We start from the raw sequence: 57,671 nt of genomic DNA, 5'->3' as shown, positions 1-57,671 counted from the left end.
GTTACAGACATGAAGAACGTTATACCAGAAGTGGAGGAGCTTTTTGTAGACTTGATCTGTGTGGTTGTTATTGTTTTAATCGCAACGGCATTTATTTTGCTCATGTGGATCTACCGCGGAATCATGCGTCCGTTGTCAAAGATGAAGAGGGCAGCTTATAATATCAAAGAAGGTAATCTGGATTTTGAGATCAAACCGGAGTCTGATGATGAGCTCGGCCAGCTCTGCAGTGATCTGGAAGATATGCGTAAGCGGTTAAAGGACAGTGCAGAAGAGAAGATTCAGTTTGACAAGGAGAACAAAGAGCTGATCAGTAATATCTCCCATGACCTTAAGACACCGGTGACAGCAATCAAAGGATATGCAGAAGGAATCATGGACGGAGTAGCGGATACACCGGAGAAAATGGACAAATATATCCGGACGATCTATAATAAAGCGAATGAGATGAATACACTGATCAATGAGTTGACATTGTATTCCAAGATTGACACAAACCGTATTCCATATAACTTCAATATTATATCTGTAAATGATTATTTTACAGATTGTGCAGAAGATTTGTCGCTGGAACTGGAGTCAAAAAATGTAGAATTTGAATATTTTAATTATGTAGATCCAGAAGTGAAAGTGATTGCAGACGCGGAACAGATCAAGCGTGTTGTGCATAATATTGTAAATAATTCGTTGAAATATATGGATAAAAGAAAACCGATCATCAATCTTCGTGTAAAAGATGTCGGTGACTTTATTCAGGTTGAACTGGAAGATAACGGCAAAGGAATTGCAGCCAAGGATCTGCCAAATATTTTCGACCGTTTTTACAGAACGGATGCTTCAAGAAATTCTTCCAAAGGCGGAAGCGGTATCGGGCTTTCTATTGTTAAGAAGATTGTGGAAGAGCATGGTGGTAAGATTTGGGCAACCAGCAGAGAAGACACAGGAACAACGATGTATTTTGTTTTGAGAAAATATCAGGAGGTACCATTGAATGAGTAAGATTTTAATAGTTGAAGACGAAGAGACGATTGCAGATCTGGAGAAAGACTATCTGGAACTGAGCGGATTTGAAGTGGAAGTTGCAAATGATGGAGACAGTGGACTTGAGAAAGCACTTCAGGAAGAATATGATCTTCTGATTCTTGATCTGATGCTTCCGGGGGTAGATGGATTTGAAATCTGTCGGAAGGTCAGAGATGAGAAGAACACACCAATCATTATGGTATCAGCAAAAAAAGATGATATTGATAAGATTCGTGGACTGGGATTGGGAGCGGATGATTATATGACAAAGCCGTTCAGCCCGAGCGAGTTGGTGGCACGTGTGAAAGCACATCTTGCAAGATATGATCGGTTGATCGGAAGCATGGCAGAAAAAAATAAAGTGATCGAGATCCGAGGACTTAAGATTGACACGACTGCAAGAAGAGTATGGGTAAATGGAGAAGAGAGAACATTTACAACAAAAGAATTTGATCTGTTGTCATTTCTTGCGGCACACCCGAATCATGTGTATTCCAAAGATGAACTGTTCCAGAAAATCTGGGATATGGAATCTGTCGGTGACATCGCAACTGTAACCGTGCACATTAAGAAAATCCGTGAAAAGATCGAGATGGACACATCCAACCCTCAGTATATCGAGACAATCTGGGGTGTCGGATACCGTTTCAAAGTATAACAATTATTGTGAAAAAGGTGAAGTAAAAAGCGATTTGCAGGCACCATAATCAGAGGTGCTTCAATATTATAGTTATTAAGGGACAGAGAGAATGATTACAAGTACAGCAAACGGAAAAGTTAAAAGACTGATTAATTTAAAAAAGAAGAGAAAATTAAGAGATGAAGAACATGTATTTCTTGTGGAAGGCATCCGGATGTTCCGGGAAGTGCCGGTGGATGAATTACAGGAAGTATATGTATCTGAATCTTTTTATAAAAAAGAAAAAGTGCTGGTAAATGCGATTGCAGGGCAAGCCGGAGTGCATATAGAAGTGCTGACGGATACTGTATTTGCACATGCATCGGATACAAAGACACCACAGGGTGTTCTCTGTGTTGTGCGGCAGAAATCCTATAAGCTGGAGGATCTGTTAAAAGGCGAAAAGAGGCATCTGCTAGTGCTGGATAATTTGCAGGATCCGGGAAATATGGGTACGATTGTGCGGACTGCAGAAGGCGCAGGTGTAACAGGTGTGATCATGAGCCGTGACTGTGTGGATATTTACAATCCGAAAACAATCCGTTCAACGATGGGTTCTATTTACCGGATGCCGTTTTATTATGCGGAAGATATCCTGAAGGCAATCCGCAAGATCAAAGATGCCGGGATTAAAGTATACGCGGCGCATCTGGACGGGGAGAAGTCTTATGATGAAGAAGATTATGCTTTCTCCTGTGCATTCCTGATTGGAAATGAGGGGAACGGGCTGCGTGAAGAAACCTCGAAAATGGCAGATCACTATATCATTATTCCGATGAGTGGAGAGGTGGAGTCGTTAAATGCCGCAATAGCCGCTTCGGTATTGATGTTTGAAGTGAAGAGACAGAGAAGAAATACAGAGAAAAATTCATAAAATCATAAGGAAGTCAGTAGACAGTTAGAATTGCGTTATCGGAGAAAATATAGTAAGATAATGATACCAGAGACAAAAAGTCCGGCATCCACATGAGTTTACTCATAAGTGGATGCAAGACTTTGGGGCTCGGACAGATTGAGGGAGTGCGAAGCACGGAGCAAAGTGAGGAATATTTATGCAGACTGTATACTGGCTTATATTATTTGTAATATTATTAATTATCGAGATCTTGACTATGGGACTTACGACAATCTGGTTTGCCGGCGGAGCGCTGGTGGCATTTGTGAGCGGAGTGATCGGCTTCGGTCTGCCTGTGCAGGTTGTTGCATTTCTCATAGTTTCTGTTATATTACTGGTGCTTACAAGACCACTTGCCGTGAAGTACTTTAATAAAGAGCGGCAGAAGACGAACGCTGAGAGTCTTATTGGGGAACAGGCACTGGTGACAGAAGATATTGATACACTGCAGGCAGCAGGGCATGTAGAAATCCGTGGACAGGAATGGTCGGCAAAGACAGACGAACCGGATGGAAAGATCGCAAAAGATACGATCGTTGTAGTGGAAGGTATCCAAGGTGTGAAGCTTATTGTCAGAGAGAGAAGAAAAGAGGAGGAGTAAAGATGATGGCACTAAATACGATTTTTTTAGCAATATTAATATTGATTGTTGTGATGCTTATTATATCCTGTGTGAAGATTGTCAGACAGGCAGAGGCACTTGTAATCGAAAGACTGGGGGCTTACCAGGCAACATGGAGTACGGGACTTCATTTTAAAGTTCCGATTTTTGACCGTGTGGCAAGACGTGTTGATCTGAAAGAACAGGTTGTAGATTTTGCGCCACAGCCGGTTATTACAAAAGATAATGTAACAATGCGGATCGATACAGTTGTGTTTTATCAGATCACAGATCCGAAGATGTTCTGTTATGGAGTTGCCAATCCGATCATGGCAATTGAGAATCTGACAGCAACGACACTTCGTAATATTATCGGTGATCTGGAACTTGACCAGACATTGACTTCCAGAGAGACGATCAATACGAAGATGCGTGCTTCCCTGGATGTGGCAACAGATCCATGGGGAATTAAAGTAAATCGTGTAGAGCTGAAAAATATCATACCACCTGCAGCTATTCAGGACGCAATGGAGAAACAGATGAAAGCAGAGCGTGAGAGACGTGAAGCAATCCTGCGTGCAGAAGGTGAGAAGAAGTCAACAATTTTGGTAGCAGAAGGTCATAAAGAATCGGCAATCCTTGATGCGGAAGCAGAGAAACAGGCAGCAATCCTGAAAGCAGAGGCACAGAAGGAAGCAATGATCCGTGAAGCAGAAGGTGAAGCAGAAGCAATCTTAAAGGTGCAGCAGGCGAATGCAGACGGTATTCGTTTCCTGAAAGAAGCAGGAGCAGATGAAGCCGTGCTGACAATGAAGAGCCTGGAAGCATTTGAGAAGGCAGCAGACGGAAAAGCAACCAAGATTATTATTCCATCCGAGATCCAGGGCATGGCAGGACTGGTGAAGTCCATGGCAGAGATTGGTGGAAAAGATAAATAAAATAAACAACGGCTAAACAACGGCCAAAAAGGCTGACTGGACAATAAGGAAAGAAGGACACGAAGGATGAACCTAAAAGGCAGACATTTTTTAACACTGAAAGATTTTACAAAGGAAGAGATTACCTACATGCTGGATCTGGCAGCAGATCTGAAAGATAAGAAGAAAAAAGGAATTCCGGTAGATAAATACAGAGGCATGAATGTTGCGCTTATTTTTGAAAAGACAAGTACAAGAACCAGATGTTCTTTTGAAGTGGCGGCACATGACATGGGAATGGGAACCACTTATCTGGATCCAAGTGGATCCCAGATTGGCAAGAAAGAGAGTATTGAAGATACAGCAAGAGTACTCGGAAGAATGTTTGATGGTATCGAATATCGTGGATTCGGTCAGGAACGTGTAGAAGAACTGGCAAAACATGCAGGTGTGCCGGTATGGAATGGCCTGACAAATGAGTATCATCCGACACAGATGCTGGCAGATCTGCTGACGATCCGTGAGCATTTTGGAACACTGGAAAATATCCATCTTGTATACATGGGCGATGCAAGGTATAACATGGGTAACTCTCTGATGATTGCGTGTGCGAAGATGGGAATGCATTTTACAGCATGTACTTCTGAAAAATATTTCCCGGATGCAGAACTTGTTGAAACATGCAGAGGCTATGCAAAAGAAAGCGGCGGAACCATTACTTTGACAGAGGATGTAAAAGCCGGAACCAAAGGTGCAGATGTTATTTATACAGACGTGTGGGTATCTATGGGTGAACCGGATGAAGTATGGGCAGAGAGAATCAAAGAATTGTCACCATATAAAGTTACGAAGGAAGTAATGGATAATGCCGGAGAGAAAGCAATCTTCCTGCACTGCCTGCCTGCATTCCATGATCTGAAGACCAAAATCGGTAAAGAAATTTATGAAAAATATGGTCTTACAGATATGGAAGTAACAGATGAAGTATTTGAATCTTCACAGTCCAAGGTATTCGATGAGGCAGAGAACCGTATGCATACGATCAAAGCGGTTATGGTTGCAACACTTGGTGAGAGATAGAAAGTCGGAGCGATAAGATGAAAGCAGAGATTTTACGACTGCTGAAAGAGAGCAGCTCTTATATATCCGGGCAGCAGCTTTGTGATCATTTTCAGGTGTCAAGGACTGCAGTCTGGAAAGTAATGGAACAGTTAAAAAAAGAAGGTTACACAATTGAGGCGGTACGCAATAAAGGCTACCGCCTTCTGGATAGTCCGGATGTTTTGTCAAAAGCAGAAATTGAAAGTCTGGTTACGACAAAATGGGCGGGCAGACAGGTTGTTTACTACGACGAGACGGATTCCACGAATAATCAGGCGAAAGCGGCGGGTGAGAAAGGTGAAGTACACGGTACACTGTTTGTCGCAGATCGACAGACTGCCGGTAAAGGAAGACGCGGACGCGGCTGGGAGTCACCGTCTGGGAACAGTGTTTCCATGACTATTTTATTAAGACCGGAGATACCGCCGGTGAAAGCACCGATGCTGACACTTGTAATGGCGCTTGCGGTAGCAGATGGAATCAGGGATGCGCTTGGTGTGGACGCGGGAATCAAGTGGCCGAATGACATCGTACTGAATAAGAAGAAAATCTGCGGAATCCTGACGGAGATGAGTACGGAAATTGATTATATCAATTATGTTGTGATCGGAGTCGGGATCAACGTCAATCAGGAAACATTTCCGGATGAGATCAAAGAGACGGCAACATCTTTGAAGGTGGAGACGGGTAAGCCTGTAAAGCGTGCCGGAGTTATTGCGACGGTTATGGAAAGATTTGAACAATATTATGAACAGTTTGTGCAGCGGGAAGATTTGTCCGGAATCCGGGAGGCATATGAAGCGTGTCTGGTTAATCGTAACCGGGATGTGCGGGTATTGGATCCGGCGGGAGCATATGAAGCACACGCAAAAGGAATTAACGATACCGGTGAGCTGATCGTAGTTCTGCCGGATGGCACTGAGCGTGAAATCTATGCCGGAGAAGTGTCTGTGCGAGGAATCTATGGATATGTATAGACAGCCGGGACAAACTGTTGTAAAATAGCGGAGGTATTATGTACGAAGAGAAAATCGTCCTTTGTGGGGCAAATTCTTATGAAGAAAAATATTATCTGAATCCTGATTTTTCAGGACTACCGGATCATATCAAAGACGAACTGAAAATCATGTGTGTGTTATATGTACACGACGTAGGTGGCATACTGACACTGGTCTATGAAGAAAACGGAGAGCTGTGTTTTGAAGTGACATCTGAAGAGGGAGATCCGATGTTTGATGATATTGGAAGCCAGTTGAAAATCAAACAGCTTCAGAGAGAAAAACAGGAATTACTGCAGTCGCTGCAGTTATATTACAAAGTGTTCTTCCTGGGAGAAGAGCTGTAGGAGGAAAATATGTTATTAGTTATAGATGCGGGAAATACAAACATTACACTCGGCATTTTTTCGGAAGACAAGATCTCCGGTACTTTCCGTATGAAGGCAAAACAGCCGCGTACATCAGATGAATATGGAATCACATTGCGTGAATTGGTGGAAAGACATGGAATTGAAGGCGAACAGATTACAGACGTAATTATCGCCTCTGTAGTTCCGGATATCATGCATTCTTTAGGAAGCGCAATTATTAAATATTTTGGTGTAAAACCGATGGTCGTTTCAGCAGGAATTAAGACCGGAATCCGTATCGTTACAGAGAATCCGAGACAGGTAGGGGCTGATCGTATCGTGGATGCGGTTGCAGCATATACATTATTTGGAGGACCTGTTATTGTTGTAGATTTTGGAACAGCGACAACGTATGATATTGTCGGAGCAGATGGCACATTTGAAGCAGGTGTGATTGCTCCGGGAATCCGCACTTCCGCGCAGGCATTGTGGGGTGAGGCAGATATGCTGCCGGCGATCGAGATTAAGAAACCGGCATCTATTTTGGCGAAAGAGACGATTTCGGCAATGCAGGGCGGTCTGGTCTACGGACAGATCGGACAGACAGAATATATCATCAATCAGTTGAAAAAAGAGTCTGGTTATGAGAATGCAAAAGTCGTTGCGACCGGAGGGCTTGGAAAAATCATTGCTGCAGAGACAGATACGATTGATGTGTATGATCCTCAGCTGACTTTAAAAGGACTTCATATTATTTATCAAAAGAACAGGAAACGTTAAGCATGAAGATTGGAGAAGTAAAGCTTGAAAATCCATATATCCTCGCACCGATGGCGGGGGTTACAGACCTGCCCTTCCGTTTGCTCTGCAAAGAGCAGGGGGCAGGGCTTTTATGTATGGAGATGATCAGTGCGAAAGCACTGCAATATAAGAATAAAAATACAAAGACTTTATTGGCGATTCATCCGGAAGAATATCCGGTTTCATTGCAACTGTTCGGATCGGAGCCGGATATCATCAGTGAGATCGCGAAAATGATCGAACCACTTCCATTTCAGATCCTGGATATCAATATGGGCTGCCCGGTACCGAAGATCGTGAAGAACGGAGAAGGTTCTGCACTTATGTTAAGACCGGAGCTTGTCTATGAGATTGTGTCAAAGACGGCAAAAGCAATAAAGAAACCTGTGACAGTGAAGATCAGAAAAGGATTTGACGATGCGCATATTAATGCAGTGGAGATCGCAAAAGTTGCAGAAGAAGCAGGAGCAAAAGCAGTAGCCGTACATGGAAGAACAAGAGAGCAGTATTATTCCGGAAAAGCAGACTGGGATATTATAAGACAGGTTAAAGCAGCAGTGTCTATTCCGGTTATCGGAAACGGTGATGTGACAACCGGAGAGCAGGCAATCCGGATGCGGGAAGAAACCGGCTGTGATGGCGTAATGATCGGACGAGGCGCCCAGGGAAATCCATGGATTTTCAGAGAACTTCTGGAATACGAAAAGACTGGAAAACTGCCGGAACGTCCTTCGCCGGAAGTGGTTCGTGAGACAATGCTAAGACATGCGAGACTTCAGATGGAGTACAAGGGTGACTTTATCGGTATCCGCGAGATGCGAAAACACGTTGCTTGGTATACGAAAGGAATGAAAGGCTCATCCAAATTAAGAGATGAAATCAACCGGACAGAATCTTACGAAGAATTGGAAGCACTTCTTTATGAGAAGATCAAATAATGATAGCTACTTTATTACACCGCATTGATAGTGTGGTAAATATATACAAAAATCCTCCTGAAAATTATTGCTTTTCGAAGCGATTGTTTAAAAATTAACAAATATGTTAAAAAAATACCAAAAGTAATTGACAAAATATTAACGAGCATGTATAGTATGAAACATAGAAAGAAATCACATATACCATTTACAGGAGGATCAGAAGATGGCAAAGAAAAAAGAGACAGTACCAACAATCATTGATAGCGTGGAAACTCTTGAAGCAAAAATGAAAGCGATGAGAGAAGCACAGAAGATCTTTGCTACATACACGCAGGAACAAGTTGATAAGATTTTCTTCGAAGCAGCAATGGCAGCCAATAAGATGCGTATCCCTCTTGCGAAACAGGCAGTCGAAGAAACAGGTCGTGGAATCGTTGAAGATAAGGTTATTAAAAACCATTACGCAGCAGAATATATTTATAACGCATACAAGAATACAAAAACCTGTGGCGTGATCGAAGAAGATAAAGCATATGGAATTAAGAAGATTGCAGAACCAATCGGACTGGTTGCGGCAGTTATTCCTACAACAAACCCGACATCAACAGCAATTTTCAAAACGCTGATCTGCTTGAAGACAAGAAATGCAATCATCATTAGTCCACATCCGGCAGCTAAGGCATCTACAATTGCAGCAGCAAAAGTTGTTCTGGATGCGGCAGTGAAAGCAGGAGCACCGGAAGGAATCATCGGATGGATCGATACACCTTCACTGGAGCTGACGAATACCGTTATGAGAGATGCAGATATTATTCTTGCAACCGGCGGACCTGGAATGGTAAAAGCAGCATATTCTTCCGGCAAACCGGCACTCGGAGTTGGAGCTGGTAATACACCGGTTATTATTGATGACACAGCAGATGTGAGGATGGCAGTAAACTCCATCATTCATTCTAAGACATTTGATAATGGTATGATCTGTGCATCTGAGCAGTCTGTAACTGTACTGGACAGCATTTATGATGAAGTAAAGAAAGAATTTGCATACCGTGGATGTTATTTCCTGAAACCAGGCGAAGAGCTTGATAAAGTTCGTAAGACAATCATCATCAACGGCGCATTGAACAATAAGATCCCTGGAAAGTCTGCTTACGAGATTGCAAAACTGGCAGGTGTAAAAGTTCCGGAAAATACAAAGATCCTGATCGGTGAAGTAGAATCCGTTGATATTTCAGAAGAATTTGCACATGAGAAATTATCTCCGGTACTCGCAATGTACAGAGCAAAGACATTTGATGAGGCACTTGGAAAAGCAGCTCAGCTTGTAGCTGACGGTGGATATGGACATACAGCTTCTTTATATGTGCATCCGGCACAGACAGAGAAGATTGCAAAGCATGCAGCAGCAATGAAGACATGCCGAATCCTTATTAATACACCATCTTCACACGGTGGAATCGGTGATCTGTACAACTTCAAACTTGCTCCGTCCCTCACACTTGGATGTGGTTCATGGGGTGGAAACTCTGTATCAGAGAACGTAGGCGTAAAACATTTGATCAACATTAAGACGGTAGCTGAGAGGAGAGAGAACATGCTGTGGTTCAGAACACCTGAGAAAGTATACTTTAAGAAAGGCTGTATGCCGGTAGCACTGGATGAACTTGGAACCGTAATGCATAAGAAAAAAGCATTTATCGTAACCGACAGCTTCTTATATAAAAATGGATATGTAAAACCGATTGAAGAGAAACTGGATGAGATGGGAATTCAGCACACATGCTTCTATGAAGTAGCACCGGATCCGACATTACAGTGTGCACAGAAAGGTGCAGACCAGATGCGCGCATTTGAGCCGGATACAATCATCGCACTCGGTGGTGGATCTGCAATGGATGCTGGAAAGATTATGTGGGTGATGTATGAACATCCGGAAGCAAACTTTGAAGACATGGCAATGGATTTCATGGATATCCGTAAGAGAGTATTTACATTCCCGAAAATGGGAGAGAAGGCATATTTCGTAGCAATTCCTACATCTTCTGGAACAGGATCTGAGGTGACACCTTTCGCGATCATCACAGATGCAGAGACTGGTGTAAAATGGCCGATCGCTGACTACGAACTGCTTCCGAATATGGCAATCGTAGATGTTGACAATGCAATGACAGCCCCAAAAGGACTGACAAGTGCATCCGGTATTGATGTTATGACACATGCGATCGAGGCATATGTATCTATCATGGCAACAGATTACACTGATGGTCTTGCTATGAAAGCAGTGAAAATGGTATTTGAAAACCTGCCATCTGCTTATGAAAACGGAGCAAATGATCCGATTGCAAGAGAACATATGGCAAATGCTTCCTGCATGGCTGGTATGGCATTTGCAAATGCATTCCTTGGACTGAACCACTCAATGGCTCATAAATTAGGAGCGTTCCACCATCTGCCACACGGTGTTGCAAATGCAGTTATTTTAACAGAAGTTATGCGATATAATGCAGCAGAAGTACCGACAAAGATGGGAACATTTTCTCAGTACCAGTATCCACACGCACTTGCCCGCTATGCAGAGCTTGGACGTTTCGCAGGATGCCAGGGAAATACAGATGAAGAAGTATTTGAAAACTTCCTTGCAAAACTGGAAGTACTCAAAGAGAAGATCGGTATCAAGAAGACGATCAAAGATTATGGTATCGATGAGAAATACTTCCTTGATACATTAGATGAGATGACAGAGCAGGCATTTAACGATCAGTGTACAGCAGCTAACCCAAGATATCCACTGATGAAAGAAATCAAAGAAATGTATCTGAAATGCTACTATGGTAAATAAAACTGTAGTAAATAAGAACAAATAACGGTAGTCAGCCGGGATGTGAATTTTGTATGTGATTTCTATAAAATTCATATTCCGGCTTTCTTTACTTTTCAAGGCCGTGCTGTGTTGCTATAATTGACATATACCTGCCGCTGACCGGAGCGTCAGTTTCAACTGTAAGGCTGAGGGACAGCGCCAATTTTATGGCAGAAAGTCAACGCCGGTTAAGTCCTTCACATCCGCTGCCGTTCCTGGCAGGAGGCGACTTCTTATGAACTATCTGTAAAGAAAACAGAGAAGAAGCTGGATACTACAAATTATGAGCACGCCAAAGCTGTGCGCAGCACAACAAAGGTGAGTCAGGATGTAAATTTTGTATGTGATTTCTATAAAATTTACATCTTGACTTTCTTTTTTTGATATGGTATAAATATGGCATACATGGTGTGTAACTGAGTAAGCAGGCATTAACCGTGCATAAGTATTTTGATATTTATGTAGGGGTAATGTCTTTTTTTTGCTGTATATATGAAACTTTGTTTTTCTTGCATAAACCTCTCTGAAAAGATGCTCACTCGCGCGAAGCGGAGAATTCTCCTATATAAATGTTAAAAACGGATACACTATAACAAGAAATAAAAGGAGAAGAAAAACTATGAAAGACAAAATTTTCGGAGTTTTGCAGAGAGTCGGAAGATCCTTCATGCTTCCGATCGCAATTCTTCCGGTAGCGGGACTGCTGCTCGGGCTTGGTGGATCGTTCACCAATGAAACAATGTTGAAAACGTATGGACTGATGAAGATTATGGGACCGGGTACGGTGCTGAACTTGATCCTGCAGGTTATGAGTGCAGCCGGAAATATTATTTTCACGAATCTGCCGGTGATTTTTGCAATGGGTGTTGCAATCGGTATGGCAAAGAAAGAGAAAGAAGTTGCAGCACTTGCATCTGTAATCTCATTTTTTATCATGCACGCTTCCATCGGGGCGCTGATTACGGCAAACGGTGGAGCAGACGCGATGTTAGAAGGAGCAGTTGCAGATGTATGTGGAATCACTTCCCTGCAGATGGGTGTGTTCGGTGGAATTATCGTAGGGCTTGGAGTTGCGGCGCTGCATAACCGCTTTTATAAGATCGAACTTCCGCAGGTGTTATCATTCTTTGGCGGAACGAGATTTGTACCGATCATTTCCGGTCTGGTCTATGTAGGAGTCGGAATTTTAATGTTCTTTGTATGGCCGGTGATCCAGTCTGGTATTTACCACATCGGAGATCTTGTTTTGAAATCCGGATATGCAGGAACATGGGTTTACGGATTTATGGAGCGTCTGCTGATCCCGTTTGGATTGCATCATGTATTCTATCTTCCATTCTGGCAGACTGCTGTAGGCGGAACATTAGAGGTGGCTGGAAAAACTATCGAAGGTGCGCAGAATATTTTCTTTGCACAGCTTGCAGATCCGTCTGTAAAACATTTTGCAGTATCCGCGACAAGATTTATGAGTGGAAAATTCCCACTTATGATCTTTGGATTGCCGGGAGCCGCGCTTGCAATGTATAAGACAGCAAAACCGGAAAAGAAGAAAGCAGTTGCAGGTTTATTATTATCCGCAGCCCTGACTTCTATGCTGACAGGAATTACAGAGCCACTGGAATTTACATTCTTATTTGTTGCACCGGTGCTGTATGGAATTCACTGTGTATTCGCAGGACTTGCTTATATGCTGATGCACGTCTTTAAAGTCGGTGTCGGAATGACATTCTCCGGTGGACTGATCGATATGTTCCTGTTTGGAATTTTACAGGGAAATGAAAAGACAAACTGGATCTGGATTGTGATCGTCGGAGTTGGATATTTTATCGTTTATTATTTCTTGTTTAGTTTCCTGATCAAGAAAATGGATTTGAAAACACCGGGACGTGACGATGTGGAAGAAGTAAAGCTTTATACGAGAGCAGATGTCAACGCAAGAAAAGAAGGTGCAGCAGCAAATCCAGAGGATGCAGTATCAGAAGGAATTCTTGTAGGACTTGGTGGAAAGAAAAATATTTCTGACGTAGACTGCTGTGCGACAAGACTTCGCTGCACAGTTTATAAACCGGAGCTTGTACAGGATAGCATTTTGAAAGCGACAGGAGCTTCCGGAGTGGTTCATAAAGGAAATGGAGTGCAGATCATTTACGGACCGAAAGTTACAGTGATCAAGTCAAACTTTGAAGACTATTTAGAAACAGCACCGGACGAAGAAATCGTTCCGCAGGCAGAAGAAGTTGCTGTAACAAAAGAAGAAAATACAACTGCAGAAAATGAAACAAAAGAAGTAAAAGAGACAATTATCGTGTCCAGTCCGATCACAGGTCTGGCAGCCGACCTGTCTACTGCACCGGATGAAGGATTTGCCGGACGCATGATGGGAGATGGAGCAGTTGTGACACCGGAAAATGCACAGATTGTTGCGCCGGAGGACGGAGAAGTCGTGTTTGTATTTGATACGAAACATGCAATTGGATTTTTAACTGACAGTGGCTTATCTTTATTGCTTCATATCGGAATTGATACAGTAAGCCTGAACGGTGAAGGCTTCCAGGTATTTGTAGAAAATGGACAGAAAGTGAAAAAGGGCGAAAAACTGATGGAAATTGATATTGATTTTCTGAAAGCACATGCCCCGTCTCTGTGTTCGCCGGTCCTTTGTACAGAACTGGAAGACAGTGATAAAGTAAGACTTCTGGCAGAAGGCGAGATCAAAGCAGGAGAACCATTATTTGCAATAGACAGATATTAAGAAACCCGTTGGAGGATCCAACATTATATAAAGAAAAATGAAAAAAGGAGATTAAACAAATGAAAGAATTTATGTACACAGTAAAAGACGAACAGGGAATCCATGCAAGACCGGCAGGAATGCTTGCGAAAGAGGCAAAAAAATACGAAAGTAAGATTACGATTTACAAAGATGAAAAATCTGCAGAAGTTACAAGATTGATGGCTTTAATGGCACTGGGAATCAAATGCGGACAGGAAGTACGTGTGACAGCAGAAGGACCGGATGAAGAAGCGGCAGCAGATGGAATCAAAGCATTTTTGGAGGCAAATCTGTAAAAGTTTGCAGAATGCAAAAGAGTGGAAAATATCGTTGAGGTAAAAACTATGGCACAGGAATATAAAGGAAAACCGGTATTCAAGGGCATTGCCCTTGGACCGGTTACAGTCCTTAAAAAACAGGATGTACAGGTAAAAAGAGAAAAAGCAGGGGATCCGGAATCGGAGATTAAAAAAGTAGAAGAAGCAGTTGAGACATCGAAAGAACAGCTTCAGCATTTATATGAAAAAGCATTAAGTGAGGTTGGTGAAGCGAGTGCGGCAATTTTTGAAGTGCATCAGATGATGCTGGAAGATGAAGATTATCAGGATGCCATCCGCAATATGATCCGTACAGAAAGAGTCAGTGCTTCTTATGCCGTCGCAGTGACAGGTGATAATTTTGCAGAGATGTTTGCGGCAATGGATGATGATTACATGCAAGCAAGAGCTGCGGATGTCAAAGATATTTCTAATCGTCTGGTTGAGAATTTAAATGGAAACAGCATAGGAATGGAAGCAGGAGAGGAAGCATCTATTATTGTTGCAGATGATCTTACGCCGAGTGAGACCGTGCAGTTGGATAAGGAGAAAATTCTTGGATTTGTAACTGTACATGGATCTTCCAATTCCCATACGGCAATTCTTGCGAGAATGATGAATATTCCGGCAATGATCGGAACAGAAATGGATCTGGATAAACTGGAAAATGGAATGACCGCTGTCCTGGATGCGTTTGCAGGAACATTTATCACAGAGCCGACAGAAGAACAGTGTGCGGCTGCAAAGGAAAAGATGCAGGAGGAAGAGGAAAAAGAGGCGCTTCTGCAAAAATACAAAGGAAAAGAAACCTGTACGAAAAATGGGAAAAAAGTACATCTGTATGCAAATATCGGAAACGTGGGCGATATTCCTTCCGTACTGGAAAATGATGCAGAAGGTGTGGGCCTGTTCCGGAGTGAGTTTTTGTATCTGGGAAGAGAAGATTTTCCGACGGAGGAAGAGCAGTTTCGTGCATACCGTCAGGTATTACAGACAATGGCGGGAAAGAAAGTGATTATCCGTACACTGGACATTGGAGCAGATAAACAGGTGGATTATTTTGGACTGGGTGAAGAAGAAAACCCGGCAATGGGATATCGTGCCATCCGTATCTGCCTGAAACAGCCGGAAATCTTCAAAACACAGCTTCGTGCACTTCTTCGCGCAGCGGTATATGGGAACTTGTCTGTGATGTATCCAATGATTACATCGGAAGAGGAAGTTGCCAAAATCCAGAAAATTGTAAAAGAAGTAGAAAACGAATTGACAAAAGAGGGAGTTCCATATCAGATTCCGGAACAGGGAATTATGATTGAAACACCGGCAGCAGTGATGGTCAGCGACGAACTGGCGCAGATGGTTGATTTCTTCAGTATCGGAACGAATGATCTGACGCAGTATACGATGGCAATCGACCGTCAGAATGCAAAGCTGGATGATTTTTATAATGCCCATCACAAGGCAATTATCCGTATGATCCGAATGGTGACAGAAAATGCGCACAAACATGGAAAATGGGTTGGAATCTGCGGTGAGCTTGGCGCAGATCTGGAATTGACGGATACTTTTATGGAAATTGGCGTGGATGAACTTTCCGTAGCACCGTCTATGGTGTTAAAACTTCGAAAACAGATTTGTGAATATGAAGGATATATGTTAGACTAGGAATAGTGAAGGAAATCTGTCAAAGGCAGATAAAGGTGGGGAAAACATGTATCGTATTAGCAAAGTGTTAAATCACAATGGTGTGATCGTAATTGACCTGAATGATCAGAAAGAATATGTTCTACTCGGGAAGGGAGCAGGATTTGGAAGAAAAATCGGTGAACGGATGGAGAAACCGGAAACCTGCACCGTTTATTCCCTGCAGGAAACATCTTCTAAAGGTGACGCGGCAGATTTGATCAAAAGTGTAGCACCGGAGTATTTTCAGATGGCGAATCAGATCCTGAATGCAGCGGAGGAACAATTTGGAAAAGTAGACAGAAGTATTTTATTCCCGATGGCAGATCATATTGCATTTGCTGTAGAGCGAATTAAACGCGGTGAGCAGATATCGAATCCATTGACGGAAGATATACAGGCTTTATTTTACAGTGAATTTAAGATTGCCTGCATGCTGAAAGAGATGCTGAAAAAGGAAAAAAATATAGAGATCGATGATGATGAAGTCGGTTATGTGGCGCTTCATATTCATTCTGCGTTGGAAGAGGAGTCGGTTTCTGTTTCGATGCAAATGGCGAGAGCTGTGCGAGAGTGTGTATCCCTGATTGAAGAAAAGAAAGGTATCCATATTAATATTATTTCACTGAGTTATAACCGTCTTATGAATCATGTCAAATATATGGTGGCAAGAGCGCTTAACGGAGAATCTTTGAAAATTAACATGAATGATTATGTAGAGTATAAGTTTCCAGAATCCTATGCACTGGCGAAGACTGTCTGTGAGCATATGAGCAAGGCACTCCGGGTAACTCTGGAAGATATGGAGATCGGTTATCTTGCCATGCACATTGAGCGTGTGAGCATGGGTGAGGAATCATAATATAGGAATAATAAAAAGCAGAAGGCAGCCTGTCCGGTGGGCAGGAAGTCCTTCTGCTTTTTGTTATCTCGTCTCTGTTGCCATAGCAGCCGGAGAAAAATGTCGGTGGCAGGAACTGTGGTGTGCTTGACAAACACAGGCAGGGATAGTAAGATTCATATGGATTAACAGAATGAAAATGGTCGTCTGTACAGATGCAGGAAAATACAGAAGCCCGAACAGAGTTTGCAGTGGCTTATTATATTTTTCAAGGAACATGCGGTGAGATTCCGCCACAGACTTTATCCCTACTGTAATCAGGACGAAAGCGTCAGATCCATTGAGAACAAGAGATTCTTGAGAAGGGACGTGAGTAGGTTGGAACTGCGAGACAGGATACAGGTATCTGGAGATCATAAAAGAGAAGTCCGGAGGCATGAAGACGGAGGCTTATTTTTTATACTTATTTATAATAGTTTATAACAGGTTAGAAGGTCTGACTCTGAATGAGTTTGTTTGTAAGCAGAGGAGGCAGGCAGATATATTGGGGATAAAAAGTAAGAACAAGGTGGAAAAATGATAAAAATAAAACAGAAATTGTGGAAAATCACAGCGATATTGAGCGCTTGTCTGCTGCTGGCAGGATGTGCACAGGAGACACCGGACAGAGCCGGATCTTCAAAGACCAGTGAAGAAAAGATGGACGTATCTGTGGAAATCCGTTGTGATACGGCGATTAAAAAGGGTCTGACAAAACAGAAAAAGTGGAAAGGTGTGCTGCCGAAAGATGGCTGCATGCTGAAAAAGGAAAAAATGCAGGTGAAGAAGGGCAGTTCCGTATTTGATCTGCTCTGCGAAGTGCAGGATGCCAAAGGAATACAGATGGAATATTCCGGCGGCAAAAAGACAGCCTATATTCAGGGAATCGGCAACCTGTATGAACAGGACGGTGGACGTTGGAGCGGTTGGATGTACAGTGTGAACGGCAAATATGCAAAAGTAAGCTGTGGTGAATATACATTAAAAGATGGCGATGAAGTGCAATGGAATTACAGTTGTGATCTTGGTGCTGATCTGAAAGGAACCGATAAAGAGAAAGCAAAAGAGTGGAAGGAAAAGAATGAGTAGTTTTGAAGAATTACACCCGGCATGTTTATTTTTATATTTCGTGGCAGTGATGGTACTGTTTTTTCTCTGCCATCATCCGCTGGCAATGGTGCTGGCGTGTGCATGTGCACTGTTTTTTCTATACAATATAGAAGGAAGACGTGCATTTTCGTGGTGTAAATGGATGCTTCCAGTTGTGCTTTTTATAGCGGTTGTCAATCCGCTTCTGAATCACAGAGGTGTGACACGGTTATTCAAACTTGGAAATCAGTGGATCACACTGGAAGCGTTTGGGTATGGTTTGACATCGGGCTTGTCGATGGCGGCGATTATTTTATGGTTTGCCTGTTATCAGAAAGTGATGACAAATGATAAATTTCTTTATCTTTTTGGGAAAATTGCTCCATCCAGCGCACTCCTTATTACAATGGCATGGAATTATATCCCGGATCTGACTAAAAAAATGAAAGAGATCCGTGACAGTCAGAAGATGTTAAAAGGAACGGAAGAAGAGCGTGGGTGGAAACAGATACTTTTACGGACAAAGGACGCACTGCAGACAGTTACGGTACTGCTTGGGTGGAGCCTGGAAAATGTAGTGGAGCAGGCGGATTCTATGAAAGCAAGAGGTTACGGACTGCGAAAAAGAACAACATTTCATCTGTTCCGGTTTGAACAAAAAGATATTTTCTTTTCAGGCATAGTGGGTGTAATCGTGATTTTTTGTTTCGTACTTCGGGGCATGGGATGTATGACGATGGAATTTTACCCGCAGATACAAAGTGGAGGAAGCAAAAAAGCAAATATTTTGTTTCTCGTTTTATTTTTGATACTTCTCGGAATCCCGGGACTGATACAATGGAAGGAAGAAAAAGCATGGAACTCTTACGATTTGAAGGGGTAGGTTTTACTTATCCGGAAGCGGAACAAAAAGCGTTAGATGAACTTACCTTTTCGATGGGAGAAGGAGAGTTTCTTGTTGTGTGCGGGGCATCCGGGTGTGGAAAGACAACACTTCTGCGGATGGCGAAGCCACAGATGCAGCCGGCAGGAAAATTTGCAGGAAATATTTATTATAAAAATAAGTCATTGCAGGAGTATGACGAACAGATCAGTGCATTTCGCATTGGGTATGTGCAGCAGAATCCGGACAATCAGATCGTGACGGATACGGTGTGGCATGAATTGGCATTTGGACTGGAAAATGCGGCATTGCCGGTACAGACGATCCGCCGGCGTGTGAGTGAGATGGCGAGCTTTTTCGGCATGGAGACATTGTTTCACAGAAAGACAGGCGAATTGTCCGGTGGGCAGAAGCAGATGTTAAATCTTGCCTCTGTGATGGTGATGAATCCGGAACTTCTGCTCCTGGACGAGCCGACCAGTATGCTGGATCCTCTGGCGGCATCTAATTTATTGCAGATGGTTCACAAGATCAATCGGGAGCTGGGTGTTGCGGTACTTTTGTGTGAACACCGGCTGGAAGAAGTATTTCTGATGGCAGACCGTGTCCTTCTGATGGAAAATGGAAAGAAAAAAGCACTGAAAACACCGCAGAAGCTGGCAGAGATGCTGCGCTTTTCAATGGAAGAGGAGAACGCTGAGCATACATCAAGAATCTATGAAGGACTTCCGGCAGCAGTACGGATATTTAAGGAATTAAAGAAAAGAGGAATCTATGACAGTGGGAAGCCGTTGCCACTTACAATCCGGGATGGCAGACTTGCTCTGGCGGAGGTGCTGACTGACAGAGGTAATAGACAGTCTGATATGAAATATAGCGGAACAAGAAAAGCAGATAAAAAAGATTCACACATCGTCCTGCGTGCGAAGGAAGTCTGGTTCCGGTATGAGAGAAGCGGAGTGGACATTTTAAGGAGTCTGGATCTGTCTTTATATAAAGGAGAAATGTTTGCTCTTCTTGGCGGGAACGGAGCCGGGAAAAGCACATTATTAAAAATACTGACCGGAATTATAAAAGAGCGGCGAGGCAGAGTAATCCGGGAAAAGGGAGAACGTATTGCCATGCTCCCGCAAAGTCCGCAAGTACTTTTCCAGTATGATACTGTATGGGAAGAACTTCTGGAAAGTGCCGGACAGGATGCAGAACGTGCGAAAGAAATGGCAGAATTTCTGGAGCTTTCAGATAAGATTTCCATGCATCCATATGACTTAAGCGGAGGTGAGATGCAGAGGGCGGCACTTGGAAAGTTACTGCTTCTGGATGCGAAGATACTGCTTCTGGATGAGCCAACAAAAGGTCTGGATGCATATCTTAAGAAGAAACTTGCAGGCTTACTGAAGAAACTGACACAGGGTGGCATTGCGATTCTCCTTGTAACACACGATCTGGAATTTGCGGCAGCTTATGCCGATCGATGCGGTTTATTGTTTGACGGTCAGGTGATCTCCGAAGGAGAGCCGCACGCATTTTTTGCGGGAAACCGTTTCTACACAACAGCGGCAAACCAGATTGCCGGGAATGAAATTCCGGAGGCGATTACGTGCGAGGAAGTTGTAAGGGCAGTCTTGTAATTACCAGTAAAGAAATAAAAGCAAAGGGAACATAAATCATGGAAAGGAGGAACCAGTATGCAGAAAACAAAACGAAGAAGTGACATAGCAGCGATTTTCACATGCCTGTTTCTGCTTATTTTGCTTGCCGGATATACCTGGATGATGCGTACGCCTTCCTTTCTTTCTGGCAAGGCAGGAAAGCCGTTCCTGAACTGGATCATGCAAAATTCAGATCTGGTGCTGGCAGTGCTGTTCCTGATTCTGACATCGGTACCGTTCTATCTGACATTTGATAAGAGAAAAGCACAGGCGAGAGATCTTGTGCCGGTTGCTCTGATGGCGGCAATGTGCGTAGTGGGAAGAGCGGCATTTTCCATAGTACCACTTCCGAATTTCAAGCCGGTGACGGCGATCGTGATGATCACGGCGATTGCATTTGGTGCGAAAGCAGGATATCTTACCGGTGCGCTTGCGGCGCTTTTGAGTAATTTCCTGTTCGGGCAGGGACCGTGGACACCGTGGCAGATGTTTTCATGGGGGATGATCGGTCTGGTGACCGGACTTCTGTACCGGATTGGTGTATTTGGTACAGTAGGACAGGTGCAGACAGATGAACATGGAAAGAGAAAGAAACCAGTTCGGCTGTGTGTGTTCGGATTTTTCTGCGGAATTGCTTATGGCTGGTTTATGAACCTTCAATATATTATCGGATATGTAGATCCGATCAACTGGAAAACAATCGGACTTGCCTATGCGCAGAGTTTGTATTTTGATATCAGTCACGGAGTGTGCACGGCGCTTGTGCTGTATCTGGCAGCAGAACCGTGGACGCGAAAACTAATGAGGATCAGAAGAAAATTTAGTCTGGGAGAGAGATAAATGGATAAGAAACGAATAAAAAAACTGTTGACAGGCATCCTTCCGTTTCTTCTGATTGTTGCACTTTTGTGGATGCTGCCGGGGCGGACTGTGAAACCGAATAATCCGATTTCGGATAAGACAACAAAGTTAAAGACGAATTTCGGAATCGGCGGTCAGTCAGGTAAGAAAAAAGAACAGTTAAAAAATGGAACCGATGACAAAGCGCAGAAGAACGAAAATGGTTCCGGGACGAAGACGCAGGAGATGTCAAAAGAGAACGCCACACAGAAGAAACAGAAAAAGACAAAGAAATCTTCTGGTTCAAAAGCGCAGAAACAGAAAGGAAACCAGGAGACAAAGGGTGATAATGGCAAACCGGACGATAAAGTTCCGGGGAAGAATCCGAATGGAGATAATGATGCAGACAGTGGAAAACATAATCTGAAAAAGCCGGATAACGGAGATAATACCGGAAACAAAGACGGGAAACTGGTGACGGATCTTTACAGCCGGACAATCACTTATTCGGAGCTTACAGAAGATAAGCTGGATTTTTATGCATATTATTCGAAGTCTGATGTAGACGCGAAGATAAAAGTAAATTACAAGCATGAGAATGATACCGGCAACGGAACCTGGCTGAAGTCAGAAAATCAGAAAGATTATCAGGCAACATTAAAGCACGGTAAAAATGTTATTACCATTTACTATACGGATGAAAAAGGAAACCGTGACTGGGCGCAGGCAGTGGTCGATTATGAGGCAGATAAGGCAGATAAAAATAATCCGACAGTAGGAAAGCATCCGCCATTGATAGAGACAAATCTGGATGACGGATTAAATACGATCCATACATCGGAATTTACATTTACAGTCAGTGCGAAAACATGGGAAGAAAAACGTATTTATTCGAATGCGATCCGTGTAATCATGGATGGAAAAGAAGTGACAAATCCGACCGGCAGTGGTGTATATGAATATGAATTACAGTTTAAACGTCCGAATGTGGGCGATACTTCCGACCATGTGATCACAGTGCTCGCGTGGGACAAAGACGGCAATTCCAAGTATGTGGAATATAAGCTTCGCTACCAGTATCATAATAAAGATGAGAAAATCGGAAGCGTTTCGGTTGTTATTGACGCGACAACCGTGGAATGTGGCGTTGTAGAAGAAGGAACGGTAGATGTAAAAGCCGGAGATACGGCGGCAGAAGCGGTGCTGAAAATGCTGGATGATTACGGGTATGCTTATAATTCCGGCGGTTCTGTAAAACAGGAATTTTATCTGAGCAGCATTGCCCGCGCGGATGCATTTAAAGGTTGTAAGATTGGAGAACGACTGGAAAAATTGCTGAAGCGTGATGGTATTACGTTTACTTCGCCGGGCTCCAGAGACCGGCTGAGCGAATTTGATTTCACAAGAGGTTCGGGATGGTTGTATTTCATAAACGGAAGTTACTGCCCGGGTAAGGCAATGTCTGCATGGAAGTTAAACGGTGGAGAGAAGATCGTGCTCCGCTATACAGTTGCTTATGGAAAAGACGTCGGTGTGACAGCGACAACAGAAGGAACATTATCCGGTTATTGTGCAGTCTGGAGAGACGGCGAGATTATTGAACAGGGACACAGTTATAAAGAGACATCCCGCGTGGAGCCTACAGCGACGAAAGATGGATATGTAGAGTATACATGTAAGCGGTGTGGCGAGACAAAGCGGGAAACACTTCCGGCGACAGGAAACTCTGAGAAACCGGATAGACCAGGTTCTACAGATAAGCCAGATTCATCAGACAAACCGGGTTCCACAGATAAGCCGGGCTCCACAGACAAGCCGGGTTCCACAGATAAGCCGGGTTCCACAGATAAGCCAGATTCATCAGACAAACCAGGTTCCACAGATAAGCCGGATTCATCGGATAAGACGCAGCCGACAGATAAAGAAGAAACAACTGCAGATACACTAAAGTGAGAAAATGAAAAAACCAACAATTTCTGATACGCCAAACAAAATAGGGGAAACAGAAAATTAAGAGATCACAGAGAATAAAAGTCTCTGCCAGGGAGAAGAAGATGAGAAAATATGGAAAACGCCTGCTTGCAGGAATCCTTGCATTTACACTTGCTGTTGGAAGTGCCGGATGTGCAAAGGAAGAGAAGCAGGTAAAAAAAGATTTGAAATCGCAGATTGCACAGAGCGCGGAAAGTCTGGATACATTTTACGAATCACAAGAAAAATCTGTCCTGTTGGATGAAAGTACGCTCCCGGCGGGAGACGGAACGAGCGACTGGACGGCGGTTGCGCTGACATTCTCGGGAAAAGCAAACAGCAAAGTGCAGGCGGCATATTTGAATCGGCTACAGAAGTATGTCGAAAAAGCATATGAGCGGGGCGGCGGTTTAAGTAAAGTAAAGGCAACCGAATATCACCGGATCGCACTTACGATGCTGGCACTTGACGGGAATCCGGAAAAAGTGAAAAACGCATCCGGGAAAGTGATCGATCTTGTTGCGGACGGAACCTGGAATTTTACGAAAGGCGATCCGGGAATCCAGGGCGCAAATGGACTGTGCTATGCATTGCTTATGCTGGATGCCGGAGATTATAACAATCCAAAGCAGCCGGAGCTTAGAAAGAAGTTTATAACAGAGCTTCTGGAGTATCAAAAAGAAAGTGGTGGTTTTTGTATCGACAACAGTCTGGATCCGGAAGTAGATATAACAGCTATGGCGGTGCAGGCACTTGCACCTTATTATAAAGAAGACAAATGCAAGAAGGAAAAACTGGATGCGCAGAAGATGAAAGAAAGTATCGATGCAGCAGTAAAATGGCTTGCTGCGCAGGAGTCTGACGATGCAGAATTTCTATATGATAATATTGCAAGTTCTGAATCCATTTCCCAGGTGATCCTTGCACTGTGCGCACTAGAAAGAGATCCGGGAAAGGATGAGACATTTACGAAAAAAGAAAGCACACTGCTGGACGCGCTTGCAAAGTTCCGTAAAGAGGATGGCATATATATGCATGAAAAAGCGGACGAAGAAGGAAGTGCGATGGCAACGTATCAGGCAATGATCGCTTTGGAAGCGGTACAGAAATTGCGGACAGAGAAGAAATGGATTTTTGATTTTAAATAAAATGCAGAAGGATAGCAGGGAGAAAGGAACAGATATGCACGATAAAATAGTACAGATACAGGAAGAAGTGAAAAAAGCCATTGTCGGAAAAGATGATGTTATAGAGAAAGTTCTGATCGCAGTACTGGCACAGGGACATGTGCTGTTGGAGGATGTGCCGGGAACCGGAAAAACAACACTTGCGACAGCATTTGCGAAGGCGCTTGGCCTGGATAATAAGCGTATCCAGTTTACACCGGACACGATGCCGTCTGATATTGTCGGATTTTCTGCTTATGATATGCAGACAGGAGAATTGCAGTATAAACCGGGCGCGATCATGACAAATCTTCTGCTGGCAGACGAGATCAACCGTACGTCCAGCAAGACACAGGCAGCGCTTCTGGAAGCAATGGAGGAAAAACAGGTGACAGTGGACGGCGTCACGAGAAAACTGGAAGAACCATTTATTGTTCTTGCGACCCAGAATCCGGTCGGTACAGCGGGTACTCAGAAACTGCCGAATGCACAGCTTGACCGTTTCCTGATGAAACTGAAAATGGGATACCCGGATCGTGCCGGGCAGATTGAGATGATGAAAGACAGACATCACGCCAATCCGCTGGATGATGTACAGCCGGCAGTGGATATTCCGGAACTTCTCGGACTGATCGGAGAGGTGCAGAACGTCTATGTGGATGATCTGATTTACAATTATATTTCAGAACTTGTTGAAGCGACGAGAACACAGGAAAATATTCAGCTTGGCTTAAGTCCGAGAGCGGCGCTTGCAGTATGCCGGAGCGCGAAAGCATGTGCATTTATCAAAGGACGGGATTATGTGATACCGGCAGATGTGCTGGAAATCTTTGCACCGGTATGTGTGCACAGACTGTTGCTTTCCGCCAAAGCCAGACTGCATGAACAGTCTGCGGAGTTTGTCTTAAAAGAACTGACAGAACAGATTCCGGGACCGGAGATAAAGGAGTCAGTGATTCGATGAGAAAACAAAGGATCAAAGGAATGATCAGCTGGATATTTGTGCTGGCGGTACTTGGAACAGTTGTATTTTTTCGTGACAGTGCCATAGCATTTTATTGCGTGGTGTTCTGGTTTCTGATTCCGTTTATAAGTACAGCTTTGAATCTGTACATAAGAAAGAATCTGAAAATGGAGATTTTCTGCTCGGCGTCTGCCGAAAAAGGAAAAGAACAGGATGCGGATATTTTTGTTGAAAACAGAGGAAAACTTCCGGTATTTCATAGTTTTGTCAGAGTACAGATGAAAAACAGGCTGACGAAAGAAATGACGGAACAGGATATTGAGATTCCGACAGTGACAGAGAAACAGACAAAAGAAAGTTTTTCCTTTCGCTCAGATTATTGCGGTTATCTGACGATGAAGATAACCGGAGTTTTTCTGATGGACTGGCTTGGTTTTCTTGCTGTCCGCTGTAAAGAGAACGGGACACAGTCTGTGGCAAAAACGGTTGTACTGCCGGATACATTTGTACCGCAGATAGTTTTAGAGCCGGCAGCCGGAAGTACAGAGGATGCCGAAGAATGGTCGCCGTTCCGGAAAGGAAACGATCAGACCGAGACGTATGCGCTCCGCGATTATGCACCCGGTGACAGCCTGCGGCAGATCCACTGGAAATTATCATCAAAGAGAGGGCAGCTTATCATAAGAGAGCCGAGCCTTCCGGAAATAAAAACATTGCTTTTGTACTGGAATAAGGAAGGACGGGCAGAAGCAGGAGAAATGGATACGATGGCAGAAGTTGTTTCATCTGCTGCTCAGATGATCTGGGAAATGGGTGAGACATTTACACTTGGATGGCAGCAGAATGAGGAGAGCTGTTATATGCCGGTCGGAACAGAGGAAGAACTGCAGCGGGCGATCGCGCAGATGTTAAAAGGAGAATTTCCGGTGGAAGAGCAGACGCAGAATACATATGCGAAAGTGATTTGTTTTGGACTGGAAAATCAGGAAGAAGGAAATCTTCCGGATGAGCTGAAGGAAGCGCAGGTGACAGAGGTGCTCTGCGCCAGAGAACCGGAACGAAGAATTGCGGAACCGGGCAGGATCATCTACTGCGCCGGAACTTACAGAGAAGATCTGATAAGAATGGAATTATAAAGAACAGATCATAAAGAAGAGATTATAAGAAACAGTTTGTAAAGAACAGTTTGTAAAATGCAGGAAGGATGTTATATTGGCAGGACTTTATATCACAAAGAAAAAACAGAATAAGAAAGCCATTTCTGACAACTGGTGGTTCGCAGGGCTCAGCATAATCCTGCTTCTTACAGCGCTGGTAAAGAGAAAGGCTGTGAAAAATGGTTTCAGCAGACAGGGAAATGTCTGGAGAACATTTCTCACAGGAAAGACAGGGAAAATCTGGCTGGATTATCCGGTGCATGGAAAAGCAGGAAGTGTACTGGCAGCAGTTCTTCTTGCAGTACTTCTCGGAATGTTGCTTTTTGTTCTTGTGAAAAAGAAAAGAACAGGAATGCTCCTTGTGGTCTGGACAATCTGGATGGCAGGATATGGAATCGGATTTTTCCGGAAAAGATGGGGACTGTTTGCAGGAACCCTCTTTCTTGCCATATATTTTGCGTGCCGTTCCGGTATGGCAGGAGATAGTTTACGAAAAAGATTCTGGAAGAACAGGATAGCACTTGCAGGTGCGTTGGTGCTGATAGCCGGCATCTGCCTCGCAGGGAGTGGAATCGTAAAAGAAATCCTGGAACGTACAGGTGCAGATACGCTCAATGCCGGACATGCAAGGTTGGAACTTGCAGGAAAAATACATGCCATGCGTTACGATCATGGAGAGACTGCGCTGACAGAGGGTGTGCTTACGGATGTAAAACAGCGGACACAGAGTAAAAAGACAGCGCTTCTTGTCACGATGGAGCATCCGCAGAAACTTTATCTCAGACAGATGACCGGGGAAATCTATACAGGGAGTTCCTGGGAGCCACTGGATGCGAAAGATCGAAAAGAAGGAAAAGCTTTATTTTACTGGATGCACAGATCGGGCCTCTATGGACAGAACGTAACGGGCGAGGCACTTGGACTTTCCGGTAAGAAAAAAACAGCGTCCGTGATAGTTGAAAATGTATCGGCATGCGAGAAAAACAGGTATTTACCATATGGTTTGAAAGCAGGAACCGCTTTTGCGGAAGATGTGATCGGAGATACAGAAAATCCGGCGCAGACCGGAAAAGAGAAACTGACATACTACACCGGAAGTACGGCGGACTGGTACAAACAGGCAGTCTGGATTGAAAAACACCAGAAGGAGCAAAAAGTACAGCAGTATCTTAAGAAGGAAGAGGCATACCGAAAATTTGTCTATGCAAAGGATCTCCGCCTTACGAACACGGCGATCGGCGTGATGGAAGAACTTCTGAAAAATGAAAAAAAGGAAGAACATTCGCTGACAGAGATCTTAAAGCTGGTGAAGAATACTTTGGCGAACCAGTTAAATTATAATGAAGCTGTACGAACAGATAATGGCAAACAGGATTTTCTGCGCTATACGTTTGAGCAGACCAAAAATGGATATGATGTACACTATGCGACAGCAGCTACATTGATGCTTCGCTATCTCGGAGTACCGGCGCGTTATGTGGAAGGTTATTATATGTCCGTAGATGAGACGAGAAATGTGAAAGCCGGACAGCCGGTGAAAATTAAGAAAAAACAGGCGCATGCGTGGACAGAATATTATCTGGACGGCGTTGGTTGGATCCCGTTTGAAGTGACGCCGGGTTATACAGATAAGGAAGATGAGCAGAAATTATCAGACATCCTGTCAGGCACAAACGGAAAAGGCGGAGCAGCAGGAAAATTATATCAGAAAAGCGGACAGACCTACGAGCCGCAAAAAGCGGACGGTCAGCAGGAGAAGAGTTCGAATGACAAACCTGTATTCCGTGGACAGACCGGGAAACATCTTCTGTGGTTATTTCTGCTGATTTTGGTGCTTGTTATTGTGGGAATCAGCGTTATCATTTTATGGAAGAGAAGAAAAAAATTAGTTTCTTTTGAAATAGAAGTCAGTAAGATGGAACCAGCGGCAGCAGTTGCGGAATTGTATGGCTACAGTCAGAAGCTTATGGAACTGTGCGAGGTGAAAGTATGTGGCATGGAAGTGCCGGTGGCAGGTTTTGCAGGTGCAACGGAGGCTGACGAAACATGTGCGCAGGCAGAAAGCGAACGGATGCATTTCCTTAATCAGAAAGCGAGATTCAGCGGGCATACCGTAAGCGAAAAAGAAAGAAAGGAAATGCTTGCTTATGTGGAAAAAGTGATTTGCCTTTGTAAGAAACGAAGGAGTAAATGGAAATGTTTCCGGGATCATTATCTGTGCTGGAGATACAGATAAAGCTGGCAAAATGAGCTGGCTGATTCAAAAAGTACAGCAGAATGGATAGAGAATATTTGAGCAGAAACAAACGAGATAAGAATGAAGGAGAATGCGCATGAAAACGAAACAGTGGAAACGATTACTTGCGGGAATACTATGTGTGACGATGGTAAGCGTCAGTACGGGGCCGGTTGTGTATGCGGCGGATGAGAGCACCACGCAGAGCAGTTTTGCAAAGGAAAGTTATGAGCAGGAAAGTTCTGCAAAAGACAGTCAAATGCAGAGTGAACCAGACAGTGCAAAAAAGCAGGCGGCAGATTTGACGGAACAGAAAGAAGAAACCGCGAAGAGAGCAGGAAGTTTCGTTCTGGCAGCATCCGGTAAAAATGAGAATCTGATCTTGCCGGTATATGTAACGTATGAGGCAGGAGATACCATCTGGACGGCTTTGCAGAAAAGTGGATACAAATTCGAAAGAAGTGTAGATGACAGCTTCGTAAAGAAAATAGAAGGGAAAGCGGGAAACTATTGCGTGTTCTGCGACGACGGCAGTTATGATCTGGATGCGTCACCGGAAGACATTCAGGTAGTAGAATTTACTGAGATGACAGAATATGCAAAAAGCAGAAGTGCGCTGCTTTTTCGCATGGCAGAATACGAGAAGATGACGAACCATGTGCAGAAAGACCCGGCATGTGCAAAAGCATATGACAATGCAAGAAAAACGTACCGCAATGCCGAAGAGGATGTGGCGGCGTCTCTTTTAAAAGAATTGAATAATGCAATTGTCGCATATGAAAAATATCTGAGTGCGGCAGCCGTAAAGATCACGGTAAATGCGACGCAGGACGGGAAAACACAGAAGAATCTGACGCTTAAGTTTACAGATGCGTATGACAACACCGTTACGGCAAAAGGGACAACGATCAGTTTAAGACCCGGAACATACAGCTATGAAATATCCGATGGCGGTTATAACAGTTATGAAAACGCAGACGGAAAAGAGTTGAAGATTACAAAAAGTATGACCATTCAGGCGGAACTCCCGTCCGGGAAATGGTTTAGCGACGTGAAATTACTGAAAAGCCGGACAGATGCAGATGGAAAAAAACAAGCATATGCATATGAAACGGATGCGGATGGGCACAGCGTAACCTGTGAGGTGGACGACCGTGCCGGGAAAAATGAAAAGGTATACCTCTATGCAGAGCGTGGCCAGGATCTTCCGGACAGGGAAAATGCATCAGCAGTCCTTTCCTGGTGGAAAATAAAGGAAGACACGCAGGATTCGGAGCCATCCGCAGAGAGAGAAACCATTGCGTGGGAAAGTGAAAAGAACGATTGCACTTCCGGTGTAAAAGAAGGAATGACTGGTGGAAAACTTCAGGTGGAAGCACGTTATACAGTGAAAAACTCTTCCGGCACAAGTGGTGTGCAGGTGCAGAAATACCAGGTGACGTTTGAACGTGTCCCGACCGCAGATATTTCGCTGAAAGATGCAAAAGGTCGTGCGCTGAATCTGGGATTTGAGCCGGATATTACAGAATATGAGACAGATACAGTCAGCAGTAAAGTATCGGTAGAAACGAAAACCTATGGAACGGACGGCTACAGCGTGACGGTAAAAAATGGAGATATTGTTTCGGAAGATGGAAACTGTAATCTTTCCAAAGGCACAAATTCGGTTACTGTGACAGTTGCCCACACGAATGGAAAATCGCGTACCTATCATTTCAAAGTAAATCTGGTTGAAAAAGTACCGGTAACGCTGAAAACACCGGATGGCGTGAAAGCAGTCATTGTAGATGCGAAAGATAAAGAGATCGAACCGGAAGAGGATGGAACGTATGCATTGATTCCGGGTGCTTCCTACTCTTATATTGCATCAAAGGATGATACCTATTTTGCAAAAGAGACATTTCAGGTGAAAGCGGTTGCGGACGGCACAATGACGGTGACCGCCGCAGAACCGGAAGAAAAAGACGGACTTGCGGGATTCGCAATGTACAATGCTGCTATGGGCAGCAGACGGGAAGTGTTTACACCGGAGCAGGAATTTGAATCTGGTCGGCATATGTACCAGTACGCGGTACCGGATGCAAACAGCGCCATTTATGTACAGGCGAATACGCAAAATGATTATCAGGTGAAAGCAGTCTGGACAAAGCAATCCGATGGAACCCAGACAGAGCAGACAAGAATTGCAGCAGTAAATACGAGCAAAGGAGCAACGGTGCTGGGGCATGTGATCGAAGCGTGTGCGTATGGAAATACAGTGACGATCGTCACTTACAAAGAAGTATCCGGTGTGACTTATTACCAGAATTATGAAATGAATATCCGGCGTTCTCTGCATTTAAAGTCATTGAAAGCATCAAACGATTCCGGAGATCTTACATTTGTAAATGCAAATGGAACGGCAGAGGCGTTTGACCGGGAAATTTATGAATATCAAGTAAATGTTGCAAAAGGAACGAAATCTGTAAACCTTTCCGGAAGTTTCCTGAATGAAGAGAATGAAAACTGGTATGATGGCGGCTATTATGCAGTCATTGGCGATAAGACGTATTCTGATCTGTCGGATATAGAAGTCCCGATTTCTGAAAATGGAGCAGATGAGAAGATAAAAATCCAGGTTGCGCATGCGAATCCGGATACCGTGCAGAATACATACACAATCTGTGTGAAGAAAAAAGAACCGGTTCAGGTGACATTTCAGGTAGATCCGGAAGATGCAAATATTTTCATTCAGAATGAGACGGATCATACTACTGTTTATACGGAAAATGGAATCTGTGAACTGTTGCCTGGAATACCGTATTCCTATACGATTACAAAAAATGGTTACAAGGCAGTCAGGGTGACAGATTTCCGTGTGGAGGAGGATATCAAAGTTCCGGTTACACTGGAAGAAGCGCCGGAAAATACAGAAATTAAAGATCTGAATTCTCAGTGGCCGAGTTTCCGGGATGAGAATAATAACGTAGTCTTAGATGAGAAGACACCGGTCAAAGCGGAAGACAGTGTTCTTTACTGGGCAAATAAAGATGATTTTGACGGCTACTGCGGACATCCGATTCTTGTAGACGGATATCTGTACACATACGACAGTAAGAATCTGCTGAAAATGGATACGATAACCGGAAAACTGGTGAAACGCGGAGGTGCGCTTGTAAGACCTTCTTCCTTTGCGATCCAGTCACCGACTTATGCGGACGGAATGATTTTTGTCGGACTCAGCCAGGGAACGATCCAGGCATTTAATGCAAAGACAATGGAATCGCTGTGGGTTTATGAAGATCCGCTCGGTGGACAGCCGAACTGCCAGATTACGTATAAAAACGGATATATTTATACCGGTTTCTGGAATTCAGAGACAACAGAAGCGAATTATGTATGTATTTCGGCAGCAGATGAAGACCCGTCCCAGACAAATGAAAAGAAAGTGGCAACCTGGACACATACCGGAAAAGGCGGCTACTATTGGGCAGGAACTTACGCAGATCAAAATGGGGAATTTCTCCTTCAGGGAACAGACGACGGAGAGAGCGGATATAAGAATGGATATGCACATGTGCTGTCCATGAATCCGAAAAATGGAAGAGTGATCGATGATCTGACATTGCCATTTACCGGGGATATCAGGTGTAATATTATGAAAGATACAGAAGGTGATAATCCGACAGGTGATTATTATTTCACATCAAAATCAGGGTATCTCTATCGTATTTCTGTGAATGAAGACGGAACGTTTGACAAAGATTCCCTTCATTGGATCAAATTATCAAACAGTGAAGGATCGGAACTTACAATGAGTACATCTACGCCGACTGTTTACAACGGAAGAGCATACGTAGGTGTATCCGGTTCGGAACAGTTCGGTGCATACAAAGGGCATGGAATTGCAGTATTGGATTTAAAAACAATGTCTGTAGCTTACGTTGTGCCGACCCAGGGATATCCGCAGACGAGCGGATTATTGACAAAAGCATATGAAAAAGAAAGCGGAAAAGTGTATGTCTATTTCTTTGACAATTATACTCCGGGGAGACTGCGTGTCATTTCCGATCAACCGGGACAGACAGAGTCTGCCGATATCGAGGCAGAAGAAGTAAATGGAAAAACTTACAATACGGCATATACATTATTTACACCTTCGGGAGCACAGGCACAATACTCACTTTGTAATCCAATCGTGGATGAATATGGAACACTGTATTTTAGAAATGATTCCAACCATATGATGGCGCTTGGAGCGACGATCAGTAAACTGGAAGTGACAAAGCAGCCAAAGAAGACATCTTATAAAGAAGGAGAAAAATTCGACCCATCCGGTATGCAGGTTATTGCGACCTATACGAATGGAAAGACGAGAGATGTGACAGAATATGTCAGCTACTCAGAAGAATCTCTTACACCGGATGATACGGATCTTACAATCACATTCCCATATGTGAAATACCAAAATAAAGATGGAAAAGCTGGATGCGATTACACGGCGCCGATCACAAGTGTTTCACTGGATATTTCCAAAAAAGAACCGGAAGTAGAGCCGGAAAAAGAGGTCATACAGGAAAAAAATGTAACTCTTGCGAAAACAAGTTATACATATAATGGAAAGTCGCAGAAACCAACCGTGAAGGCGAAAAATGCCAAAGGGCAGATCGTTGCAACGAGTAACTATACCGTATCCTATGCGTCTGGACGAAAAAATGTCGGAAGCTATAAAGTGACTGTAAAATTCAAAGGTGATTACAAAGGCACGGTCACAAAGACATTTCAGATTGTGCCAAAGGGAACGAAGATCACAACTTTGAAAGCCGGAAAGAAAAGCTTTACAGCAAAATGGAGCAGACAGAAAACCCAGACAACCGGTTATCAGTTTTCTTATACAACGGATAAGAAATTTAAAAAATCAGTAAAGACCATAACGATATCTAAGAATACAACAGTGCAGAAAACAGTGAAAAAATTAAAATCTAAGAGGCTGTATTATGTAAAAGTACGCACATACAAAACTGTGAAAATAAACGGAAAGACAACAAAGCTGTATTCAGGATGGTCATCTTACAAAAAAGTAAAAACAAAATAGTAGAAATATGAAACAAAATATTGTATCATTATGAAATGAATAAAAAAGAGAATAAGAAAGGTCAGTGCGCCCGGGATGATTGATAAAGAAATCCCCCGGCAGTGGAATGAGGTGAGAAGCCTCGCGAGACGGTCACTGTGAAGTCTGGAAATTATAATATGAAATTTTTACCATTATAGTACACAGACTAAGTCAGATACACGGAGTGCTGCATCCTTGACTTTGCCCAATCCGAAGTTGAAATATTAGATAAAAGATTTGTTGTGCTGTGCGAAGAAAAACAGATGTTTTTCTTGTGTGTGCATATAACCGGCTTTTGAATTGGGTGATTCAGGAGCCGGTTTTTTATTGTTGTTGTGCTTATATCTCAGAATTTATCTGAGGTTTTATATATAAAGAAAAGAGAAAAGGGAGGAAATAAGATTTATGAAGTTTAAAAACAAAATAATGACTGCTATAGTTAGTATCTGTATGCTTGCATTTATCCTGCCAATGGCAGTATCTGCTGCAGATAACGCAGATTCATCAGACAAGAATACAATTACCTGCTATGTAAGAGCAGAACAGGATGACGGAACCATTCTTCCGTATACGAAAGTAACAATGAACAAAGACGAGGTACCGTCTTTCCAATCCTACAAGATTAAAAATGCACCGGATGATGCGGATTATATCACACCGCTTCATATCTTACTTCAGGCATTAACAGATAAAGGAATGACAGACGAACTTGCAACTGTAGATATCGGATCCAGCGGATGGATCACAGATATGTTTGGATGGGGAATGGATCAGCTCTGGTGCTTAAATGGTATTGATGCGCCTACGGTAAGTGCAAAGTATAAAGCAAAAGACGGAGACAAATATACATTCTATCAGGCAGCCGGAAACTGGGGCGCAGGATATGGATATCCTGGATATGGTTTCTTTGGAGAATATGGACCGGGACAGGATTACACACCTTACAGCGCAATTGAGACAGACGACGTTACAACGGGGGTTGGGTCTGATGTAGAACTGACTTATCGTTATACAAGCTCTATGCACACACCACAGTATGGACCATGTAATAATGAAGATGGTGCATATACAATGATTTTCGTCGGAAAGAATGGAGCAGATAAGGTTACAGATGAAGATTACCGCGAAGATATTGAAGTAGATAAAGATGGTAAATTCAAAGTATCTTTTGATAAACCGGGAACTTATGTAGTATCTGGACGTTATTATAATAACGATAATACAAGAGGTGCCTGCAATGCATATTGCAAGGTTACAGTGCTGGATGCTGTAGAATATGCACAGAAGACAATTGATGCTCTTGATGATATTACATTAAATTCTGAAAAAGCAATTGAAGAAGCTAAGAAAGCTTACAATTTACTGACTGACGAACAGAAAGAACAGATTAAAAACGCAGATGCAATTAAAACGGCTGAGGAAAAACTGAGCAAGCTTCAGGTAGAGAATGCTGAAAGCAAAATTAGCGCGATCGGAGATGTAACACTGGACTCAAAAGATGCGATTAAGGATGCAAGAGATACATATGACGCATTGACAGATGACCAGAAAAAACAGGTAACGAATTACGATGTATTAGAAACAGCAGAAGCAAAACTGAGCGATCTTCAGGTAGAAAATGTTAAAAATAAAATTGATGGAATCGGTGAAGTAACACTTAGCTCATCAAGTACAATCAAAGCTGCAAGATCAGCATATAATGCATTAACCGCAGACCAGAAAAAACAGGTAACAAATTATGATGTATTACAGAAAGCAGAAAGCGAACTGAGTGATTTGCAGAAAGCAGATGCTGTAGTAACCAAAATCAAAAATATCGGAAAAGTTACACTGAAATCTGAGAGCAAGATAAAACAAGCAAGAACAGCTTACAATAAATTAACAGATAAACAGAAGACTCTGGTAACAAATTACGATGTATTAGAGAAAGCAGAAAAAGATCTTGCAGATTTGAAAGCAGCAGATCAGGTTTCTAAAAATATTACAAATATTGGAACAGTAACACTGGAATCCGAAGATGTGATCAAAGAAGCAAGAACAGCTTACGATGCACTGACAGATGCACAGAAAGAACTGGTAAGCAACAAAGATGTGCTTGAGAAAGCAGAAAAAGATCTTGCAGATTTGAAAGCAGCAGATCAGGTTTCTAAAAATATTACAAATATTGGAACAGTAACACTGGAATCCGAAGATGTGATCAAAGAAGCAAGAACAGCTTACGATGCACTGACAGATGCACAGAAAAAACTGGTAAGCAACAAAGATGTACTTGAGAAAGCAGAGAGTACACTGAAAGAATTACAGGATGCAAAAGCAGCCGATGTTAAGGCCGCAGAGAAAGTTACAAATAAGATCGACGCGATCGGAGATGTAACACTGGAATCCGAAGATGTGATCAAAGAAGCAAGAACAGCTTACGATGCACTGACAGATGCACAGAAAAAACTGGTAAGCAACAAAGATGTACTTGAGAAAGCAGAGAGTACACTGAAAGAATTACAGGATGCAAAAGCAGCCGATGTTAAGGCCGCAGAGAAAGTTACAAATAAGATCGACGCGATCGGAGATGTAACACTGGAATCCGAAGATGTGATCAAAGAAGCAAGAACAGCTTACGATGCACTGACAGATGCACAGAAAGAACTGGTAAGCAACAAAGATGTACTTGAGAAAGCAGAGACCACATTGAAAGAGTTAAAAGATGCTAAAGATGCAGATGATGCAAAAGTAGCGGCCACTCCGAAGTCAATTACACTTTCCAATACAAGATACATTTACAATGGCAAAGTACAGAAACCGCAAGTAACAGTTAAGAACGCAAAAGGCGAAGTAATCAAAGGCTACACTGTAAAATATGCAGGTAACTGCAAGAACATTGGAAAATACAAAGTAACTCTTACATTCAAGGGTGATTACAACGGAACAAAGACAAAGACATTCAAGATTGCTCCGAAATCTGTAACAGTAAAATCATTAAAAGCCGCAAAGAAGAGATTTGATGTAAAATGGAGCAAACAGACGACACAAGTAACCGGATATCAGGTACAGTATTCTACAGATAAGAACTTTGTAAAAGCTGTGAAGAATAAAAAGATCACAAAGAACTCGGTTGTCACAAAGACAGTGAAAAACTTAAAATCTAAAAAAGTTTACTATGTAAGAGTTCGTACTTATACGACAGTAAAATACAATGGTGAGCAGATGAATTTACATTCTGACTGGTCTAAGGTTAAAAAAGTGACCGTAAAATAGTTTGCAGATACTACAGACATAAAATGAAAAGCAGGAGGCACTGTGCAGAGAGCACGATGCCTCCTGTTATTTTGAAAAAAAGTTCAAATTGGGTATTGACAAGCTAAATATCGCTATGCTATAGTTAAAAATGCGCTATTGTGGAAAGTTATGCCATGATATTGCACAAAAACCAGTAAAATACGAAGGTTTTTGCCGGAATTTTCAATATTTAAGGGCATTCGTAAAGCCCGCCAAAAAATAAACGAGGAGTGAAACGTCAATATGGAGAAAAACAGAATTCGTCCTATCAAAAGCGGAAAAAGTTCACGTATGAGCTATTCCAGACAAAAAGAAGTGCTTCAGATGCCGAATTTGATCGAAGTCCAGAAAGATTCTTATCAGTGGTTCCTGGATGAAGGATTAAAAGAAGTATTTGATGACATTTCCCCAATCGCCGATTATAGCGGTCATCTCAGCCTGGAATTTGTAGATTTTACTTTATGCGAGAATGAAGTAAAATATACGATCGATGAGTGCAAAGAGCGTGACGCAACATATGCAGCACCGCTGAAAGTGAGAGTGAGACTCCACAACAAGGAGACAGACGAGATTAACGAGCATGAGATTTTCATGGGTGACCTGCCGTTAATGACTGCAACCGGAACATTTGTGATTAATGGTGCAGAGCGAGTAATCGTAAGTCAGCTCGTTCGTTCACCAGGTATTTATTATGCAATTTCACATGATAAAGTTGGTAAAAAACTGTATTCCGCTACTGTTATCCCGAACCGTGGTGCATGGCTGGAATATGAGACAGACTCCAATGACGTTTTCTATGTACGTGTAGACAGAACCAGAAAGGTGCCGATCACAGTATTGATTCGTGCACTTGGTGTCGGTACAAATCCGGAGATCCTGGAAGTGTTCGGTGAAGAGCCGAAGATCCTTGCAAGTTTCGAGAAAGATGCCGCTACCAATTATCAGGAAGGTCTTCTGGAATTATATAAGAAGATCCGCCCGGGCGAGCCGCTTGCAGTGGACAGTGCAGAGAGCCTGATCACAAGCATGTTCTTCAATCCGAGACGTTATGATCTGGCGAAAGTCGGACGTTATAAATTTAATAAAAAACTTCTGCTGAAAAATCGTATTTCAGGACAGATCCTTGCAGAGGACGTAGCAAGTGTTCTGACCGGAGAAGTGATCGCAGAAGCCGGAACTAAGGTTACAAGAGAGATTGCAGATGAGATCCAGAATGCAGCAGTTCCATATGTATGGATCGAGTTGCCGGAAGAGGACAGAAAAGTCAAAGTTCTGTCGAACCTGATGGTAGATCTTAAGACTGTTGTTGACATTGATCCGGCAGAGGTTGGGGTAACAGAACTTGTTTATTATCCGGTACTGGCTAATCTGTTAGAAGAGTCAGCAGGAGACATTGATGAATTAAAAGACGCGATCAGAAGAGACATCCATGATCTGATCCCGAAACATATCACAAAAGAAGATATTTTTGCGTCTATCAACTATAATATGCATCTGGAATATGGACTTGGAAATGATGATGATATCGACCACCTCGGAAACAGACGTATCCGTGCTGTCGGTGAGTTGCTTCAGAACCAGTACAGAATCGGTCTTTCAAGACTGGAGAGAGTTGTACGTGAGCGTATGACAACACAGGATCTGGAAGGTATTTCACCACAGTCCCTGATCAACATCAAACCAGTAACAGCAGCAGTAAAAGAATTCTTTGGTTCTTCTCAGCTGTCACAGTTCATGAATCAGAACAACCCGTTAGGTGAGCTGACACATAAGAGACGTCTGTCAGCCCTTGGACCGGGTGGTCTGTCAAGAGACCGTGCCGGATTCGAGGTTCGAGATGTTCACTACTCCCATTACGGAAGAATGTGTCCGATTGAGACACCTGAAGGCCCGAATATCGGTCTGATCAACTCTCTTGCAAGTTATGCAAGAATCAATCAGTATGGATTCGTTGAGGCTCCGTACCGTAAGATTGATCACTCCGATCCGGAAAATCCGCGTGTAACAGACGAAGTTGTTTATATGACAGCGGATGAAGAAGATAACTACCATGTAGCACAGGCGAATGAACAGCTGGATGCAGAAGGACATTTTGTTCGTAAGAATGTATCCGGTCGTTATCGTGAAGAGACACAGGAATATGAGAGAAAAATGTTCGATTACATGGATGTTTCTCCTAAGATGGTATTCTCTGTAGCTACAGCCTTGATTCCTTTCCTGGAGAATGATGATGCGAACCGTGCGCTGATGGGATCCAACATGCAGCGTCAGGCAGTACCGCTTCTTATTACAGAGGCTCCTGTAGTCGGAACCGGTATGGAAGAGAAGACAGCCGTTGACTCCGGAGTATGTGTTGTTGCTGAAGAAGGCGGTATCGTAGAGAGATCTACATCCACAGAGATTCAGATTAAGCAGGATGACGGAAAACTCAGAAAATATAAACTGACGAAGTTCCAGCGAAGCAACCAGAGCAACTGCTACAACCAGAGAGCAATCGTGTTCAAAGGTGACAGAGTAGAAGCCGGAGACGTTATCGCAGACGGACCGTCTACATCAAACGGTGAACTTGCGTTAGGTAAGAACCCATTGATCGGATTTATGACCTGGGAAGGTTATAACTACGAGGATGCGGTACTCTTAAGTGAAAGACTTGTACAGGATGATGTATATACATCCGTTCATATTGAAGAATACGAAGCAGAAGCACGTGATACAAAACTCGGACCGGAAGAGATCACAAGAGATATTCCGGGAGTTGGAGATGAAGCTCTGAAAGATCTGGATGACAGAGGAATCATCCGCATTGGTGCAGAAGTGCGTGCCGGTGATATCCTGGTCGGAAAAGTAACTCCGAAGGGAGAGACAGAACTGACAGCAGAAGAGAGACTTCTTCGTGCGATCTTCGGTGAAAAAGCACGTGAAGTACGTGATACATCTCTGAAAGTACCACATGGTGAATACGGAATTGTTGTAGATGCGAAAGTATTTACAAGAGAGAACGGTGACGAGATGTCACCTGGTGTAAATCAGTCCGTTCGTATTTACATTGCACAGAAGAGAAAGATCTCCGGTGGAGATAAGATGGCTGGTCGTCATGGTAACAAGGGTGTCGTTTCTCGTGTACTTCCTGTAGAAGATATGCCATTCCTGCCAAACGGACGTCCGCTTGACATCGTGCTGAACCCACTGGGTGTACCATCACGTATGAACATCGGACAGGTATTGGAGATTCACTTGTCCCTGGCAGCAAAAGCACTTGGATTTAACATTGCGACACCGGTATTTGACGGTGCAAATGAGAATGATATTATGGATACTCTTGATCTGGCTAATGACTATGTCAACTTAAGCTGGGAAGAGTTCAAAGCAAAACACGAACAGGAACTCCTTCCGGAAGTCTTGGATTATCTGTATGAGAACAGAGACCACAGAAAACTGTGGAAGGGTGTACCGCTTTCAAGAGACGGTAAAGTACGTCTTCGTGATGGTAGAACAGGAGAGTTCTTCGACAGCCCGGTAACAATCGGACACATGCATTACCTGAAACTGCATCACCTGGTAGACGATAAGATCCACGCACGTTCAACGGGTCCTTACTCACTGGTTACACAGCAGCCATTAGGTGGTAAGGCACAGTTCGGTGGGCAGCGTTTCGGAGAGATGGAGGTTTGGGCACTGGAAGCTTATGGTGCATCTTATACTCTGCAGGAGATCCTGACAGTCAAATCCGATGATGTTATCGGTCGTGTGAAGACATACGAAGCGATCATCAAAGGTGAGAACATCCCTGAGCCAGGTATTCCGGAATCCTTCAAAGTATTGCTCAAAGAGTTACAGTCTCTCGGACTGGATGTGCGTGTACTGCGCGATGACAATACAGAAGTTGAGATCATGGAAACTTCAGAGATGGGTAATACAGATTTCCGCTCATTGATTGAAGGAGACAGAAGATACGGACAGGACGATGACTTCGGTAAACATGGATATACCGAACAGGAATTCCAGGGAGAAGAACTCGTTGATGTAGAAGAAGAGCCGGAAGAGGATGACTTCTCAATCGATTTTAATGAAACTGATGACTATGCATATGATGCAGATAACGAATAGAAAGGGGTGCCAGTATGCCAGAAAATACTAAGGAACAAACATTTCAGCCTATGACTTTTGATGCAATCAAAATCGGTTTGGCGTCACCTGAAAAGATTCTGGAATGGTCAAGGGGAGAAGTAACAAAACCGGAGACAATTAACTACAGAACTCTGAAACCGGAGAAAGATGGTTTGTTCTGCGAAAAGATTTTCGGACCAAGCAAAGACTGGGAATGCCACTGTGGTAAATATAAAAAGATCCGTTACAAAGGTGTCGTTTGTGACCGCTGTGGTGTAGAAGTTACAAAAGCAAGCGTACGACGTGAGCGTATGGGACACATTGCTCTTGCAGCTCCGGTATCCCATATCTGGTACTTCAAAGGAATCCCGAGCCGTATGGGACTGATCCTGGATCTGTCTCCAAGAACACTGGAGAAAGTTCTGTATTTCGCATCCTATATCGTGCTGGACAAAGGGGATACAGACCTTCAGTACAAACAGGTATTGTCTGAACAGGAATATCAGGAAGCAAGAGAAAAATGGGGAAGTGCTTTCCGAGTAGGTATGGGTGCTGAATCCGTACAGGAACTGCTGGAAGCAATCGACCTTGACAAAGAATACAATGAACTGACAGAAGGCTTACAGGGAGCTACCGGACAGAAACGTGCAAGAATCGTAAAACGTCTGGAAGTTGTAGAAGCTTTCCGTGAGTCCGGTAACAAACCAGAGTGGATGATCATGAATAACATTCCGGTCATCCCACCGGATCTGCGTCCGATGGTTCAGTTAGATGGTGGACGTTTTGCAACATCTGACTTGAATGATCTGTACAGAAGAATTATCAACAGAAATAACCGTCTGAAACGTCTGCTTGAGTTAGGCGCTCCGGACATTATCGTAAGAAACGAAAAGAGAATGTTACAGGAAGCAGTAGATGCACTGATCGACAACGGACGCCGTGGCCGTCCGGTTACAGGACCGGGTAACCGTGCTCTTAAGTCCCTCTCTGATATGCTGAAAGGTAAATCCGGACGTTTCCGTCAGAACCTGCTTGGTAAGCGTGTTGACTACTCCGGACGTTCCGTTATCGTCGTAGGACCGGAACTTAAGATTTACCAGTGCGGTCTTCCGAAAGAGATGGCGATCGAGCTGTTCAAACCATTTGTAATGAAAGAACTCGTTCAGAATGGAACTGCTCACAATATCAAAAATGCTAAGAAAATGGTAGAGAGACTTCAGCCGGAAGTATGGGATGTTCTGGAAGAAGTGATCAAAGAGCATCCGGTTATGTTAAACCGTGCCCCTACACTTCATCGACTGGGTATCCAGGCATTTGAGCCGATACTTGTAGAAGGTAAGGCGATCAAGCTTCATCCACTCGTATGTACCGCGTTCAACGCCGACTTCGATGGAGACCAGATGGCTGTACATCTTCCTCTGTCTGTAGAAGCACAGGCTGAGTGTCGTTTCCTTCTGCTCTCACCGAACAACTTACTGAAACCTTCCGATGGTGGACCGGTAGCTGTACCTTCACAGGATATGGTACTTGGTATTTACTATCTGACTCAGGAAAGACCTGGAGCGATCGGAGAAGGTAAGTTCTTCAAGAGCGTGAACGAAGCAATCCTGGCATATGAGAACCAGGTAATTACTCTGCACTCACGCATTAAAGTACGTGTAACAAAGACACTTGCCGACGGAACAGATAAGACAGCTACTGTTGAGTCTACACTGGGAAGATTTATCTTCAACGAAATCATTCCACAGGATCTTGGATTCGTAGATCGTGAAGTAGAAGGCAACGAACTGTTACTGGAGATTGATTTCCACGTAGGTAAGAAACAGTTAAAACAGATCCTTGAGAAAGTTATCAATACACATGGAGCAACTGCTACAGCAGAAGTTCTTGACCATGTAAAAGCAATCGGATACAAGTATTCTACAAGAGCTGCGATGACCGTATCTATTTCAGATATGACAGTACCGCCACAGAAACCAGAGATGATCCAGAAAGCACAGGATACAGTAGATAAGATCACAAAGAACTTCAAGCGTGGTCTGATCACAGAGGAAGAGCGTTACAAAGAAGTTGTTGAGACATGGAAGACAACTGACGATGCTCTGACACATGCCCTGCTGACAGGACTTGATAAATACAACAACATCTTCATGATGGCGGATTCCGGAGCTCGTGGATCTGACAAACAGATCAAACAGCTTGCCGGTATGCGTGGATTGATGGCAGATACAACCGGTCATACGATCGAGTTGCCTATCAAGTCAAACTTCCGTGAAGGTCTGGACGTATTGGAGTACTTCATGTCTGCGCATGGAGCACGTAAAGGACTTTCTGATACAGCCCTTCGTACAGCCGATTCAGGATACCTGACCAGACGTCTGGTTGATGTATCCCAGGAGCTTATCATCCACGAAGTAGACTGTGCACCGAAGGATGGTCCGATCCCTGGAATGTATGTACATGCATTCATGGATGGAAATGAAGAGATCGAGAGCCTCCAGGAGCGTATTACAGGACGTTACCTGTGCGAGGATATCGTAGATAAAGATGGCAATGTACTTGTTAAGAAGAACCATATGGTTACTCCGAAACGTGCAGAGCTGATCATGAAAAAAGGTGTCGATGAAAATGGTGAGACACTGAAGAAGATTAAGATCCGTACAATTTTAACATGCCGTTCACACAGCGGTATCTGTGCAAAATGTTACGGAGCCAACATGGCAACCGGTGAGCCGGTACAGGTTGGAGAGGCTGTTGGTATTATCGCTGCCCAGTCCATCGGTGAGCCTGGTACACAGCTTACTATGAGAACATTCCATACCGGTGGTGTAGCTGGTGGGGATATCACACAGGGACTTCCTCGTGTCGAGGAGCTTTTTGAGGCTAGAAAGCCGAAGGGACTTGCAATTATCACAGAGTTTGCAGGAACTGCAACAATCAGCGACACGAAGAAAAAACGTGAGATTGTCGTTACAAATGAAGAAACAGGAGAATCCAAAGCATATCTGATCCCTTACGGATCACGTATCAAAATATTAGACGGAGCAAAACTGGAAGCCGGTGATGAACTGACAGAAGGTAGTGTAAATCCTCATGATATCCTGAAGATCAAAGGACTCCGCGCCGTACAGGATTACATGATCCAGGAAGTACAGCGTGTATACCGTCTGCAGGGTGTTGAGATCAACGATAAGCATATCGAGGTTATCGTTCGTCAGATGCTGAAGAAGATCCGTATCGAAGAAGCAGGAGATACAGAATTCCTTCCGGGAACAAATGTAGACATTCTGGAATTTGAAGATACAAATGCAGCTCTGGAAGCAGAAGGCAAAGAGCCGGCAACCGGAGAACAGATCATGCTTGGTATTACAAAAGCATCCCTTGCTACAAACTCCTTCCTGTCAGCAGCATCCTTCCAGGAGACAACAAAAGTTCTGACAGAAGCAGCAATCAAGGGCAAGATCGATCCACTGGTAGGTCTGAAAGAGAACGTTATCATTGGTAAACACATCCCAGCCGGTACAGGTATGAGAAAATACCGTGATATTAAACTCGGTTCCGATTACGCATTAGATGATGAATTATCATTTGATGAAGGTGATGATATAGAAATTGGTGAGATGAATGACGTTGATGATATAACAGAAAATGTTGTAGAAGAAGACGGAGTTATAATCGAGTAATTCAGGAATCTAACAGAATAAAGAACAAAAAAGGAGCAGGAAGCGCAAGTTTCCTGCTCCTTTTTTGCATGCACCTTGCAGCGCACATCACTCATGGATGAGAGTTACTAATCAGCCCTAGTAGTGGGAAGGATACACATCCATGCTTGACTATTATCTGGTAGTTTGTGAAAACGAAAGAACCGCTGTATACGGAACCGTACTCAGATACTAAAATTAGTGATTATTGGCACATATTACCGAAAATCAGTTGAAAACATATAAAAATTAAGATATATTGACTATAGTAGACTTTAAGAACGGAGGACAATAGAATGTTAGAAGAACTGAAAAAGAAAGTGTACGAAGCCAATATGATGCTACCGAAGTATGGACTGGTTACATTTACCTGGGGTAACGTGAGCGGAATTGACAGAGAAAAAGGTCTTTTTGTAATCAAACCAAGCGGAGTAGAATACGATAAACTGACACCGGATGATATGGTAGTCGTTGATCTTCAGGGCAACAAAGTAGAAGGAAAATACAACCCTTCATCCGATACAGATACTCACATGGTATTATATAACCGTTTCCCGGATATCGGGGGAATCGTACATACCCATTCCCCGTGGGCTACAAGCTGGGCGCAGGCAGGAAGAGACATTCCATGCTACGGAACCACACATGCAGATTATCTGTATGGAGAAGTTCCATGTGTGCGCAATCTGACAAAAGAAGAGATTGAAGAAGCTTATGAAAAAAATACAGGTGTGCTGATCGCGGACGAGTTTGAAGCACGCGGAAAAGACTATATTGCAACACCGGCAGTTCTTTGTAAGAACCACGGTCCGTTTACATGGGGCAAAGATGCCAACGAAGCAGTGCACAACGCAGTAGTATTAGAAGAAGTTGCAAAGATGGCGTGCCGCTGTGAGCTGATCAATCCGGAAAATAAGCCGGCACCACAGGAACTGCAGGACAAGCATTATTACAGAAAACACGGAGCAAATGCATACTATGGACAGGGGGGACACTAGATGAACAAGGAGAATGTAAAAACATTGATTGAAACCGGAAAAGCAGTAGTAGGTATTGAACTCGGCTCGACAAGAATCAAAGCGGTTATGATCGATGAAAATCATCAGCCGGTAGCAACAGGAAGTTATGACTGGGAGAACAGACTGGACGGACATATCTGGACATACGATCTGGAAGACATCTGGAAAGGACTGAAAGCCAGCTATGCTAATATGGCGGCAGACGTAAAGGAAAAATACGGTACTGAGATCAAAAGCCTTGCCGGCATCGGATTCAGTGCAATGATGCACGGCTATATGGCATTTGACAAAGAAGGAACACTGCTCGTTCCATTCCGTACCTGGAGAAATACGATCACAGGACAGGCAGCAGAAGAGCTGACAGAACTATTCCAGTACAATATTCCGCAGAGATGGAGCATTGCACATCTGTATCAGGCGATTCTTAATAAAGAAGAACATGTGAAGGATGTGGCATATTTTACAACCTTATCCGGATATATTCACTGGCAGCTGACCGGTCAGAAGGTCTTAGGAGTCGGTGATGCATCCGGTATGTTCCCGATTGATCCGGCTACATCTGATTTCTACGATGGAATGATCGAAAAATTTGACAAACTTGTCGAAGACCGTGGATATAGCTGGAAACTCCGTGAAATCATGCCGAAAGTCCTCTGCGCAGGCGATGATGCAGGATGCCTGACAGAAGAAGGTGTCAAATTATTAGATCCGACCGGAACACTTCAGGCAGGAATTCCGGTGTGCCCGCCGGAAGGTGATGCCGGAACCGGTATGACTGCAACAAACAGTGTTGCAAAGAGAACCGGTAATGTATCTGCCGGAACATCTGTATTTGCTATGATCGTACTGGAAAAAGAACTTTCCAAAGTATATACGGAAATTGATATGGTAACAACACCATCCGGAAGTCCGGTGGCAATGGCACATGCGAATAACTGTACTTCTGATCTGAATGCATGGGTGAATATTTTTAAAGAGTATTCAGAAGCAATGGGCATGAAAGTAGATATGAATACATTGTTCGGAACATTATATAACAAAGCACTGGAAGGTGATGCTGACTGTGGTGGTCTGTTATCATATGGATATTATTCCGGTGAAAATATTATTCCGATTGATGAAGGCCGACCGGTATTTATTCGTACACCAAACAGTAAATTCAATCTTGCAAACTTTATGCGTACACATTTGTATGCGGCGCTCGGTGCACTCAAGATCGGAATGGATATCCTTGTAAAAGAAGAACATATTCAGATTGATAAGATCTTAGGACACGGCGGACTCTTTAAGACTCCGGGAGTTGGCCAGCGCATCATGGCAGCTGCAATGCAGGCTCCGGTTTCCGTAATGGAGACAGCTGGCGAAGGCGGTGCATGGGGAATTGCACTTCTGGCTGCATACGAAGTTGGAAAAGCAAACGGCGAGACGTTGGAAGACTATCTTGACAACAAAGTTTTTGCCGGAAATGAGGGCAGCAAGATGGAACCGGTGCCGGAAGATGTGGACGGATTCGAGAAATTTATAGAGCAATTTAAACAGGGATTAAGCGTAGAACAGGAAGCAATTGCTAAAATTAAATAAAAGCCAAAACACATTGATAAAAAAGTAACAAAAAATATGCTGAAAACAAAAAAAGATTGGAGCTTTTTGACATTTACGAAGAGTGCAGGCTGTGTTATTATACAATCAGAAAAAAGATAAACAAATTTTTAACAATCTAAAGTATGAGGTGACAAGTATGATGACATTAGTAGCAACAATTTTATCCGTTCTTTTTGTAGCAGCAGGAATTTATGTAATGGTTAGAGATTTTTACAACATTGGAGCAGCACTGGCATCAGGCATTACAGCATCAGGAGTTAAGGCAGATAAGAAAGCAACATCTGTTGAACTCAAACATGCATACGTTACAAGATAGTAGATGGCTAAAAATTAAAGATAGACATGCGTAGAACCTGACGGTAAATATCGTCAGGTTCTTTTTTTGTGTAAATGTGACAAAAGTCACGGAGGTGGAAAAATGTCATTGATATATTTGCACAAAGAATATATAATTGAAACAGGCAAAGGAGGACGTGAATATGGAACGGTATGTAATAGGACTCGATAATGGTGGTACATCGACCAAGGCTGCGATCTTTGATCTGACCGGAAAAGAGATTGCAACAGCCGGCAGATCAACGAAAGTGATCACACCAAAGTCAGGCTATACGGAAAGAGATATGGAAGAGCTTTGGCTTGCAAACTGTGACTGCATCAAGCGTGCGATCAATAAAGCGGGAATTAATGGCGAAGATGTTCTGGGTATTGCAGTGTGCGGTCACGGCAAAGGCTTATATCCTTGGGGCAAAGACGGCAAACCGGCATATAACGGAATTATTTCCACAGACAGCCGTGCGTGGAAATATCCGGAGAAATGGCATGAGAATGGTGTATATGAAGAGATCCATGACAGAACATGTCAGGAGATCATGGCATGCCAGCAGGTATCGTTACTTGCATGGTTTAAGGATCACCACAGAGATATTTACGATAATATCCAGTATGCATTTTCAGTAAAAGATTATGTAAGATTCAGACTGACTGGAGAGGCTTACAGTGAAGCAACGGATATTTCCGGATCAGGACTTATGAATGTCAGAGATGTCAGATTTGATAAAGATATTTTAGAGAAGATGGGAATCGGAGAAGTATATGATATGCTTCCGCCAATCCGTTATTCTTATGACCTGTGCGGTACGATTTCCAAAGAAGCATCTGAACTGACCGGACTTCCGGAAGGGACGGCAGTGGCAGGCGGTATGTTTGATATTGATGCCTGCGCAGTTGCGGTAGATGTTACATCACCGGACAGAATGTGTACGATCGCAGGTACATGGAGTATCAATGAATATATTGCAAAAGAGCCGGTTATGGATGGAACGATCGCCATGAACTCTCTGTTTGCAATGCCGGGATATTATCTCGTAGAAGAATGCAGTGCAACTTCATCCGGTAACCTGGAGTGGTATCTGGAGAACTGTATGGAGAATGAGAAGATTCCGGAAGGTGAAAATATCTACAGTGTAGTCAATGCAAAAGTAGCTTCCGTAAAACCGGAAGAATGTGATGTATATTTCCTTCCGTTCTTATATGGATCGAATGCACATCCACTTGGAAAGGGAGCATTTATCGGACTTACAACTTACCATAACAAAGCACATATGCTACGTGCGATTTATGAAGGTGTTGTATTTTCACATAAGACACATATTGAGAGGTTATTATTATCCAGAGAACGCCCGGAGGCAATTCGTATGGCGGGAGGTGCTGCAAATTCAGAAGTTTGGGTACAGATGTTTGCGGATATTTTAGGATTCCCGATTGAGACGGTAGATGCCAAAGAATTAGGTGCACTCGGATGTGGTATGGCAGCAGCGATCGCAGCTGGTGTATACAAGGATTATGAGGATGCGGCAAAACATATGGTACACGTATCAGGAAGAGTAGAACCGAATCCGCAGATGCATGAGATTTATCAGAAAAAATATGAGAAATATCATGCAGTGAGCAAAGCTCTCGATACTGTCTGGGGACAGTTTGAAGTATAACAAAAGATATATTTTTTAAGAAAGAGGTGTTTGTATTATGGCAACAAAAGGAAGTACTCCGAAAATAATGAAAGCGCTGGTAGCATATTCAAAAGACGATTATCGTTTTGAACCGGAATATCCAACACCGGAATGTGGACCGGACGACATTATCATCAAGACAGAGGCTTGCGGAATCTGTGCAGGTGATTTAAAGTGCAGCCACGGTGCAGCAATGTTCTGGGGAGATGATGTACAGCCATCATGGGTTAAACCACCATTTATTCCGGGACATGAATTCTTCGGAAGAATCGTTGAGATGGGTGAGAACGTAGAAGGATATGAGCTGGGCGACAGAATCATCGCAGACCAGATTGTTCCTTGCGGAAAATGCCGTTTCTGTAAAGACGGACATTACTGGATGTGCCAGCCACACGACATGCTCGGATTCCAGTCATACAACAACGGTGGTATGGCAGAGTATGTAAGATATCCTAAGAACTGTGTATTAAGCCGTGTACCGGAAGATATGTCTATCGAGCAGGCACTTCTGGTAGAGCCTTATGGATGTTCCAAACATGCAGTTGACCGTGGAAGCATCACAAACGAAGACGTAGTAGTTATCTCCGGAGCAGGTACTCTCGGACTTGGCATGATCACATACGCAAGAATGAAGAATCCAAAACTCTTAATCGTTCTGGATATGCAGGATGGAAGATTGGAGAAAGCAAAAGAATTTGGCGCTGACCTTGTATTCAACCCAGGAAAATGCGACGTTGACAAAGAGATCAAAGCTCTGACAGATGACTATGGATGCGACGTTTACATCGAAGCAACCGGACATCCTTCAAGCGTTATTCAGGGACTGACTGTAACACGTAAACTTGGACGTTTCGTAGAGTTCAGTGTATTTGGATCAGAGACAAAAGTTGACTGGTCTATCATCGGTGACCGTAAAGAACTGGATATCCTGGGATCACACTTAAGCCCGTATGCATATCCATTCGTAATCGAGAACATGATGAAAGGCAACTTAAAGACAGACGGTGTTGTATCCAGCATCTTCAAGATTGAAGAGTGGGAGAAAGCATTTGACTATGCATCAGGAAAATACGGCGACTTCAAAGTTGCATTCAAATTCGACTAATGCATCGTAGAAAATAAGATATCGTTTAGTTCCTTTCTAATAATAAGGACATTAAAAAATCTGTGTAAGCATAGCTTGCACAGATTTTTTGATGTCATAGTATCTGAAGAAATATGTCAGTGACAGTTCTTTGCGTGTAGTTACAATTCAGACTTTAACTTTCTTCGGTCATAGGTCTGTATTTTTTAAATACCTTCTCAAAAAGCACCAGCGTACTGTAAACGATAAGAGCCGGTCCGAACAGTACTACGAGCATTCTGGTGAGCAGGAAGCGGATAAATAAAAATCCTGCGATTCCATAGAATACCACTGCGATCAGTGTGACAGGTGCGTACATAAAAGCGAAGATAAATGCATTGAAAAATAACTCCTGTAACTTTCCGGAGAAATTCACCATTGTCGGATAGATCCAGATCACTACTAATAATAATGTAAGGAAAGCCATGCCGGAGATGACCATCAGTACCGTATGATAAGGAATACGTGCTGTCTGGAACAGGTAGGATGCCATACCGAAGATGGCACTGAATACTGCGGTGATCAGCCAGATCACAGTTCCTTTTTTCCAATATGTACGGAAACCGGTTTTGTAATTCCCGAAAACATGACTGTCACCGTTCATAAGCTTCGCTGCGCTGTAATGCATGGCGGCTGTCGAGGCACCGATGGTGACAACCGGGATACAGGCAATCAGCCAGATCAGATTTAAGAGTGTCAGGCGGCTTAGAAGAATTGCAAATTTCATAAAGCCACTGTCGTATTCAAATGCTTTCATGATGTATACCTCCAAAGTGTCCAATATGTTACTAATGATACACGAAAAGCGTATTTAAGGCAACTATAGTCATTTTTTTAGTGGATAAATAAAAATTTAACAAAAAAATCACCAAAAAAATGAAAAAATAGTGCAAAAACACCATGAATTTTTTGTGAAACATTACATATGTAAAACACCTGGACAAAAGTCAGCTTTGTGCTATAATAATATTAAACAATTTGTACAAAACGTTCAGGCAGGTAAACTGATACGTAAACAAAGTGTACAAAATTAAAATCCATAGAAAAGGGAGGAAAGAAAGGTATGAAAAAAAAGGTTATAAGCGCACTGTTATGTATGACAATGGTTGCTACAATGCTCGCTGGTTGTGGCGGATCCACAGGAAGTGATTCTTCTAAGAGTGACGCGCCGGACAAAGGAAAAGCCGAAGATTTCGACTGGCAGAACTACAAGGGAAAAACAATCAACGTAATGTTCAATGAGCACAACTACTCAAAAGCCGTTATCAAGAAGATCCCGGAATTTGAGAAGAAGACAGGAATTAAGGTTAAATATTCTTCTACACCAGAGTCTAACTACTTTGACAAGTTGAACACTTCTCTTAGCAGCCACTCAGGTGACACTGATGTTTACATGACAGGTGCTTATCAGGTTTGGGAGTATGCACCGGCTGGATACATGGAGCCATTGGATGACTACATTAACAATCCGGCTCTTACAGACAAAGATTACAACTATGATGATTTCATTCCAGGTGTTGTTGGGGCATTGAAATGGGATCTGACAGCTGGACACAAAGTTGGAAAAGGTTCTCAGTGGGCACTTCCAATGGGATGGGAATTAAACAACATTTCCTATAACAAGAAAGTATTAAAAGAAAAAGGAATCGCGGTTCCGAAGACAACAGATGACCTTCTGAAAGCTGCTAAAGCATTAAAGGGATTCAACGGATCCGGAACATATGGAATCGCAGTTCGTGGTACTCGTGAGTGGGCAACAATCCATCCTGGATATATGTCATTATTCGCAACATGGGGAGCTCAGGACTTTGCAATCGAAGATGGCAAGTTAGTATGTAAACTTGATTCTAAAGAAGCTATTGATATGACAGATTACTGGGTTAAACTTATCAAAGAAGGCGGATCTACTCAGTGGGCAAACGCTACATGGTATGAGTGTGGTAAAGACCTCGGAGCTAAGAAAGCAGCTATGATGTTTGATGCATCAAGTAACGCTTACTTCAACAACTACAAAGGCGCTTCTGCAGAATCCGGAAATATTGCATGGTCAACAGTTCCGCTTCCGGAAGGAAAGACAGATGCTGACGCTAAGACAAACCTCTGGATCTGGTCACTGGCTATGAACAAAGATTCTAAGAACAAAGAAGCAGCTTGGTACTTCATTCAGTACTTCACAAGCCCAGATTACATGCTTTGGTCAGGAACTGAAGGAGCTTCTCCGGATACTCCTCGTACATCTGTTATGAACAGTGATGAGTACAAATCTATCGTTGGTAAAGCAGATAACTATCTCGAGTCTATCGCAGCTCTTGAGAAGAACGCATCTATCTACTTCACACCACAGCCGTACTTCTTCGAGTGTACAACAAAATGGGCAGAGACTCTGCAGGATCTTGTAACAAGCAACAAGTACAAATCTACAGAGCAGGCTATGAAACAGCTGAAGAAAGATCTTGATAAGATCGTAGCTGACATTCAGATCGATGAATAATATTGGGAACGTTTAGATTATTTGTGATCGATGATTAATTGAGAGATTAAAAATTGAAGTACGAAATGGACATAATCGTACATATTAAGGGTTAGAGTCGAGGAGGGGTTACCTGACCCTCCTCGATTTTACTTTTGAAATTGTGAGAACTCCGTACCGGATGTTAAATATTTTTGATTGGAGGAACTAGGATGAAAGAACAGAATAAGAACAGTGCCGCTGCGAGTGAGCTGAATGTGGTGCCTTTTAAAACAAAAGCACTTCCGTATATGATTGTGGCACCTGCTCTAATCATTACTATAGGTATTATGATTCCTTTCGTAATGGCAATTTACTATTCACTTACAAACTTCTCTTTCAGAATGCCAACATATAGTTTTGTAGGATTAAGAAACTGGACACAGATTCTGGCATCGAAAGAATTCTTAAAAGCAACATGGGTAACAATTAAATATGCATTCTTTAGTACAGCAATTGAGATGGGATTAGGAATGGGGGTAGCAATTATCCTCAACAACCTGAACAACAGATTTTCAAAGATTATGAGAGTTGCATTGATCTTCCCGCTGATGGTTGCACCTGTAACAGCTACGATCATCTGGCAGTTGATGCTGAACAACTCCGTTGGTATTATCGAAAAATTCTTGAACATCTTTGGTATTGTCGGATTCCCTTGGGCAGCAAGTCCGAAGACTGCACTTATGACAGCAGTTATGATCGATGTATGGGTTAACACATCATTCTGTATGTTACTTGTACTTGCAGGTCTGCAGTCACTGCCGAAGTCACCATTCGAATCTGCTAAGATCGATGGAGGAAGTACAATGTTTAACTTCCGTAACCTGACACTGCCAATGTTAAAACCAAGTTTATATATTGCACTCCTGTTCAGATTGATGGCAGCATTACAGGAATATGCCGTTATCTTCGCTCTGACAAAGGGAGGCCCTGGAGATACACTTATGAACCTGTCACTGACCGCTTATCAGACAGGATTCCAGTTCCAGAAATTCGGATATGCACTTCCGTACATCCTGGTATTGTGGGTATTCATTAATATCATTGCAAAACAGATCGTTAAGAGACAGAGAGCTGCACAGAAACAGGCAGCAGGTCTGGAAGAATAACAGGTTACTGGAAAACAAGATTATTTTCACATAGAAAGGATGTTAAGCATGAGTACAGCTTCAAAAAGATTAGGCCGTATAGTTCAGAATGGACTTTTAGCCATATATTCAATATTTGCTCTGTTTCCGCTGATCTGGATGCTGATCCTGACATTTAAGTCAGATGCGGAGATGTATACAACAACATTTGTATTTACACCAACACTTGCAAACTACAAGGAAGTATTACTTCACACAGATTATATGAAATATATGTTAGATAGTTTGATCGTATCCGGAGGAGCAGTTTTGATTTCCGTACTTGCAGGTGTACCGGCAGCATATGCCCTTGCAAGATACAACTTCAAGAAGAAAGAAGATATCGCATTCCAGATTCTTTCTTTCAAATTCGCACCTGAGATCCTGGTAGTATTACCACTGTTCATGATCTATCAGAGATTAGGAATCTATGATTCTTACTTTGGACTGATCTGGGTATACCAATTAATCTCTATGCCGCTTCTGATCTGGGTAGTAAGAGGATACTTCGAAGATATTTCTGTTGAGATTGAGTATGCAGCCCAGGTAGACGGATATTCCTGGTATCAGATCTTCTTTAAGAACCTTGTACCACTTATCAAACCGGGTCTTGTATCCGCTGCGCTCCTTGCATTTATCTTCGCATGGAACAGTTTTACATTCCCGTTGATGCTTGGAGGTACAAACGTTCAGCCGATCACTGTAGCGATCACAAAGTTCCTTGGAACAGACAGTGCACACTATGGACAGCTTGCTGTAGCAGCAGCCGTATCCGCTCTGCCGGCAATCATTTTCGCACTGTGTATCCAGAAACATCTGGTTCGTGGTCTGAGTTTCGGTGCAGTAAAGGGATAGAGGTGAGAATATGTCAAGAATACAATTGGAAAATGTTACTAAAAAATTCGGAAAAGTTACAGCTCTTGATGGAGTAAGCCTGGATATCAAAGATAAAGAGTTCTTCGTATTGTTTGGACCTGCCGGTGCAGGAAAGACAACAATCCTGAACTGCATTGCCGGAATCCAGCTTCCGGAAGAGGGTGTGATCAAATTTGACGGAAAGGTTGAAAACCTGACTGATGCTGCACACAGAGATACAGCAATGGTATTTGAGAACTATGCATTGTATCCGCAGATGACAGTTTATGATAATATGGCATCTCCGCTTAGAAGCAAATTATACAAGAGAGATGAAGAATATATCAAAAAGAAAATTACAGAAGTTGCTGAGATGATGAAGATGGACTATCTGTTAGAGCGTCTTCCGAGTCAGTTGTCCAATGGACAGAAACAGCGTGTTGCCATGGGACGTGCACTTGTACGTTCTCCTAGAGTATATCTGATGGATGAGCCTTTGGCACATCTGGATGCAAAACTTCGTAACTCCATGCGTACTGAGTTAAAAGAGATCCAGGCAAACTTCGGAACAACATCTGTATACGTAACACATGACTTCATGGAAGCTATGTCACTTGGTGACAGAATTGCTATTATCAATGAGGGTAAAGTGGTTCAGGTTGGTACCGGAGATGAGATTTATTATATGCCATGTAACGAGTTCGTTGCAGAACTGATGGGTGATCCGGAGATCAATATCATCACCGGAGCAATCAAAAAAGCCGACGATACATATAAGTTCACGCTGGAAGCAAATGGAAAAGAATATGATCTTCCTCATGAGGATGATCTGTATGCAAAACTGGATGAACTTGGACTGGATCGCGTAGATATCGGTATGAGACCACAAAATCTTACTTATTCATTTGAGCCGAAGGAAGGCTATATGAAGTGTAGCGTTTACAGTTACGAAAGTATCGGTAACAAAGCCGTTATCGTAGCTGACGTAGAAGACGGACTGCAGCTTCGTATGATCGCACCGAACGGACTGACAGTTAAGATTGACCAGGATATATATGTAGATATGAAGTTAGATCATGCTATGTTCTTTGACGCAGAGACTCAGGAATATTTGACAAGATACAGAGAAGCGGCTGTGAAAGCGTTAGCAGCAGAACAGGAGGGATAAGAGTATGGCAGGATTAACTATCAAACATCTTTATAAACGTTATGACAATCAGGGTAAGAAGAAAAAAGGTGCAAAACCAAATGATTATGCGGTAAAAGATCTGAATCTTGTCGCTGAGCAGGGTGAATTTATCGCTTTCCTCGGACCTTCCGGATGTGGTAAGACAACAACGCTTCGTATGACAGCCGGTCTGGAGGACATCACAAAAGGAGAAATATACATCGGAGACACACTTGTAAATGATCTTCATCCGAAGGACAGACATATCGGTCTGGCGTTCGAAGATTATGCGATGTATCCGCCTCTTACCGTATATGATAATATTGCTTTCAACTTAAAAGCAAAAGGTGTAGACAAAGCAGAGATCGACAAACGTGTCCGTGAGATCGCACCACTCATGCAGTGTGATGACCTGCTTGACAAAATGCCGGTTAAATTATCCGGTGGACAGAAACAGCGTGTAAATATTGCTCGTGCGATTATCCGTCGTCCGGAACTGCTGCTCATGGATGAGCCACTTTCCCACTTGGATGGTAAAGCACGTCAGGCAATGCGTACAGAGATCAAACGTCTGATCAATGATATCAAATGTACAACGGTTTATGTAACACATGACCAGTTAGAGGCGATGTCGCTGGCAGATAAGATAGCGATCATCAACTTTGGTGTCCTTCAGCAGTATGGAACACCGGCAGAAGTATATGATGATCCGGTAAATGAATTCGTTGCATCCTTTATCGGTGAGCCTCCGATGAACATTATGGAGACAACGATTGTTGGAGACGGAGAGCACTTCTTCTTCACATTCGAAGACAGTAACCTGAAGATCCAGGTTCCGGAACGTTACTACAATGTAGTAAGCAATGGATTCAAATGTAAAATGGGTGTTCGTCCTATGGACGTTATGATTGGAGGAGAGCACTCCAAAGGAACACCGGAAGAGGTTGCAACATTTGAGAACCTCGGTGACGAGAGAAGAATTGGTATCCGTGTAGGAAAATCGCTTCTGATGATTATCACGGATGATGAGACAAGATATAAAGCCGGAGATATTATCAAACTGGAAGTTCGTGGAGAAAAAACACACTTGTTTGATATTGAGACCGGAGATCGTATCCGTGAATAGTTAGATGATATTATAATGCCAGGGACAAGAGAAAAGAGTTTCGTAGCTTTTAGGACTTTTGTGCCTGGCGTTATGTATAAATAGCAAAGTATACAAAAAGACTGCGCAGGGCAGATCTTTTTGATATAAGTGTATGTTTCAAGTATAGGAGGGAAAAAACATGAGCAATTTACCAGAGAAAATGAAAGCAATCGTTGCGTA

General features: G+C 43.1%; 39 protein-coding genes and 1 riboswitch (1 of these 40 running past the window's edge). Of the genes, 38 read left to right on the top strand and 1 reads right to left on the bottom strand.

Going from position 1 to position 57,671, the window contains the following annotated elements; genetic code table 11:
* From DXC04_RS10570 to DXC04_RS10410, 33 genes are all read left to right on the top strand, one after another.
* A protein-coding gene (locus tag DXC04_RS10570; protein WP_118660976.1) for a HAMP domain-containing sensor histidine kinase crosses the window boundary here: on the top strand, nucleotides 1-999 show its 3' portion. It extends 498 nt beyond the left edge of the window; only the last 999 of its 1,497 coding nucleotides appear in the window; the start codon falls outside the window, past its left edge; the stop codon is at nucleotides 997-999.
* Complete coding sequence (locus tag DXC04_RS10565; RefSeq protein ID WP_021860220.1) at nucleotides 992-1,681, top strand: response regulator transcription factor; 690 nt, start codon at nucleotides 992-994, stop codon at nucleotides 1,679-1,681. The genes DXC04_RS10570 and DXC04_RS10565 overlap by 8 nt, the downstream gene beginning before the upstream one ends.
* Before the next feature lie 91 nt (nucleotides 1,682-1,772).
* Nucleotides 1,773-2,576: a TrmH family RNA methyltransferase gene (locus DXC04_RS10560; RefSeq protein ID WP_021860219.1), complete on the top strand. Its 804-nt coding sequence runs from the start codon at nucleotides 1,773-1,775 to the stop codon at nucleotides 2,574-2,576.
* Nucleotides 2,577-2,754: 178 nt separating this feature from the next.
* Nucleotides 2,755-3,198 (top strand): NfeD family protein, encoded by a 444-nt coding sequence (locus DXC04_RS10555; RefSeq protein ID WP_021860218.1) that lies wholly within the window; start codon nucleotides 2,755-2,757, stop codon nucleotides 3,196-3,198.
* A gap of 5 nt (nucleotides 3,199-3,203) precedes the next feature.
* The gene (locus DXC04_RS10550) at nucleotides 3,204-4,136 is read left to right on the top strand and encodes an SPFH domain-containing protein (RefSeq protein ID WP_408640168.1); all 933 of its coding nucleotides are present in this window, start codon (nucleotides 3,204-3,206) and stop codon (nucleotides 4,134-4,136) included.
* Between the two features lie 66 nt (nucleotides 4,137-4,202).
* The gene (argF, locus tag DXC04_RS10545; RefSeq protein ID WP_021860216.1) at nucleotides 4,203-5,195 is read left to right on the top strand and encodes an ornithine carbamoyltransferase; all 993 of its coding nucleotides are present in this window, start codon (nucleotides 4,203-4,205) and stop codon (nucleotides 5,193-5,195) included.
* 17 nt (nucleotides 5,196-5,212) lie between these two features.
* Nucleotides 5,213-6,193 (top strand): biotin--[acetyl-CoA-carboxylase] ligase, encoded by a 981-nt coding sequence (locus DXC04_RS10540; protein ID WP_118660975.1) that lies wholly within the window; start codon nucleotides 5,213-5,215, stop codon nucleotides 6,191-6,193.
* A gap of 38 nt (nucleotides 6,194-6,231) precedes the next feature.
* A complete protein-coding gene (locus DXC04_RS10535) occupies nucleotides 6,232-6,561 on the top strand; it encodes a DUF6145 family protein (RefSeq protein ID WP_021860214.1) in 330 nt (109 codons plus the stop codon).
* Nucleotides 6,562-6,570: 9 nt separating this feature from the next.
* Nucleotides 6,571-7,344, top strand: a complete 774-nt coding sequence (locus DXC04_RS10530; protein ID WP_021860213.1) for a type III pantothenate kinase — start codon at nucleotides 6,571-6,573, stop codon at nucleotides 7,342-7,344.
* Between the two features lie 2 nt (nucleotides 7,345-7,346).
* Nucleotides 7,347-8,303, top strand: a complete 957-nt coding sequence (gene dusB, locus DXC04_RS10525; protein ID WP_118660974.1) for a tRNA dihydrouridine synthase DusB — start codon at nucleotides 7,347-7,349, stop codon at nucleotides 8,301-8,303.
* A gap of 205 nt (nucleotides 8,304-8,508) precedes the next feature.
* A complete protein-coding gene (gene adhE, locus DXC04_RS10520; protein WP_021860211.1) occupies nucleotides 8,509-11,124 on the top strand; it encodes a bifunctional acetaldehyde-CoA/alcohol dehydrogenase in 2,616 nt (871 codons plus the stop codon).
* Between the two features lie 640 nt (nucleotides 11,125-11,764).
* Nucleotides 11,765-13,897 carry a PTS transporter subunit IIABC gene (locus DXC04_RS10515; RefSeq protein WP_118660973.1) on the top strand — a complete coding sequence of 711 codons (2,133 nt, stop codon included), beginning with the start codon at nucleotides 11,765-11,767 and terminating at the stop codon, nucleotides 13,895-13,897.
* A 59-nt stretch (nucleotides 13,898-13,956) separates the two neighbouring features.
* On the top strand, nucleotides 13,957-14,214 hold the full coding sequence (locus tag DXC04_RS10510; RefSeq protein ID WP_021860209.1) for an HPr family phosphocarrier protein: 258 nt from the start codon (nucleotides 13,957-13,959) through the stop codon (nucleotides 14,212-14,214).
* Nucleotides 14,215-14,262: 48 nt separating this feature from the next.
* Nucleotides 14,263-15,900, top strand: a complete 1,638-nt coding sequence (ptsP, locus tag DXC04_RS10505; RefSeq protein WP_118660990.1) for a phosphoenolpyruvate--protein phosphotransferase — start codon at nucleotides 14,263-14,265, stop codon at nucleotides 15,898-15,900.
* Nucleotides 15,901-15,946: 46 nt separating this feature from the next.
* The gene (locus DXC04_RS10500; protein ID WP_118660972.1) at nucleotides 15,947-16,780 is read left to right on the top strand and encodes a PRD domain-containing protein; all 834 of its coding nucleotides are present in this window, start codon (nucleotides 15,947-15,949) and stop codon (nucleotides 16,778-16,780) included.
* Nucleotides 16,781-16,995: 215 nt separating this feature from the next.
* A riboswitch (cobalamin riboswitch) is annotated at nucleotides 16,996-17,180 on the top strand.
* 155 nt (nucleotides 17,181-17,335) lie between these two features.
* The gene (locus DXC04_RS10495; RefSeq protein WP_118660971.1) at nucleotides 17,336-17,887 is read left to right on the top strand and encodes a DUF4430 domain-containing protein; all 552 of its coding nucleotides are present in this window, start codon (nucleotides 17,336-17,338) and stop codon (nucleotides 17,885-17,887) included.
* The gene (locus DXC04_RS10490; protein ID WP_118660970.1) at nucleotides 17,880-18,770 is read left to right on the top strand and encodes an energy-coupling factor transporter transmembrane component T; all 891 of its coding nucleotides are present in this window, start codon (nucleotides 17,880-17,882) and stop codon (nucleotides 18,768-18,770) included. The genes DXC04_RS10495 and DXC04_RS10490 overlap by 8 nt, the downstream gene beginning before the upstream one ends.
* Complete coding sequence (locus tag DXC04_RS10485; protein ID WP_118660969.1) at nucleotides 18,743-20,401, top strand: ABC transporter ATP-binding protein; 1,659 nt, start codon at nucleotides 18,743-18,745, stop codon at nucleotides 20,399-20,401. The genes DXC04_RS10490 and DXC04_RS10485 overlap by 28 nt, the downstream gene beginning before the upstream one ends.
* Nucleotides 20,402-20,458: 57 nt before the next feature.
* The gene (locus DXC04_RS10480; RefSeq protein ID WP_118660968.1) at nucleotides 20,459-21,262 is read left to right on the top strand and encodes an ECF transporter S component; all 804 of its coding nucleotides are present in this window, start codon (nucleotides 20,459-20,461) and stop codon (nucleotides 21,260-21,262) included.
* Nucleotides 21,263-23,215 (top strand): DUF4430 domain-containing protein, encoded by a 1,953-nt coding sequence (locus tag DXC04_RS10475; protein ID WP_118660967.1) that lies wholly within the window; start codon nucleotides 21,263-21,265, stop codon nucleotides 23,213-23,215. It abuts the gene before it with no gap.
* Nucleotides 23,216-23,316: 101 nt separating this feature from the next.
* Nucleotides 23,317-24,381 (top strand): prenyltransferase/squalene oxidase repeat-containing protein, encoded by a 1,065-nt coding sequence (locus DXC04_RS10470; RefSeq protein WP_118660966.1) that lies wholly within the window; start codon nucleotides 23,317-23,319, stop codon nucleotides 24,379-24,381.
* A gap of 34 nt (nucleotides 24,382-24,415) precedes the next feature.
* Nucleotides 24,416-25,363 carry an AAA family ATPase gene (locus DXC04_RS10465; RefSeq protein ID WP_118660989.1) on the top strand — a complete coding sequence of 316 codons (948 nt, stop codon included), beginning with the start codon at nucleotides 24,416-24,418 and terminating at the stop codon, nucleotides 25,361-25,363.
* Nucleotides 25,360-26,499 carry a DUF58 domain-containing protein gene (locus tag DXC04_RS10460; protein ID WP_118660965.1) on the top strand — a complete coding sequence of 380 codons (1,140 nt, stop codon included), beginning with the start codon at nucleotides 25,360-25,362 and terminating at the stop codon, nucleotides 26,497-26,499. Before DXC04_RS10465 ends, DXC04_RS10460 begins: the two co-directional genes overlap by 4 nt.
* Before the next feature lie 76 nt (nucleotides 26,500-26,575).
* A complete protein-coding gene (locus tag DXC04_RS10455) occupies nucleotides 26,576-28,756 on the top strand; it encodes a transglutaminase-like domain-containing protein (protein ID WP_118660964.1) in 2,181 nt (726 codons plus the stop codon).
* A gap of 97 nt (nucleotides 28,757-28,853) precedes the next feature.
* Nucleotides 28,854-33,830 (top strand): outer membrane protein assembly factor BamB family protein, encoded by a 4,977-nt coding sequence (locus tag DXC04_RS10450; protein WP_158580473.1) that lies wholly within the window; start codon nucleotides 28,854-28,856, stop codon nucleotides 33,828-33,830.
* 426 nt (nucleotides 33,831-34,256) lie between these two features.
* Nucleotides 34,257-37,103, top strand: coding sequence for a fibronectin type III domain-containing protein (locus DXC04_RS10445; RefSeq protein WP_118660962.1), 2,847 nt, complete (start codon nucleotides 34,257-34,259; stop codon nucleotides 37,101-37,103).
* A 264-nt stretch (nucleotides 37,104-37,367) separates the two neighbouring features.
* Entirely contained in the window at nucleotides 37,368-41,231 is a 3,864-nt protein-coding gene (rpoB, locus tag DXC04_RS10440; RefSeq protein WP_118660961.1) for a DNA-directed RNA polymerase subunit beta, read from the top strand.
* A gap of 14 nt (nucleotides 41,232-41,245) precedes the next feature.
* On the top strand, nucleotides 41,246-44,914 hold the full coding sequence (rpoC, locus tag DXC04_RS10435) for a DNA-directed RNA polymerase subunit beta' (RefSeq protein ID WP_118660960.1): 3,669 nt from the start codon (nucleotides 41,246-41,248) through the stop codon (nucleotides 44,912-44,914).
* Between the two features lie 314 nt (nucleotides 44,915-45,228).
* Nucleotides 45,229-45,930, top strand: a complete 702-nt coding sequence (locus tag DXC04_RS10430) for an L-ribulose-5-phosphate 4-epimerase (protein WP_117538329.1) — start codon at nucleotides 45,229-45,231, stop codon at nucleotides 45,928-45,930.
* Nucleotides 45,931-47,532 carry a xylulokinase gene (locus DXC04_RS10425; RefSeq protein WP_118660959.1) on the top strand — a complete coding sequence of 534 codons (1,602 nt, stop codon included), beginning with the start codon at nucleotides 45,931-45,933 and terminating at the stop codon, nucleotides 47,530-47,532.
* Nucleotides 47,533-47,689: 157 nt separating this feature from the next.
* Nucleotides 47,690-47,869, top strand: a complete 180-nt coding sequence (locus DXC04_RS10420; RefSeq protein ID WP_021860189.1) for a hypothetical protein — start codon at nucleotides 47,690-47,692, stop codon at nucleotides 47,867-47,869.
* Nucleotides 47,870-48,032: 163 nt separating this feature from the next.
* A complete protein-coding gene (locus DXC04_RS10415) occupies nucleotides 48,033-49,541 on the top strand; it encodes an FGGY-family carbohydrate kinase (protein ID WP_118660958.1) in 1,509 nt (502 codons plus the stop codon).
* A gap of 37 nt (nucleotides 49,542-49,578) precedes the next feature.
* Nucleotides 49,579-50,667, top strand: a complete 1,089-nt coding sequence (locus tag DXC04_RS10410; protein WP_118660957.1) for an alcohol dehydrogenase catalytic domain-containing protein — start codon at nucleotides 49,579-49,581, stop codon at nucleotides 50,665-50,667.
* Nucleotides 50,668-50,821: 154 nt separating this feature from the next.
* Here DXC04_RS10410 and DXC04_RS10405 read toward each other — a convergent pair whose 3' ends face one another.
* Nucleotides 50,822-51,442: a YesL family protein gene (locus tag DXC04_RS10405; protein WP_021860186.1), complete on the bottom strand. Its 621-nt coding sequence runs from the start codon at nucleotides 51,440-51,442 to the stop codon at nucleotides 50,822-50,824.
* Nucleotides 51,443-51,748: 306 nt separating this feature from the next.
* On the opposite strand from DXC04_RS10405, the gene DXC04_RS10400 reads away from it, so the two are divergent.
* The 5 genes from DXC04_RS10400 to DXC04_RS10380 all read left to right on the top strand — a co-directional run bounded on the left by DXC04_RS10400 (nucleotide 51,749) and on the right by DXC04_RS10380 (nucleotide 57,470).
* Nucleotides 51,749-53,176 (top strand): ABC transporter substrate-binding protein, encoded by a 1,428-nt coding sequence (locus DXC04_RS10400; protein WP_021860185.1) that lies wholly within the window; start codon nucleotides 51,749-51,751, stop codon nucleotides 53,174-53,176.
* 191 nt (nucleotides 53,177-53,367) lie between these two features.
* Nucleotides 53,368-54,303 carry a carbohydrate ABC transporter permease gene (locus DXC04_RS10395; RefSeq protein ID WP_021860184.1) on the top strand — a complete coding sequence of 312 codons (936 nt, stop codon included), beginning with the start codon at nucleotides 53,368-53,370 and terminating at the stop codon, nucleotides 54,301-54,303.
* A 48-nt stretch (nucleotides 54,304-54,351) separates the two neighbouring features.
* Nucleotides 54,352-55,176 (top strand): carbohydrate ABC transporter permease, encoded by an 825-nt coding sequence (locus DXC04_RS10390; protein ID WP_021860183.1) that lies wholly within the window; start codon nucleotides 54,352-54,354, stop codon nucleotides 55,174-55,176.
* Between the two features lie 10 nt (nucleotides 55,177-55,186).
* A complete protein-coding gene (locus DXC04_RS10385) occupies nucleotides 55,187-56,344 on the top strand; it encodes an ABC transporter ATP-binding protein (protein ID WP_021860182.1) in 1,158 nt (385 codons plus the stop codon).
* Between the two features lie 4 nt (nucleotides 56,345-56,348).
* Entirely contained in the window at nucleotides 56,349-57,470 is a 1,122-nt protein-coding gene (locus DXC04_RS10380; protein WP_118288735.1) for an ABC transporter ATP-binding protein, read from the top strand.
* Nucleotides 57,471-57,671 lie beyond the last annotated feature (201 nt).

The sequence above is a fragment of the Dorea sp. OM07-5 genome (assembly GCF_003481355.1).
Taxonomy (GTDB): Bacteria; Bacillota; Clostridia; order Lachnospirales; family Lachnospiraceae; genus Dorea_D; species Dorea_D hominis.
This window is presented reverse-complemented; position numbering and strand designations above follow the sequence as displayed.

Excerpts from the sequence above, each read along its gene's own strand:
- DXC04_RS10460 (WP_118660965.1), top strand. The coding sequence starts at position 25,360 with ATGAGAAAACAAAGGATCAAAGGAATGATCAGCTGGATATTTGTGCTG.
- dusB (WP_118660974.1), top strand. The coding sequence starts at position 7,347 with ATGAAGATTGGAGAAGTAAAGCTTGAAAATCCATATATCCTCGCACCG.
- DXC04_RS10480 (WP_118660968.1), top strand. The coding sequence starts at position 20,459 with ATGCAGAAAACAAAACGAAGAAGTGACATAGCAGCGATTTTCACATGC.
- DXC04_RS10550 (WP_408640168.1), top strand. The coding sequence starts at position 3,204 with ATGGCACTAAATACGATTTTTTTAGCAATATTAATATTGATTGTTGTG.
- ptsP (WP_118660990.1), top strand. The coding sequence starts at position 14,263 with ATGGCACAGGAATATAAAGGAAAACCGGTATTCAAGGGCATTGCCCTT.
- DXC04_RS10495 (WP_118660971.1), top strand. The coding sequence starts at position 17,336 with ATGATAAAAATAAAACAGAAATTGTGGAAAATCACAGCGATATTGAGC.
- DXC04_RS10465 (WP_118660989.1), top strand. The coding sequence starts at position 24,416 with ATGCACGATAAAATAGTACAGATACAGGAAGAAGTGAAAAAAGCCATT.
- DXC04_RS10395 (WP_021860184.1), top strand. The coding sequence starts at position 53,368 with ATGAAAGAACAGAATAAGAACAGTGCCGCTGCGAGTGAGCTGAATGTG.
- rpoB (WP_118660961.1), top strand. The coding sequence starts at position 37,368 with ATGGAGAAAAACAGAATTCGTCCTATCAAAAGCGGAAAAAGTTCACGT.
- DXC04_RS10445 (WP_118660962.1), top strand. The coding sequence starts at position 34,257 with ATGAAGTTTAAAAACAAAATAATGACTGCTATAGTTAGTATCTGTATG.
- DXC04_RS10540 (WP_118660975.1), top strand. The coding sequence starts at position 5,213 with ATGAAAGCAGAGATTTTACGACTGCTGAAAGAGAGCAGCTCTTATATA.
- DXC04_RS10415 (WP_118660958.1), top strand. The coding sequence starts at position 48,033 with ATGGAACGGTATGTAATAGGACTCGATAATGGTGGTACATCGACCAAG.
- argF (WP_021860216.1), top strand. The coding sequence starts at position 4,203 with ATGAACCTAAAAGGCAGACATTTTTTAACACTGAAAGATTTTACAAAG.
- DXC04_RS10390 (WP_021860183.1), top strand. The coding sequence starts at position 54,352 with ATGAGTACAGCTTCAAAAAGATTAGGCCGTATAGTTCAGAATGGACTT.
- DXC04_RS10485 (WP_118660969.1), top strand. The coding sequence starts at position 18,743 with ATGGAACTCTTACGATTTGAAGGGGTAGGTTTTACTTATCCGGAAGCG.
- DXC04_RS10450 (WP_158580473.1), top strand. The coding sequence starts at position 28,854 with ATGAAAACGAAACAGTGGAAACGATTACTTGCGGGAATACTATGTGTG.
- DXC04_RS10490 (WP_118660970.1), top strand. The coding sequence starts at position 17,880 with ATGAGTAGTTTTGAAGAATTACACCCGGCATGTTTATTTTTATATTTC.
- DXC04_RS10560 (WP_021860219.1), top strand. The coding sequence starts at position 1,773 with ATGATTACAAGTACAGCAAACGGAAAAGTTAAAAGACTGATTAATTTA.
- rpoC (WP_118660960.1), top strand. The coding sequence starts at position 41,246 with ATGCCAGAAAATACTAAGGAACAAACATTTCAGCCTATGACTTTTGAT.
- DXC04_RS10420 (WP_021860189.1), top strand. The coding sequence starts at position 47,690 with ATGATGACATTAGTAGCAACAATTTTATCCGTTCTTTTTGTAGCAGCA.
- DXC04_RS10530 (WP_021860213.1), top strand. The coding sequence starts at position 6,571 with ATGTTATTAGTTATAGATGCGGGAAATACAAACATTACACTCGGCATT.
- DXC04_RS10475 (WP_118660967.1), top strand. The coding sequence starts at position 21,263 with ATGGATAAGAAACGAATAAAAAAACTGTTGACAGGCATCCTTCCGTTT.
- DXC04_RS10425 (WP_118660959.1), top strand. The coding sequence starts at position 45,931 with ATGAACAAGGAGAATGTAAAAACATTGATTGAAACCGGAAAAGCAGTA.
- DXC04_RS10515 (WP_118660973.1), top strand. The coding sequence starts at position 11,765 with ATGAAAGACAAAATTTTCGGAGTTTTGCAGAGAGTCGGAAGATCCTTC.
- adhE (WP_021860211.1), top strand. The coding sequence starts at position 8,509 with ATGGCAAAGAAAAAAGAGACAGTACCAACAATCATTGATAGCGTGGAA.
- DXC04_RS10380 (WP_118288735.1), top strand. The coding sequence starts at position 56,349 with ATGGCAGGATTAACTATCAAACATCTTTATAAACGTTATGACAATCAG.
- DXC04_RS10510 (WP_021860209.1), top strand. The coding sequence starts at position 13,957 with ATGAAAGAATTTATGTACACAGTAAAAGACGAACAGGGAATCCATGCA.
- DXC04_RS10470 (WP_118660966.1), top strand. The coding sequence starts at position 23,317 with ATGAGAAAATATGGAAAACGCCTGCTTGCAGGAATCCTTGCATTTACA.
- DXC04_RS10400 (WP_021860185.1), top strand. The coding sequence starts at position 51,749 with ATGAAAAAAAAGGTTATAAGCGCACTGTTATGTATGACAATGGTTGCT.
- DXC04_RS10565 (WP_021860220.1), top strand. The coding sequence starts at position 992 with ATGAGTAAGATTTTAATAGTTGAAGACGAAGAGACGATTGCAGATCTG.
- DXC04_RS10500 (WP_118660972.1), top strand. The coding sequence starts at position 15,947 with ATGTATCGTATTAGCAAAGTGTTAAATCACAATGGTGTGATCGTAATT.
- DXC04_RS10535 (WP_021860214.1), top strand. The coding sequence starts at position 6,232 with ATGTACGAAGAGAAAATCGTCCTTTGTGGGGCAAATTCTTATGAAGAA.
- DXC04_RS10430 (WP_117538329.1), top strand. The coding sequence starts at position 45,229 with ATGTTAGAAGAACTGAAAAAGAAAGTGTACGAAGCCAATATGATGCTA.
- DXC04_RS10555 (WP_021860218.1), top strand. The coding sequence starts at position 2,755 with ATGCAGACTGTATACTGGCTTATATTATTTGTAATATTATTAATTATC.
- DXC04_RS10410 (WP_118660957.1), top strand. The coding sequence starts at position 49,579 with ATGGCAACAAAAGGAAGTACTCCGAAAATAATGAAAGCGCTGGTAGCA.
- DXC04_RS10405 (WP_021860186.1), bottom strand. The coding sequence starts at position 51,442 with ATGAAAGCATTTGAATACGACAGTGGCTTTATGAAATTTGCAATTCTT.
- DXC04_RS10385 (WP_021860182.1), top strand. The coding sequence starts at position 55,187 with ATGTCAAGAATACAATTGGAAAATGTTACTAAAAAATTCGGAAAAGTT.